At 65.3% G+C, this 55,760-nt stretch carries 56 protein-coding genes (2 of these 56 running past the window's edge); 44 read left to right on the top strand and 12 right to left on the bottom strand.

Going from position 1 to position 55,760, the window contains the following annotated elements; genetic code table 11:
* The 4 genes in view from ACUXVH_RS04180 to ACUXVH_RS04195 are tightly spaced (at most 38 nt apart) and all read right to left on the bottom strand, a layout consistent with a single transcriptional unit that may run on beyond the window.
* A protein-coding gene (locus ACUXVH_RS04180) for a DUF4136 domain-containing protein (protein WP_011059054.1) crosses the window boundary here: on the bottom strand, positions 1-269 show its 5' end (the start). It extends 289 nt beyond the left edge of the window; only the first 269 of its 558 coding nucleotides appear in the window; the start codon lies at positions 267-269; its stop codon lies beyond the left edge, outside the window.
* Positions 270-307: 38 nt separating this feature from the next.
* Positions 308-916, bottom strand: coding sequence for a DUF4136 domain-containing protein (locus tag ACUXVH_RS04185; RefSeq protein ID WP_065364921.1), 609 nt, complete (start codon positions 914-916; stop codon positions 308-310).
* A gap of 11 nt (positions 917-927) precedes the next feature.
* Complete coding sequence (locus ACUXVH_RS04190; RefSeq protein ID WP_011059052.1) at positions 928-1,677, bottom strand: methyltransferase domain-containing protein; 750 nt, start codon at positions 1,675-1,677, stop codon at positions 928-930.
* A complete protein-coding gene (locus ACUXVH_RS04195; RefSeq protein ID WP_011059051.1) occupies positions 1,674-1,979 on the bottom strand; it encodes a MazG-like family protein in 306 nt (101 codons plus the stop codon). The genes ACUXVH_RS04190 and ACUXVH_RS04195 overlap by 4 nt, the downstream gene beginning before the upstream one ends.
* A 190-nt stretch (positions 1,980-2,169) precedes the next feature.
* Here ACUXVH_RS04195 and ACUXVH_RS04200 point away from each other — a divergent pair, with 190 nt between their 5' ends.
* Positions 2,170-2,463 carry a hypothetical protein gene (locus ACUXVH_RS04200; RefSeq protein ID WP_011059050.1) on the top strand — a complete coding sequence of 98 codons (294 nt, stop codon included), beginning with the start codon at positions 2,170-2,172 and terminating at the stop codon, positions 2,461-2,463.
* Positions 2,464-2,530: 67 nt separating this feature from the next.
* Positions 2,531-3,877: an MATE family efflux transporter gene (locus ACUXVH_RS04205; protein WP_011059049.1), complete on the top strand. Its 1,347-nt coding sequence runs from the start codon at positions 2,531-2,533 to the stop codon at positions 3,875-3,877.
* Positions 3,878-3,963: 86 nt separating this feature from the next.
* On the opposite strand, the gene speA is transcribed toward ACUXVH_RS04205, so the two are convergent.
* The 4 genes from speA to ACUXVH_RS04225 all read right to left on the bottom strand — a co-directional run bounded on the left by speA (position 3,964) and on the right by ACUXVH_RS04225 (position 8,263).
* Positions 3,964-5,877, bottom strand: a complete 1,914-nt coding sequence (gene speA, locus ACUXVH_RS04210; RefSeq protein WP_011059048.1) for an arginine decarboxylase — start codon at positions 5,875-5,877, stop codon at positions 3,964-3,966.
* 222 nt (positions 5,878-6,099) lie between these two features.
* Positions 6,100-6,471 carry a translation initiation factor Sui1 gene (locus ACUXVH_RS04215; RefSeq protein ID WP_015634001.1) on the bottom strand — a complete coding sequence of 124 codons (372 nt, stop codon included), beginning with the start codon at positions 6,469-6,471 and terminating at the stop codon, positions 6,100-6,102.
* A 184-nt stretch (positions 6,472-6,655) separates the two neighbouring features.
* A complete protein-coding gene (locus ACUXVH_RS04220) occupies positions 6,656-7,192 on the bottom strand; it encodes an NUDIX hydrolase (protein ID WP_011059046.1) in 537 nt (178 codons plus the stop codon).
* Between the two features lie 3 nt (positions 7,193-7,195).
* Positions 7,196-8,263 carry a DUF2333 family protein gene (locus ACUXVH_RS04225; protein ID WP_011059045.1) on the bottom strand — a complete coding sequence of 356 codons (1,068 nt, stop codon included), beginning with the start codon at positions 8,261-8,263 and terminating at the stop codon, positions 7,196-7,198.
* Between the two features lie 288 nt (positions 8,264-8,551).
* Between ACUXVH_RS04225 and gcbA the strand changes: the two genes are divergently transcribed.
* From gcbA to ACUXVH_RS04315, 18 genes are all read left to right on the top strand, one after another.
* A complete protein-coding gene (gene gcbA, locus ACUXVH_RS04230; RefSeq protein WP_065364919.1) occupies positions 8,552-10,219 on the top strand; it encodes a diguanylate cyclase GcbA in 1,668 nt (555 codons plus the stop codon).
* Positions 10,220-11,190: 971 nt separating this feature from the next.
* On the top strand, positions 11,191-12,234 hold the full coding sequence (locus tag ACUXVH_RS04235; RefSeq protein ID WP_370511281.1) for a methyl-accepting chemotaxis protein: 1,044 nt from the start codon (positions 11,191-11,193) through the stop codon (positions 12,232-12,234).
* 230 nt (positions 12,235-12,464) lie between these two features.
* Positions 12,465-12,917 (top strand): type II 3-dehydroquinate dehydratase, encoded by a 453-nt coding sequence (aroQ, locus tag ACUXVH_RS04240; protein WP_011059042.1) that lies wholly within the window; start codon positions 12,465-12,467, stop codon positions 12,915-12,917.
* Positions 12,918-12,965: 48 nt separating this feature from the next.
* On the top strand, positions 12,966-13,427 hold the full coding sequence (gene accB, locus ACUXVH_RS04245) for an acetyl-CoA carboxylase biotin carboxyl carrier protein (protein ID WP_015633997.1): 462 nt from the start codon (positions 12,966-12,968) through the stop codon (positions 13,425-13,427).
* A 17-nt stretch (positions 13,428-13,444) separates the two neighbouring features.
* Positions 13,445-14,806 (top strand): acetyl-CoA carboxylase biotin carboxylase subunit, encoded by a 1,362-nt coding sequence (accC, locus tag ACUXVH_RS04250; RefSeq protein ID WP_015633996.1) that lies wholly within the window; start codon positions 13,445-13,447, stop codon positions 14,804-14,806.
* A gap of 226 nt (positions 14,807-15,032) precedes the next feature.
* Positions 15,033-15,911 (top strand): 50S ribosomal protein L11 methyltransferase, encoded by an 879-nt coding sequence (prmA, locus tag ACUXVH_RS04255; protein ID WP_065364917.1) that lies wholly within the window; start codon positions 15,033-15,035, stop codon positions 15,909-15,911.
* Between the two features lie 30 nt (positions 15,912-15,941).
* The gene (locus tag ACUXVH_RS04260) at positions 15,942-17,237 is read left to right on the top strand and encodes a DUF3426 domain-containing protein (protein ID WP_065364916.1); all 1,296 of its coding nucleotides are present in this window, start codon (positions 15,942-15,944) and stop codon (positions 17,235-17,237) included.
* Positions 17,238-17,432: 195 nt separating this feature from the next.
* Positions 17,433-18,446, top strand: a complete 1,014-nt coding sequence (dusB, locus tag ACUXVH_RS04265; RefSeq protein ID WP_011059037.1) for a tRNA dihydrouridine synthase DusB — start codon at positions 17,433-17,435, stop codon at positions 18,444-18,446.
* Positions 18,443-18,763, top strand: a complete 321-nt coding sequence (gene fis, locus ACUXVH_RS04270) for a DNA-binding transcriptional regulator Fis (protein ID WP_003186237.1) — start codon at positions 18,443-18,445, stop codon at positions 18,761-18,763. Before dusB ends, fis begins: the two co-directional genes overlap by 4 nt.
* A gap of 82 nt (positions 18,764-18,845) precedes the next feature.
* A complete protein-coding gene (gene purH, locus ACUXVH_RS04275) occupies positions 18,846-20,453 on the top strand; it encodes a bifunctional phosphoribosylaminoimidazolecarboxamide formyltransferase/IMP cyclohydrolase (protein WP_065364915.1) in 1,608 nt (535 codons plus the stop codon).
* Between the two features lie 189 nt (positions 20,454-20,642).
* Positions 20,643-21,932 carry a phosphoribosylamine--glycine ligase gene (purD, locus tag ACUXVH_RS04280; RefSeq protein WP_011059035.1) on the top strand — a complete coding sequence of 430 codons (1,290 nt, stop codon included), beginning with the start codon at positions 20,643-20,645 and terminating at the stop codon, positions 21,930-21,932.
* 98 nt (positions 21,933-22,030) lie between these two features.
* A complete protein-coding gene (locus tag ACUXVH_RS04285) occupies positions 22,031-24,817 on the top strand; it encodes a hybrid sensor histidine kinase/response regulator (protein ID WP_019096153.1) in 2,787 nt (928 codons plus the stop codon).
* Between the two features lie 64 nt (positions 24,818-24,881).
* Positions 24,882-25,478 carry a MarC family protein gene (locus ACUXVH_RS04290; protein WP_011059033.1) on the top strand — a complete coding sequence of 199 codons (597 nt, stop codon included), beginning with the start codon at positions 24,882-24,884 and terminating at the stop codon, positions 25,476-25,478.
* Positions 25,479-25,516: 38 nt separating this feature from the next.
* A complete protein-coding gene (locus ACUXVH_RS04295; protein ID WP_065364914.1) occupies positions 25,517-26,425 on the top strand; it encodes a hypothetical protein in 909 nt (302 codons plus the stop codon).
* A 3-nt stretch (positions 26,426-26,428) separates the two neighbouring features.
* A complete protein-coding gene (locus ACUXVH_RS04300) occupies positions 26,429-27,106 on the top strand; it encodes a hypothetical protein (RefSeq protein WP_065364913.1) in 678 nt (225 codons plus the stop codon).
* A gap of 33 nt (positions 27,107-27,139) precedes the next feature.
* The gene (locus ACUXVH_RS04305) at positions 27,140-27,592 is read left to right on the top strand and encodes a hypothetical protein (protein WP_015633990.1); all 453 of its coding nucleotides are present in this window, start codon (positions 27,140-27,142) and stop codon (positions 27,590-27,592) included.
* 27 nt (positions 27,593-27,619) lie between these two features.
* The gene (locus ACUXVH_RS04310) at positions 27,620-28,165 is read left to right on the top strand and encodes a CPCC family cysteine-rich protein (RefSeq protein ID WP_065364912.1); all 546 of its coding nucleotides are present in this window, start codon (positions 27,620-27,622) and stop codon (positions 28,163-28,165) included.
* On the top strand, positions 28,162-28,605 hold the full coding sequence (locus ACUXVH_RS04315; protein WP_065364911.1) for an SMI1/KNR4 family protein: 444 nt from the start codon (positions 28,162-28,164) through the stop codon (positions 28,603-28,605). The genes ACUXVH_RS04310 and ACUXVH_RS04315 overlap by 4 nt, the downstream gene beginning before the upstream one ends.
* Here ACUXVH_RS04315 and cobJ read toward each other — a convergent pair.
* From cobJ to cobG, 4 genes are read right to left on the bottom strand one after another with little or no spacing between them, the layout of a single operon-like run.
* Positions 28,602-30,323: a precorrin-3B C(17)-methyltransferase gene (gene cobJ, locus ACUXVH_RS04320; RefSeq protein ID WP_065364910.1), complete on the bottom strand. Its 1,722-nt coding sequence runs from the start codon at positions 30,321-30,323 to the stop codon at positions 28,602-28,604. The two genes, ACUXVH_RS04315 and cobJ, sit on opposite strands and share 4 nt — an antisense overlap.
* Positions 30,323-31,054, bottom strand: coding sequence for a precorrin-2 C(20)-methyltransferase (locus ACUXVH_RS04325; RefSeq protein WP_026020077.1), 732 nt, complete (start codon positions 31,052-31,054; stop codon positions 30,323-30,325). Before ACUXVH_RS04325 ends, cobJ begins: the two co-directional genes overlap by 1 nt.
* Positions 31,054-31,680: a precorrin-8X methylmutase gene (locus ACUXVH_RS04330; protein ID WP_065364909.1), complete on the bottom strand. Its 627-nt coding sequence runs from the start codon at positions 31,678-31,680 to the stop codon at positions 31,054-31,056. The genes ACUXVH_RS04325 and ACUXVH_RS04330 overlap by 1 nt, the downstream gene beginning before the upstream one ends.
* Positions 31,673-32,986: a precorrin-3B synthase gene (gene cobG / locus ACUXVH_RS04335; RefSeq protein WP_065364908.1), complete on the bottom strand. Its 1,314-nt coding sequence runs from the start codon at positions 32,984-32,986 to the stop codon at positions 31,673-31,675. The genes ACUXVH_RS04330 and cobG overlap by 8 nt, the downstream gene beginning before the upstream one ends.
* Before the next feature lie 138 nt (positions 32,987-33,124).
* On the opposite strand from cobG, the gene ACUXVH_RS04340 reads away from it, so the two are divergent.
* The 24 genes from ACUXVH_RS04340 to ACUXVH_RS04455 form a co-directional block, all read left to right on the top strand.
* Positions 33,125-34,339, top strand: coding sequence for a bifunctional cobalt-precorrin-7 (C(5))-methyltransferase/cobalt-precorrin-6B (C(15))-methyltransferase (locus ACUXVH_RS04340; RefSeq protein ID WP_065364907.1), 1,215 nt, complete (start codon positions 33,125-33,127; stop codon positions 34,337-34,339).
* A gap of 93 nt (positions 34,340-34,432) precedes the next feature.
* Positions 34,433-35,530 (top strand): cobalt-precorrin-5B (C(1))-methyltransferase, encoded by a 1,098-nt coding sequence (locus ACUXVH_RS04345; RefSeq protein ID WP_053156138.1) that lies wholly within the window; start codon positions 34,433-34,435, stop codon positions 35,528-35,530.
* Complete coding sequence (locus tag ACUXVH_RS04350; protein WP_065364906.1) at positions 35,527-36,255, top strand: cobalt-precorrin-6A reductase; 729 nt, start codon at positions 35,527-35,529, stop codon at positions 36,253-36,255. The genes ACUXVH_RS04345 and ACUXVH_RS04350 overlap by 4 nt, the downstream gene beginning before the upstream one ends.
* Positions 36,256-36,438: 183 nt before the next feature.
* Positions 36,439-36,741: a type II toxin-antitoxin system RelE/ParE family toxin gene (locus ACUXVH_RS04355; RefSeq protein ID WP_011059021.1), complete on the top strand. Its 303-nt coding sequence runs from the start codon at positions 36,439-36,441 to the stop codon at positions 36,739-36,741.
* Positions 36,742-36,744: 3 nt separating this feature from the next.
* Positions 36,745-37,035 carry an addiction module antidote protein gene (locus ACUXVH_RS04360; protein ID WP_011059020.1) on the top strand — a complete coding sequence of 97 codons (291 nt, stop codon included), beginning with the start codon at positions 36,745-36,747 and terminating at the stop codon, positions 37,033-37,035.
* A gap of 100 nt (positions 37,036-37,135) precedes the next feature.
* Complete coding sequence (locus ACUXVH_RS04365; RefSeq protein ID WP_011059019.1) at positions 37,136-37,534, top strand: DUF2946 domain-containing protein; 399 nt, start codon at positions 37,136-37,138, stop codon at positions 37,532-37,534.
* Positions 37,535-37,583: 49 nt separating this feature from the next.
* Complete coding sequence (locus ACUXVH_RS04370; protein WP_065364905.1) at positions 37,584-38,078, top strand: copper chaperone PCu(A)C; 495 nt, start codon at positions 37,584-37,586, stop codon at positions 38,076-38,078.
* 55 nt (positions 38,079-38,133) lie between these two features.
* A complete protein-coding gene (locus tag ACUXVH_RS04375) occupies positions 38,134-38,544 on the top strand; it encodes a DUF2946 domain-containing protein (protein WP_065364904.1) in 411 nt (136 codons plus the stop codon).
* 88 nt (positions 38,545-38,632) lie between these two features.
* Positions 38,633-40,765, top strand: a complete 2,133-nt coding sequence (locus tag ACUXVH_RS04380) for a TonB-dependent copper receptor (RefSeq protein ID WP_401261744.1) — start codon at positions 38,633-38,635, stop codon at positions 40,763-40,765.
* 99 nt (positions 40,766-40,864) lie between these two features.
* Entirely contained in the window at positions 40,865-42,247 is a 1,383-nt protein-coding gene (locus tag ACUXVH_RS04385) for a PepSY-associated TM helix domain-containing protein (RefSeq protein WP_065364902.1), read from the top strand.
* A gap of 155 nt (positions 42,248-42,402) precedes the next feature.
* Entirely contained in the window at positions 42,403-44,532 is a 2,130-nt protein-coding gene (locus ACUXVH_RS04390; RefSeq protein WP_065364901.1) for a TonB-dependent receptor, read from the top strand.
* Positions 44,533-44,573: 41 nt separating this feature from the next.
* On the top strand, positions 44,574-45,362 hold the full coding sequence (locus ACUXVH_RS04395; RefSeq protein WP_011059013.1) for an ABC transporter ATP-binding protein: 789 nt from the start codon (positions 44,574-44,576) through the stop codon (positions 45,360-45,362).
* Complete coding sequence (locus ACUXVH_RS04400; protein ID WP_011059012.1) at positions 45,359-46,318, top strand: ABC transporter substrate-binding protein; 960 nt, start codon at positions 45,359-45,361, stop codon at positions 46,316-46,318. The genes ACUXVH_RS04395 and ACUXVH_RS04400 overlap by 4 nt, the downstream gene beginning before the upstream one ends.
* Positions 46,315-47,325: a FecCD family ABC transporter permease gene (locus ACUXVH_RS04405; protein WP_011059011.1), complete on the top strand. Its 1,011-nt coding sequence runs from the start codon at positions 46,315-46,317 to the stop codon at positions 47,323-47,325. Before ACUXVH_RS04400 ends, ACUXVH_RS04405 begins: the two co-directional genes overlap by 4 nt.
* Positions 47,326-47,474: 149 nt before the next feature.
* Positions 47,475-47,774, top strand: a complete 300-nt coding sequence (locus ACUXVH_RS04410; protein WP_065364900.1) for a hypothetical protein — start codon at positions 47,475-47,477, stop codon at positions 47,772-47,774.
* A gap of 225 nt (positions 47,775-47,999) precedes the next feature.
* Entirely contained in the window at positions 48,000-49,265 is a 1,266-nt protein-coding gene (urtA, locus tag ACUXVH_RS04415; protein WP_019094029.1) for an urea ABC transporter substrate-binding protein, read from the top strand.
* A gap of 147 nt (positions 49,266-49,412) precedes the next feature.
* Positions 49,413-50,915: an urea ABC transporter permease subunit UrtB gene (gene urtB, locus ACUXVH_RS04420; RefSeq protein ID WP_011059008.1), complete on the top strand. Its 1,503-nt coding sequence runs from the start codon at positions 49,413-49,415 to the stop codon at positions 50,913-50,915.
* Positions 50,915-51,994: an urea ABC transporter permease subunit UrtC gene (gene urtC / locus ACUXVH_RS04425; protein WP_015633971.1), complete on the top strand. Its 1,080-nt coding sequence runs from the start codon at positions 50,915-50,917 to the stop codon at positions 51,992-51,994. The genes urtB and urtC overlap by 1 nt, the downstream gene beginning before the upstream one ends.
* Positions 51,991-52,851 (top strand): urea ABC transporter ATP-binding protein UrtD, encoded by an 861-nt coding sequence (gene urtD, locus ACUXVH_RS04430; RefSeq protein WP_015633970.1) that lies wholly within the window; start codon positions 51,991-51,993, stop codon positions 52,849-52,851. The genes urtC and urtD overlap by 4 nt, the downstream gene beginning before the upstream one ends.
* A 103-nt stretch (positions 52,852-52,954) precedes the next feature.
* Positions 52,955-53,653: an urea ABC transporter ATP-binding subunit UrtE gene (gene urtE / locus ACUXVH_RS04435; RefSeq protein WP_065364899.1), complete on the top strand. Its 699-nt coding sequence runs from the start codon at positions 52,955-52,957 to the stop codon at positions 53,651-53,653.
* Between the two features lie 30 nt (positions 53,654-53,683).
* Positions 53,684-54,523 (top strand): urease accessory protein UreD, encoded by an 840-nt coding sequence (locus ACUXVH_RS04440; protein WP_065364898.1) that lies wholly within the window; start codon positions 53,684-53,686, stop codon positions 54,521-54,523.
* Positions 54,524-54,580: 57 nt separating this feature from the next.
* A complete protein-coding gene (gene ureA / locus ACUXVH_RS04445) occupies positions 54,581-54,883 on the top strand; it encodes an urease subunit gamma (protein ID WP_011059003.1) in 303 nt (100 codons plus the stop codon).
* 9 nt (positions 54,884-54,892) lie between these two features.
* Positions 54,893-55,426 (top strand): GNAT family N-acetyltransferase, encoded by a 534-nt coding sequence (locus tag ACUXVH_RS04450; protein ID WP_011059002.1) that lies wholly within the window; start codon positions 54,893-54,895, stop codon positions 55,424-55,426.
* 7 nt (positions 55,427-55,433) lie between these two features.
* A protein-coding gene (locus ACUXVH_RS04455; protein ID WP_011059001.1) for a GNAT family N-acetyltransferase crosses the window boundary here: on the top strand, positions 55,434-55,760 show its 5' portion. Its footprint extends 207 nt past the window's final position; the window shows 327 of its 534 coding nt (coding positions 1-327); the start codon lies at positions 55,434-55,436; the stop codon falls past the right edge of the window.

A 55,760-nucleotide genomic window follows, 5' to 3' on the forward strand; every position in this document is an offset into this window, starting at 1 on the left:
TGCACATTCAGGTCGGCCCGGGCACCGCCCTGGGCCGGACGCAGGCCGCGCTGGTCCAGTTGCTCGGCCACCGCCTGGCGGATGCGCTGTTCGGTCAAGTCGCTCTTGATCCGTGGATCATCCGGGCGGTATTGCAGGGCGGGTTCTTTCCAGTTCCAACTGCGGTAGGCGCCAAAGTCCCGGCTGGCGTCGAAGTCATGATTGACCTGGTTGGCGGCGCAGGCACTGAGCAAGGCGGCACACACCAGTAAAGCGATTCGATGGAACATGCTGTTTCTCCGCTTGAAGACAAAAACCGGGGGCGATCCTAACTGGGAGGATAGGTCGCCATTGCCTTTTGCACCGCCTCACGCAAGGCATCGGCCCGCTCGCCGAGGCTGCCGCGGCTGCTGGTCTCGGCGCTGGCGCTCCAGACCGGTTGGCCGCTGGCGCCGTCATACAGGTTGACCCGCACCACCACCACTTCCACCTCGTAGGTGCGCACCACCGGCACGCTGCCGTACATGCCGTAGCCCGGGCCATAACGGTTATAGCCGCCGTAACCGCCATACCCGTAGTCGTCCTGGACCTGGCGCAGGCGCTTTTCCAGGTGCAGGTCGGCGCTGACCCACAGGTCCGCCGGCCGGTTGTCATGCACAGGGCGCAAACCCTGCTGATCCAGGGCATTGCTGACCGCCTCGGCAATCTGCGCCGAGTCGGCCCAGGCCGAACCGCTGGGCAGGCGGCCATTGAGCCAGGCCCAGTTGCGGTAGCGGCCATAGTCCCGTTGCGGCGCCGGGTAGGCGCTGCGGTCAAAGGTTTTGGCCGCTTGCGGCGGGGCCGGCGGCAGCGGGTTGGAGCTGGCGACATAGGGGTTGCTGCCCTGACAGGCGGCAAGCCCCGAACACAGGAGGATCAGACCCAGGCGGTGTTTCATTGCACACTCCGTTAGACCGGCCGGCACAGCCAATGCAGATAACGCCCAAGCCCGGCGAAACTTGGGTGTCGACGGTGAGCCAGCTCCATTTCCAGCAGATCCGTCAGCTCGGCACGGGCCTGGAACTCCACCGGCATGTAATCGTGGAAAACCCGCACTCCGCTCTGGCTTTCGACTCGCCACAGGCCCTCAAGTTGCGCCGCCAGCTCGCGAGGATCAAGGGGCTGTTGCGGGGTCAGGCTCTGTTTCTCGCCGGCCATGTCGTTCTTGCGCATCTTGCGGAAGTGGCCCTTGAGCAGGTTGCGGTAGACCAGTGCGTCGCGGTTGTAGAAGGCCAGGGACAGCCAGCCATCAGCGGCGGTCAACTGATGCAGCACCGGCAGGATCGCGTGGGGTTCGGCCAGCCATTCCAGCACCGCGTGGCACAGCACCAGGTCGTAGGGTTCGGTCAGTTGCCCCAGCAGTTCCTGCCAGGGCGCCTGGATGAAGGTGGCCTGCTGCCCGGCGTCGGCAAAGCGCTGGCGGGCGCCTTCAAGCATGGGCGCGGCGGGCTCGGCCAGGGTGACCTGGTGCCCGCGCTCGGCCAGCCACAAGGACATGTGCCCCAGCCCGGCGCCGATATCCAGCACCCGCAGTGGCCGCTCGGGCAGCGCTTCCTTGAGATCGGCCTGGAGCACCGCCAGGCGGATCGCGCCTTTGGCGCCGCCATAGATCTTCTCGGCGAAACGGGTCGCCAACTGGTCGAAATGCCGGTCGCTCATGAGCAGAACCGCCGTTCGCTGTCCGCCAGCTTGCTGCGTACCACCTGGTCCATGTCCAACCCCAGCTCGCTGCACAGCAACAGCAGGTAGAGGACGATATCCCCCACTTCCTGGCCGGCATGGGCCAGCTTGTCTGCTGGCAGTTGCCGCGACTGGTCCTCGCTCAGCCACTGGAAGATTTCCACCAGCTCGGCCATTTCGACGCTGGCGGCCATGGCCAGGTTCTTCGGGCTGTGAAATTGCCGCCAATCGTTGCGGTCACGAATGGCGTGCAGGCGTTGGGTCAGTTGCTCTAGGTTCATCGGGGTCTCCTGAAGGCGTATAGCTTCCGGGGGATGGGCGTGGGACGCAAGAGCGCTTTCGCCGGCAAGCCGGCTCCTCCAGAATGCGCAACCCCCGGCAGCTTCTATGCTTAACAGGGAACTCGCCACGGGTGTTCATGGCCCAAGCTTGAGCTCGGGCACTCGGCCCATCTTTCATCAGGACGCGCACATGCAGGTAGAAAGTTTCTTCGAATGGCTCGGCCAGGCCATCGGCTCGGTGATCCGCTTTATCGTCGACCTGCTCAGCGGGTTGTTCAATACCCTGACCCACGCCGGTGGCAACTTTGTCGACGGCCTGTCCCGCGCCCTGGGCATGGACACCTCGATCGTCAGCATCATTGCCCTGATCATCGGCCTGATGTTCCTGTACTCGGCGATCCGCGCCTTCATGCGAGCCTCGATCATCCTCGGCATCATCTGGCTGGTGCTCGGCCTCTGGCTGCTGAGCTGGATCATCCACTGATCCCCCCGCACTAACCCCCGGCGCCCGCGGGCGCCGGGTACAATGCCCGCTCTCGCAAGGAGCCTGCATGCCCCCCCTGATTTCCGATTGGCGTCACCGCCCCACCCATCGCCGCGTCTGGGCCCTGGCCGCGCCGATGATCCTGTCGAACATTTCCGTGCCCCTGGTAGCGCTGGTGGACAGCACGGTGATCGGCCACCTGCCCCATGCCCACCAGCTGGGCGCCGTGGCGGTTGGTGCCAGCCTCTATACCTTCCTGGCCTGGGCCATGGGCTTCCTGCGCATGGGCGCCACCGGCTTCGCCGCCCAGGCCGCCGGGCGCGGCGACGGGGCGGCGCTGCGGCAGATCCTGCTCCAGGGCTTGATACTGGCCATGGGGCTGGCGCTGCTGCTGGGCGCCATAGGCGTGCCCCTGAGCGGCGCGGCGCTACACCTGATGCAGCCCTCGGCGGAGCTGGACCAGATGACCCGGAGCTTTTTCCACACCCGCCTGCTGGGCCTGCCCGCGGCCCTGGCCAGCTTCGCCCTGGTGGGCTGGTTTCTCGGTACCCAGAACGCCCGGGCACCGCTGGCCATCCTGCTCAGCACCAACGTGCTGAACATCGCCCTCAACCTGTGGTTCGTCCTCGGCCTGGACTGGGGTGTGGTGGGCTCGGCCCGGGCTTCGGTGATCGCCGAATGGAGCGGCGCGCTGGTCGGCCTGGCCATGACCCGGCCGGCCCTGCGGGCCTATCCGGGGCAAATCGCCTGGGCGGCATTGCGCCGCTGGCAGAGCTGGCGCCCGCTGCTGGCGGTCAATCGTGACATCTTCATCCGCAGCCTGGCCCTGCAATCGGTGTTCTTCCTGATCACTGTGCAAGGCGCCCGTCTGGGCGATGCCACAGTGGCGGCCAATGCCCTGCTGCTCAACGGCCTGCTGCTTACCGCCCATGCCCTCGATGGCCTGGCCCACGCAGTGGAGGCCCTGTGCGGCCACGCCATCGGCGCCCATGACCGCCCGGCCCTGCGCCGCTCGCTGGTGGTAGCCGGTGGCTGGTCGCTGCTGGCCAGCCTGGGGTTCGCCGTGCTGTTCCTGCTGGGCGGCCACCTGTTCATCGAAATGCAGACCGATATTCCCGACGTGCGCCAGACCGCCTTTACCTACCTGCCCTACCTCGCCGTACTGCCGTTGATTGCGGTCTGGAGCTACCTGCTGGACGGCCTGTTCATCGGCGCCACCCGGGCCCGGGAAATGCGCAACGGCATGTTGCTGACCGTGCTCCTGCTGCTGCCTTTTGCCTGGGCGCTGCAAGGCCTGGGCAACCACGGCCTGTGGCTGACGTTCCTGCTGTTCATGTTCCTGCGCAGCCTGACCCTGGGCGCCTTCGCCTGGCACCTGCAGCGCCGCGACCGCTGGTTCGCCGAGGCTCGCTGAACCTCGTGCCCGCAGGCCGCACAGCCTGAATTGCGGGCAAAAAAAACCCACCGCAAGCGGTGGGTTTCCAGGGTTCGCCGGGGCTGTCAGGAAGACAGGTAGGACGAACGGGTCAGGCCCAGGCGCAATGCGTCAAGGAACTGGGTACGCTCGGCGGCGCTGATCTTGGCGCTGGCCACCTTGTCGCGGTAGTGGGTCATCAACTCCTCCGGCGACAGGTGCACGTAGCGCAGCATGTCTTCGATGGTGTCGTGGGTCTCGATCCCGGCGTGGTACACGCTGCCATTGGCCCGCTGGTAGATGTTCACCGAGTCGGTGTCGCCGAACAGGTTGTGCATGTCACCAAGGATTTCCTGGTAGGCGCCCACCAGGAAGATCCCCAGCAGGTAGTCCTCGCCCTCGTTGAGGCCGTGTACCGGCAGGCTGGTCTCGATGCTCTGCTCGTCGACGTACTGCTTGATCTTGCCGTCGGAATCGCAGGTCAGGTCCTGCAGCACCGCGCGGCGCAGCGGCTCTTCGTCGAGGCGGTGCAGCGGCAGGATCGGCAGGACCTGGCCGATGGCCCAGGTGTCCGGCAGGCTCTGGAATACCGAGAAGTTGCAGATGTACTTGTCGGCCAGCTTGTCGTTGAGCTCGTCCAGCACCTGGCGGTGGGAACGCTGGCGCGCCTTGAGCGAGTTGTGCAGGCGCCGGCATACGGCGAAGTAGCACTGCTCGGCCAGGGCTTTCTCGGCCAGGGTCAGCTTGCCGTCGGCGTACTGGGCGGCCACGTCGCTCATGTAGTGAGTGGCGCGCCAGTAGGTTTCGGTGACCATTTCAATGTCGGTCGGGCCCAGCAGGTCCACCAGCCATTGCACGGTTTCCGGCAGCTCCTGCTTGTTGTCGATCTGCGGCACGTCGTCGTTGTGCTTCTCGACGTCGGTGACCTGCACCACCAGCATGGCGTGGTGGGCGGTCAGGGAGCGGCCGCTCTCGGAGAAGATGTGCGGGTGCGGCAGGCTCTGCGCGTCGCAGAATTCCTTGAGCATGCCCACCACCACGCCGGCGTAGTCGTCCATGTCGTAGTTGATCGAACTGGCGTTGCGCGAGTGGGTGCCGTCGTAGTCCACACCCAGGCCGCCGCCGACGTCGATGTGGTCCACCGGCAGGCCGAGGTTGCGCAGCTCGCCGTAGTAGCGGATCGCTTCCTTGAAGCCGTGCTGGTAGTCCGCCAGGTTGGCGATCTGCGAGCCCATGTGGAAGTGCAGCAGGCGGATGCCCTGGTCCAGGCCGGCGGCGCGGAAGCGCTCCACCACCGACAGCAGTTGCGCCGCCGACAGGCCGAACTTGGACTTTTCACCACCGGTGTCGGCCCACTTGCTCGAAGCCAGGGACGACAGGCGCACCCGCAGGCCCACCTGTGGCTTGACCTTGAGGGACGCCGCTTCCTCGATCACCAGGCCCACTTCGGACTCTTTCTCGATGACGATGAACACGTTGTGGCCCAGCTTCTGGCCCATCAGCGCCAGGCGGATGAATTCGCGGTCCTTGTAGCCGTTGCAGACAATGGTGCCGCCCTTGGGCGCCAGGGCCAGTACCGCCAGCAGCTCCGGCTTGGAGCCGGCTTCCAGGCCGATGGAAACATTCTGGGTGGCGATGATGTTCTCGATCACCGCTTCTTGCTGGTTGACCTTGATCGGGTACAGGGCGGTGTACTTGCTCTGGTATTCCAGGCGCCCGATGTTGGCATCGAAGGCACCGGTCAGCTGGCGCACGCGGTCCTGGAGGATGTCCGGGAAGCGCACCAGCAACGGCAGGGACAAGCCGCTCTTGCGCAGCTCCTCGACCTGCTCGAACAGATCGATGGGCAAGCTGCTCGGGCCGTTCGGACGAACTTCGACGCGACCGGCGTCATTGATCGCGAAATACCCGGCCCCCCAATGGCGAATCCCGTAGACACTGCGGCTGTCCGCAACTGTCCATTGGCTGCCATCGTCTTTACGTGTGCGTCGTACGGACATCGAAGTCCCCTATAAAGAAGTCATAGAGCGCCGCCCCACTCCAGGGCTGGCGCAGTCTAAAGAATGAAAATGACGATTAGCCTGCAAGCGCAATAGACCGCGCCCGCCGTGCCGAGTTTAGAAACCGTTCATGAACAGGCTCTGTGAAAACCATGGAGACGACGCCGGTGTCCTGAGCGAATCAAGACAGGGTCCAGTCACAGGTGGTTTTCACAGAGGCTGCTAGCCGCCGGACTTCTTCGCCTTGAAACCGTGCTTGACCAGTTCCGCCAAGAGTAGCTCGACATGGTCGCCCTGGATTTCGATGACGCCGTCTTTCAGGGCGCCGCCGGTGCCACAGCGTTTCTTCAGCGTCGTGGCCAGCTCCTTGAGGGCATCTTCGGCCAGGGGCACGCCGGTGATGGTGGTCACCGTCTTGCCGCCACGGCCCTTGCTTTCGCGGCGCACGCGGGCAATGCCGTCGCCGGCCGGGATCACGGTTTGTTTGCAGATACAGGCGGCTACCGGCTGGCTACAGTCCGGGCAATGTCGACCTGCGTCGGTGGAAAATACCAGGCCACCAAGGGCGGCGAAGGATGCGGCTTTTTTGGCCACCGGCAATCCTCTTGGGAGGACAAAGACTGGTCGAAGCACATGGCGGTGCCATCGACCGCGAAGCCCCACTCAGGCAGGGGCAGCGCTACTGAACCAGGGCAGCCTGGTTCAGCTTGAAAAGTCGCGCAGTGTAACGGCAAAAAGCCCGGTTGCTAAGAGCCAATCAGCGCCAATTTATGCAACTTTAGCGACGCCGTGCCAGATAGCGCTGCAGGGCAGCCAGGGAGTCCGGGCAATAGGGCTTTTCGTGGATTTCCCGCAGCACCTGATCCAGTGGCATGAAGTGCGCTTCGAGGACTTCTTCCGGCTGCAGGCGCAGCGGGCCGTCCCACACCGCACAGAACGCCGAGCACCAGAGGCGGTTGCCGGTGTCCTCGAAGAAGAAATGATCGTGGGCGACCAGCTCCACCCCGCTCACCCCCAGTTCCTCCTCCAGTTCCCGGGCGGCCGACTCGGCGTAGCTCTCGCTGGCCAGGACCATGCCGCCGGCGGCGACGTCCCAGTAGCCCGGGTAGATGGCCTTGCTCAGGGTTCGCCGGTGCACGCACAGCTCACCGGCGGAGTTGAACAGCATGATGTAGGTGCCACGCCCGATCAGGCCGCGCTCGCGCAACTCGGAACGGACCATGGCGCCCAGCAACTGGTCTTCGCCATCGACCCAGGCAATCTGTTCTGCATCGGAGGCGGCGCGGTGGGCCGCCTCTTTGTCGGTTGCGACCATGGATCAGCCTTGATTGAGCAATTGACGCAAGTCGATGACCGCCGCGTTGGCCCGGGAAATATAGTTGGCCATCACCAGCGAGTGGTTGGCCAGCACGCCGAAGCCGCTGCCATTGAGAATCATCGGGCTCCAGACCGGCTCCTGGGACGCTTCCAGTTCGCGAATGATCTGGCGCACGCTGACGGTGGCGTTCTTCTTCGCCAGCACATCGGCGAAGTCCACCTCGATGGCCCGCAGCAGGTGCGACAGCGCCCAGGCCTGGCCACGGGCTTCGTAGAACACGTTGTCGATCTGCATCCACGGGGTTTCCACCACTTCTTCATCAACCTGCGGGCCCTGGCCCGGGGCCGGCACTTCGGTCTTCAGAGCAGTATTGAGCTTGACCCGGCCGACGCTGGCCGACAGGCGCTGGGACAGCGAGCCCAGGCGCGTGCCAACGTCACCCAGCCAGTTGTTGAGGTTGTCGGCGCGGGCATAGAACTGCGCGGTCTTCTGGTTCGGATCGGACAGACGCGCCTGGTAGCGGCTCAGGGAGTTGATGCCTTCCTGGTACTCCGATTCGCTGGACGGCAGGATCCAGCTCTTGTTGTCGAAGTTGAAGCGCGGCTCGGCCTTGGCCAGGTCGGCGTCTTCGGCGGACTGCGACTGGGAACGGGCGAAGTCCTTGCGCAGGGCACGGGTCAGGTCGCGGACCTGGACCAGCACGCCGTATTCCCAGCTCGGCATGTTGTCCATCCACAGCCCCGGTGGAAAACGGTCGTTGGAAATGTAGCCACCCGGCTTGTCCAGCAGGGTGCCGACCACGGTCTTCAGGGTTTCCACGGTGGTGTAGCCCACCACCATCTGTCGGCCTTCCTTCTCGGCGGCGATCTGGGCGTTCTGCTGGACCGGGAACAGCGCCGGCTCCTGGCTCCAGTACCAGCCCAGGGCACCGGTGACCAGCAGATACAGGCCCAGCAAGGTGGCCAGGGCACGACTGAACAGCAGGCCACCGAAATAGCTGCGTGTCGCCGACTTGGGTTCGGCAGCACGATCTGGCGCGCTGCCTGCGCGATTCTTCCAATCCAGCATGGCTATGTCCTTTCAATCACTTGAGTTCATCGGTTCGACCACAACCCTACTCCATCGTGCCTTGCCTTGACGGGATAAATCTTCCGGCAAATGCGCGCCGCGCAATGATTGCGAATCAGCTGGCCACTATAAATGAAGCACAGTCCGGAGCCTACGCGACCAGTCGGTCAGGAACTGAATAACGTCGCTTTGCACATTATTGACGTACGACACTCATGGGACACAAAAGTGGTGCTAGCATAGAGCCACCAGTCGATCTCAGCATGCACCCTAACTAGTAGTCAGGATATGACCGAGCCAGAAGACCCCAGCCGTGAGCGCCTCAAGCACCACTTTGCCCAGCGGGTAATTCATCAGGCACGTCAGATTCTTGAGATATGGCAGCGTCTGCAACGCAGCGAATGGTCGACCACCGACATGTCGGAGCTGTGCGAGGCCAACCTGCGCCTGCTGCGCTTCGCCGAACGTTTCGAACAACCCGAACATACCCAGCTGGCCCGCAGCATCAGCCAGTCCCTGGAAGCGGTGGACGCCAACCGTGGCCGCCTCAGCAGCAACCTGATCACCGACCTCAACCGCCTGATGCAGCGCCTGTCGCGCACCGGGCTGCGCCACGGCGACCAACTGGAACAGACCTTCCTGCCGCCCCTGCGCAAGCCGATCTACGTGATGCTGCAGGACCACGACCGGGCCGAGCGCCTGGCCAAGCAGTTGGAATTCTTCGGCCTCAGCGCCCAGTCCCTGGACAGCATTCCGGCCTTTCGTTCGTCCATGGTCGAACGCCTGCCGGCGGCCATCGTCATCGATGTGGATTTCTGCGGTGCCGGCATGGGCCTGACCCTGGCCGCCGAGGCCCAGGTCGGCCTGGAGCAGAAACTCCCGCTGCTGTTCTTCAGCCTGCATGAAACCGACACCCCGACGCGCCTGGCCGCAGTGCGCGCCGGCGGCCAGGAATTCCTCACCGGCACCCTGGAAGCCTCCAGCCTGCTGGAAAAAATCGAAGTACTGACCTGCGTCGCCCAGTACGAACCATATAAAGTGCTGATCATCGACGACTCCCGGGCCCAGGCCCTGCACACCGAGCGCCTGCTCAACAGTGCCGGGATCGTCACCCGCACCCTGATCGAACCGATCCAGGCCATGGCCGAGCTGGCGGACTTCCAGCCGGACCTGATCATTCTCGACATGTACATGCCGGCCTGCACCGGCACCGAACTGGCCAAGGTAATCCGCCACAACGACCGCTACGTCAGCGTGCCGATCATCTACCTGTCCGCCGAGGACGACCTGGACAAGCAGCTGGACGCCATGAGCGAAGGCGGCGACGACTTCCTCACCAAGCCGATCAAGCCCCGGCACCTGATCACCACCGTGCGCAACCGCGCGGCCCGGGCGCGCAACCTCAAGGCGCGAATGGTCCGCGACAGCCTCACCGGCCTGTACAACCACACCCATATCCTGCAACTGCTGGAAGACTGCAGTTTCCGCGCCCGTCGCGAGGGCAAGCCGCTGAGCTTCGCCATGCTGGATATCGACCACTTCAAGCGGGTCAACGACAGCCACGGCCACCCCATGGGCGACCGGGTGATCAAGAGCCTGGCGCTGTTTCTCAAACAGCGCCTGCGCAAGACCGACTTCATCGGCCGCTACGGCGGCGAAGAATTTGCCATTGTCATGCCCGACACCGACCAGGACGCCGCATGCAAGGTTCTGGACGAAATCCGCCAGCGCTTTGCCGAGATCCACTACCCGGCCCAGCCCCAGGACCTGTGGTGCACCTTCAGCGCCGGGGTGGTGGAAATGCAGGAGGATTCCGACAGCCTGATGATGGCCAGCCAGGCCGACGAAGCCCTGTACCGGGCCAAGCATGGTGGGCGCAATCGGGTCCAGGCCGCGCGATCAAGTCAAAGTGCCATCTTTTCATCCGACTCCACCGATTCGGTCATAACCTTGTAATACAAACGCAATAAATTCAGGCGCTTACCATTTAAGCCGTTGGTAGAGCCCCGATGCGCCTGAAGCTGCTGACCAATCTCAATACCCTGCTGCTCGTTGCCGTTTGCCTCGCCCTGGGGGCGACGCTGTGGTGGTCGCAACGGGCCCTGGAACGCCCCTATCTATTGATGGAGCGCTACCTGGGGCTGTCCCAGCAGTTTCAGAACCAGGTGGCGCGCAATATCGAAGACTACCTGGCCAGCGGCGATGCCCTGCGCCTGAGCAGTGCGGCCCAGGTCCTGGAAACCCTGCAGGGCGAGCTGGGCGAACTGCCGCCACCGCTGGCGCAAAGCCTGCGCCCGAGCCTGGCCAGCCTCGACGACTTCAGCAAGACCGACCTGCTGGCCGCCGGCAAGCTGGCAGGCGATCCCCAGGCCCTGCTGTTGCAGGCCGAACGCGAGCTGGGCGCGAACCTGGAGCAGCTCAGCCAGTACGCCAGCGGGGCCAAGAGCGCGGAAGCGGCGAACTACCTGCCTTTATTGCTCACCGCCTCCCAGCACCTGGGCAAGCTCTCCCTGGCCCGGGACAAGCTGGTGAGCAGTGGCCGCAGCGAGCTGGCCGCCGATGTGGAACGGGAAGTGAACAGCATCCGCGCCCAGGCCGATCAGCTCGAAGCCCTGCCTTTATTGGGCGTGGCCGCCAGCAGCGAATCGGGCACCGATGATTTCGCCGCCATGATGGGCCTGGAAAACACCGAAAAAGCCGCCGCCGAAGATGCCGGCATAGGCTTCAAGCGTGAACTCAACAGCCTGCTCAGCCGCTATCCGGCAGAACTGCAACGCACCCGCGAGCAGATCCAGAAGCGCGCCGACCTGAGCGCCGCAACCCTGCTGAAGATCAACGCCGTGCGCCAGGCCATCGCCGAACTGGAACCGGCGGTACGGGCCCAGCACGGGCAGATCCAGGGCGAAGTGCGGCTGATGCAGGGGCTGATGATCGGCCTGATCCTGTTGATCGCCCTGGTGATCGACACCTTGCAGCGCAAGCTGGCGCGGGTTCTGACCAACCTCGCCCCGGCGCTGTCGACCTGGGCCGAAGGCGACTTCAGCCGACCGATCCAGCTGGGCAAGACCAACCGCGAGCTGCATGACATCGAGGAATCCCTGAACCGCCTGCGCGCCTACCTGGTGGACCTGGTGGGCACCATCCGCCAGAACGCCGAACAAGTGGCCGGCAGTAGCCGTGCCCTGGCCGACCTGAGCAGCGGCCTGCACAGCGGCGCCGAGCGCCAGGCCGGCGACACCGCACAGATCCGCGATGCCCTGGGCGAACTGGAAGCCACCATCCAGCAGGTCGCCGGGGACGCCAGCCAGGCCGCCGACGCCAGCCGCAGTGCTGGCCTCGCCGTGCAGCAGGGGCAGAAAGTCATAGGCCTGAGCCTCACCGGGCTGCACGCCCTTGTCGGGGAAGTCCAGGGCAACGCGCAGATGATCGAACACCTGGCGCAGGAATCCGCCACCATCGGCGGCGTGCTGACGGTGATCCGCTCCATCGCCGACCAGACCAACCTGCTGGCCCTCAACGCCGCCATAGAAGCCGCCCGCGCCGGGGAAATGGGCCGCGGTTTTGCCGTGGTCGCCGAAGAAGTGCGCTCCCTGGCCCAGCGCACCGCCGGGGCCACCGCGGAGATCCAGACCCTGATCGCCGGCCTGCAGGCCGCCGCCCAGCAATCGGTACAAGGCATGCGCGCCCAGGTCGAACACGCCGAGGCCACCGCCGGCCAGGCCCAGGCCGCCGATGGCGCCCTGGACGAAATCGTCGGGGCGATCCAGACCATCGCCGATACCGCCGTGCGGATCGCCGATGTCACTGCCCAGCAGAGCGGCGCGGTGAGCGAAATCCGCGATCACAGCGAACGCATCCACCAGTTGGGCGGCGACAACCTGCTGCGCATCGGCGAAGGCCGGGCCCAGGGCGAGAACCTGCTGGACCTGGGCGGGCAATTGCATACGGCAGTCCAAGCGTTCCGCGTCTAGGCTCTGAAACGGGCGCGCAAACCACAACCCACCGCCATCAGCGACGAAACGGGCGACAAGAAGCACGCCCCCCTTCTTGAGGGCAAATGACCGGATTTAACCTGTCGGTCACATATTTTGCGCAAACATCGGTCATCGTGCTGGCTATTGCAGAGAACTGGACAGTCATAAAGTCTTTCCGGCATAGTCGCCGGGTTCTGACAACAGCCCCCGATAACAAGGAACAACCGATGGCCACCCTACTGGTTCTTCACGGACCCAACCTGAACCTGCTCGGCACCCGTGAACCGGGGGTCTACGGTGCAACTACCCTGGCCCAGATCAACCAGGACCTGGAGCAACGGGCCCGTGATGCCGGGCACCATCTGCAGTACCTGCAGAGCAATGCCGAGTACGAATTGATCGAGCGCATCCATGCCGCCCGCGATGAAGGCGTGGATTTCATTTTGATCAATCCAGCAGCTTTTACGCATACAAGCGTCGCATTACGTGACGCGCTGCTGGCGGTGAGCATCCCATTCATCGAAGTGCATTTGTCCAACGTGCACAAACGCGAACCTTTCCGTCATCACTCCTACTTCTCCGATGTTGCGGTGGGAGTGATCTGCGGCCTTGGCGCCAGCGGTTACCGACTGGCCCTGGAGGCCGCCCTAGAACAGCTTGAACGTCAGGCAAACGCTTGAACGACAAGCGATAAACGCCCCTGACCGACCCTTGGGAGTTGATGATTCATGGATATCCGTAAAGTTAAGAAACTGATCGAACTGCTGGAAGAGTCCGGCATCGACGAGCTGGAGATCAAGGAAGGCGAAGAGTCCGTACGCATCAGCCGCCACAGCAAGACTCCAGCCCAGCAGTACTACGCACCGGCTCCGGTTGCCGCTCCAGTGGCTGCGCCTGCCGCTGCCGCTCCTGCTGCTGCCGCCGCTCCTGCAGCACCGGCCGCACCCGCGCTGAACGGCACCGTGGCCCGTTCGCCGATGGTCGGTACTTTCTACCGCAAGTCTTCGCCTACCTCGCCAGCCTTCGTTGAAGTCGGCCAGAGCGTGAAGAAGGGCGACACCCTGTGCATCGTCGAAGCGATGAAGATGATGAACCACATCGAAGCTGAAACCAGCGGTGTGATCGAGTCCATTCTTGTCGAAGACGGCCAGCCGGTTGAGTACGACCAACCGCTGTTCACCATCGTTTGAACCGCGGAGAGTCTTTGATGTTGAAGCCTGCGAAGTTGGAAAAAGTCCTGATCGCCAACCGCGGCGAAATCGCCCTGCGGATCCTGCGTGCCTGCAAGGAAATGGGGATCAAGACCGTAGCCGTCTACTCCAAGGCCGACAAGGAGCTGATGCACCTGGGCCTGGCAGACGAATCGGTATGCATCGGCCCTGCGCAAGCCGCGCAGTCCTACCTGCACATCCCGGCCATCATCGCGGCCGCTGAAGTCACTGGCGCCACGGCGATCCACCCTGGCTACGGCTTCCTCGCGGAAAACGCCGACTTCGCCGAACAGGTGGAAAACTCCGGCTTCGCCTTCATCGGCCCGAAAGCCGAGACCATCCGCCTGATGGGCGACAAGGTTTCCGCCAAGCACGCCATGATCGCTGCCGGCGTACCGACGGTTCCAGGTTCCGACGGCCCGCTGCCGGAAGACGAGGAAACCGCCCTGCGCATCGGCCGTGAAGTCGGCTACCCGGTGATCATCAAGGCCGCCGGTGGCGGTGGTGGTCGCGGCATGCGCGTGGTGCACAAGGAAGAAGACCTGATCGCCTCGGCGAAGCTGACCCGCTCCGAAGCCGGCGCGGCGTTCGGCAACCCGATGGTCTACCTCGAGAAGTTCCTGACCAACCCACGTCACGTGGAAGTCCAGGTGCTGTCCGACGGCCAGGGCAATGCCATCCACCTGGGCGACCGCGACTGCTCGCTGCAGCGTCGTCACCAGAAGGTCCTCGAAGAAGCGCCGGCACCGGGCATCGACGAGACCGCCCGCCAGGAAGTCTTCGCCCGCTGCGTCAAGGCGTGCATCGACATCGGCTACCGTGGCGCCGGCACGTTCGAGTTCCTCTACGAGAACGGCCGCTTCTACTTCATCGAGATGAACACTCGCGTGCAGGTAGAGCACCCGGTATCGGAAATGGTGACCGGTATCGACATCGTCAAGGAAATGCTCAGCATTGCCGCCGGCAACAAGCTGTCGTTCACCCAGGACGACGTCGTGATCCGCGGCCACGCGCTGGAATGCCGGATCAACGCCGAAGACCCGAAAACCTTCATGCCAAGCCCAGGCACGGTCAAGCATTTCCATGCCCCGGGCGGCAACGGCGTGCGCGTCGACTCGCACCTGTACAGCGGTTACGCGGTTCCACCGAACTACGATTCGTTGATCGGCAAGCTGATCACCTACGGGGCCACCCGTGACGAAGCCATGGCGCGCATGCGCAATGCGCTGGACGAAATCGTCGTCGACGGGATCAAGACCAACATCCCGCTGCACCGCGACCTGACCCGTGACGAAGGCTTCTGCAAAGGGGGCGTGAACATTCACTACCTCGAGCACAAGCTGGCCGAGCAACACTGATCGGCACCCGCCACACCGACAAGGCCGCTTTCGAGCGGCCTTGTCGTATCCGCCGCCCTGCAGGAGCGAGCCCGCTCGCGAACCGCGCAGCGGCCATTCCCTGATCAACCGTCCTTGCGACCAAGCACAGGGTATCCCCCTCGCTCCCAAGGGGCGTCTCGCGTAAACTTGCGCGCTTCTCGCGGCCCACTAGGCTGCACATCACATATTTTCAAAGGTGCCCGCCATGCCTTGGCTGCAAGTCCGTCTCGCCATCAGCCCAGAACAAGCCGAAACCTACGAAGACGCTTTTCTTGAAGTCGGTGCCGTCTCGGTCACCTTCATGGACGCCGAGGATCAGCCGATCTTCGAACCTGAACTGAACACCACCCCGCTCTGGTCCCACACCCATCTGCTGGCCCTGTTCGAGGGAGGCACCGAAGCCGCCAGCGTACTCGCCCACATGGAACTGCTGACCGGCGGCCCGCTGCCCGAGCATCACAGCGAAGTCATCGAAGACCAGGATTGGGAACGCAGCTGGATGGACAACTTCCAGCCCATGCGTTTCGGCCAGCGCCTGTGGATCGTTCCCAGCTGGCACGCCGCGCCGGAGCCCGAGGCCGTGAACCTGCTACTGGACCCGGGCCTGGCCTTCGGCACCGGCACCCACCCGACCACCGCCCTGTGCCTGGAATGGCTGGACGGCCAGGACCTGAAGGACTGCAACGTGCTGGACTTCGGCTGCGGCTCGGGGATCCTGGCCATTGCCGCCCTGTTGCTGGGCGCCAAACAGGCGGTGGGCACCGACATCGACGTGCAAGCCCTGGAAGCCTCCCGTGACAACGCAGGGCGCAACGGCATTGCCGACGAGCTGTTCCCGCTCTACCTGCCCGAGCAACTGCCCCAGGAGCAAGCCGATGTGCTGGTGGCCAACATCCTGGCCGGGCCACTGGTGGCCCTGGCGCCGCAGCTTTCGGGGCTGGTCAAGTCTGGCGGGCGCCTGGCGCTTTCCGGCATCCTTGCCGAACAGGGCGAGGAAGTCGCCGCGGCTTATGCCCAGGACTTCGATCTGGACCCGATCGCCACCCTTGATGGCTGGGTGCGCATCACCGGCCGTCGGCGCTAGAATGGCCGCCTGCATAATCCGGATGGCCGCATGACCGACAGTTTCGTCACCCAGTGCCCGCATTGCCAAACCCGCTTCCGCGTCAGCCACGCCCAGTTGAGCGTGGCCCGTGGAGTGGTTCGCTGTGGCTCCTGCCTGCAGGTGTTCAACGCCGCACGGCAGTTGCTCGAGCAGCGCGCGGCCAAGGAAGCTGCCACCTCGAAAGCCGCTGCCAAACCCGTAGCGCCACCGGCTGCTCCCGCAGCGACCGTGGCACCGGCACCGGAACCGGATCTGCCACCCCCCGCGGCCCCTGCCGCTCCTCAGCGCGCCATCAGCCAGAAGCAATGGTCGGCCGCCGAGATGGACCTGGATCACCTGGACCTCGATGAGGAACTGGCCAAGCTCGAACAGCGCGAAATCCAGCCAGCCAAGGCCTTTGGCCAGGAACGCGAGCACAAGGAAGGCAGCCTCAGCGCCCGGCGCGACACCCAGGACGCCGACGAGGCACACTGGCCGGACGGACTGTTCGGCAGCGCCGCCGAACGGGACGACAGCGAGCCTTCGCCCCCCAAGGTGCAACCGGACGACGCCGAACCCAGCGCCGAACCACCCAAGCCCAGCCGCACCGAACCGTCGCTGTCGTTCAACCTCGCGGACCTGGACGACGAACCCCAGGCGCCCAGGTTGCGCCTGGACGATGACCTGGAACCTCACTCGCCTGCCAACCCGGACGACCAGGACGACGAGCCCGCCGTCTCCGGCAAGAAGCGCCGCGAGCGCAACGAGCCCGGGGTCAAGGAAGAGGTGCTGCTGGACCTGGTGGACGACCCGCTCCACCTCGACTGGCAGAAGCGCCGCTCGCCCTGGGGCAAGCGCCTGCTCTGGCTGCTGCTGATCCTGCTGGCCGCCGGCGGCCTGGTGGGACAATACGTCGCCTATCACTTTGATGAGCTGGCCCGCCAGGACCAGTACCGCCCCTGGTTCCAGCAACTGTGCCCGGAATTCGGCTGCACGGTACCTTCCCGGGTCGACATCGCCCGGATCAAGAGCAGCAACCTGGTGGTACGCAGCCATCCGGAATTCAGCGGCGCCCTGGTGGTGGACGCCATCATCTATAACCGCGCGCCCTTCTCCCAACCCTTCCCGCTGCTTGAGCTGCGCTTCGCCGACCTCAACGGCCACCTGATCGCCAGCCGCAGCTTCAAGCCCGGGGAATACCTGGGCGGTGACTTGCAGGATGCGGCGGAAATGCCGCCGCAGACCCCGATTCACATCGCCCTGGATATTCTTGACCCCGGCCCGAAAGCGGTGAACTACAGTCTGAGTTTCCACTCGCCTGAGTGAATCGGCTGCACAAGTTCACGGACGACTCTGGATTAACGACAGTTTTATGACTGTTTCGCCTGGATTGCTCCCAGGACGTTACAGAAGAACTGTTCAGATTTTATCCAATTCAGCCTTTATCCGGTCATCGAGAGCGGGTATCATGCCAACCCTTTTTCGAACTCTCATGATCCGGCCCCACAACAGGGAAGTCCTATGTCGGCGGTACGCATCGGCCCATATACAGTGCACAACGGTTTGATTCTCGCCCCGATGGCGGGAGTTACAGACCAGCCCTTTCGTCAGCTTTGCAAGCAATTGGGCGCGGGCCTTGTAGTCTCGGAAATGGTCACCAGCGACATGAGCTTGTGGAACAGCCGCAAATCGCGGTTGCGCATGATCCACGAAGGCGATCCCGAGCCCCGCTCGGTGCAGATTGCCGGGGGTGATGCACAGATGCTGGCAGACGCCGCCCGCGCCAACGTCGAGTTGGGCGCACAGATTATTGATATCAACATGGGTTGCCCGGCCAAGAAGGTCTGCAACAAGGCCGCCGGCTCCGCGTTGCTGAAGGACGAAGCCCTGGTCAACGAGATTCTCCAGGCAGTAGTGGCCGCTGTGGATGTACCGGTCACCCTGAAGATCCGCACCGGCTGGGACCGGGAGAACAAGAACGGCCTGACGGTGGCGAAGATCGCCGAGCAGGCCGGCATCACGGCACTGGCGGTCCATGGTCGGACCCGGGCCGACCTGTACACCGGTGAAGCCGAGTACGACACCATTGCCGCGATCAAGCAGGCGGTGTCGATCCCGGTCTTTGCCAATGGCGATATCGACTCGCCGGAAAAGGCCCGGCGGGTGTTGCACGCCACCGGCGCCGACGGGCTGTTGATCGGCCGGGCCGCCCAGGGGCGGCCATGGATTTTTCGTGAGATCGAACACTTCCTCAGTACCGGTGAAACCCTCCCGGCACCGGAGCTGTTCGAGGTGGAACGTATTCTGCTAGAGCACCTGGCCGCGCTGCATGCCTTCTATGGAGATGTCATGGGCGTACGCATTGCGCGCAAGCATGTGGGCTGGTATCTCGCAACCCTGCCGGGCGCCAGGGAGTTTCGCGCCCACTTCAATCGTTTGGAAGATACGGAAGCACAATGCGCCAACGTTCGTGAGTTCTTTGCCGGACGTTACAAGAGCCTGGAAACAGGGGACGGAGAGGGGGTGGCCGCATGACGATGATGACCGAGACTTTAGTGAGTGGAACAACACCCGTGAGCGACAACGTGAATTTGAAACAGCACCTCAATACACCCAGCGAAGAAGGCCAGACCCTTCGCGGGAGTGTCGAGAAGGCGCTGCACAATTATTTCGCCCACCTTGAGGGCGCTGCCGTCACGGACGTGTACAACCTGGTGCTCTCCGAAGTCGAGGCTCCGTTGCTCGAAAGCGTGATGAACTACGTCAAGGGCAACCAGACCAAGGCCAGCGAACTCCTGGGTCTGAACCGCGGTACCCTGCGCAAGAAACTCAAGCAGTACGATTTGCTGTAAGCATTCAATCAAACCAGAAAGGCGCCCGCGTAAAAAACGGTCGCCTTTTTTGCTGACTCCTTTGCTTTTGATGGAAATTGAGATGACCGACCAGACTACCCGCCTGCCGATCCGCCGCGCCTTGATCAGTGTTTCCGACAAGACCGGGATCCTCGAATTCGCCAAGGAGCTGGAAGCCCTTGGTGTGGAGATCCTCTCCACCGGCGGGACCTTCAAACTGCTGCAGGACAACGGCGTGTCCGCAGTGGAAGTCGCGGATTACACCGGTTTCGCGGAAATGATGGATGGCCGGGTGAAGACCCTGCACCCGAAAATCCACGGCGGTATCCTCGGCCGTCGCGGCATTGACGACGCCATCATGAACGAGCACGGGATCAAGCCGATCGACCTGGTCGCGGTCAACCTCTACCCGTTCGAAGCCACCATCAACAAGCCTGGCTGCGACCTGCCGACCGCCATCGAGAACATCGACATCGGCGGCCCGACCATGGTCCGCTCGGCGGCCAAGAACCATAAGGACGTGGCCATCGTGGTCAATGCCAGCGACTACGCCGGCGTCCTGGAAAGCCTCAAGGCCGGTGGTCTGACTTACGCCCAGCGCTTCGACCTGATGCTCAAGGCCTTCGAACACACCGCTGCGTACGACGGCATGATCGCCAACTACATGGGCACCGTGAACCAGGCCGCCGAAACCCTCAGCACAGAAGATCGCAGCGAATTCCCGCGCACCTTCAACAGCCAGTTCATCAAGGCCCAGGAAATGCGCTACGGCGAGAACCCGCACCAGAGCGCGGCGTTCTACGTTGAGGCCAAGCCTGCTGAAGTCGGCATCGCCACCGCGACCCAACTGCAAGGCAAAGAGCTGTCCTACAACAACGTGGCCGACACCGACGCCGCGCTGGAATGCGTGAAGAGCTTCGTCAAGCCGGCCTGCGTCATCGTCAAGCACGCCAACCCGTGCGGCGTGGCGGTCAGCCCGGACGCTGAAGGCGGTATCCGCCAGGCGTACGAACTGGCCTACGCCACCGACACCGAATCGGCCTTCGGCGGCATCATCGCCTTCAACCGCGAGCTGGATGCAGCCACCGCCAAGGCCATCGTCGAGCGTCAGTTCGTCGAAGTGATCATTGCCCCGAGCGTCAGCGAAGAAGCCCGCGCCATTGTCGCTGCCAAGGCCAACGTGCGCCTGCTGGCCTGCGGCCAGTGGTCGGCTGAGCGCGCTGCGGCCTGGGATTACAAGCGCGTCAACGGCGGCCTGCTGGTGCAGAGCCGCGACATCGGCATGATCAGTGCCGATGACCTGAAAGTCGTGACCAAGCGCGCCCCGACCGAGCAAGAGATCAACGACCTGATCTTCGCCTGGAAAGTCGCCAAGTACGTCAAGTCCAACGCCATCGTCTACGCCAAGAACCGCCAGACCATCGGTGTCGGCGCCGGCCAGATGAGCCGCGTGAACTCCGCGCGAATCGCCGCCATCAAGGCCGAGCACGCCGGCTTGCAAGTCGCCGGTTCGGTCATGGCCTCCGATGCGTTCTTCCCGTTCCGCGACGGCCTGGACAACGCCGCCAAGGTCGGCATCACCGCAGTGATCCAGCCCGGCGGCTCGATGCGTGACAACGAAGTGATTGCCGCTGCCGACGAAGCGGGCATTGCCATGGTATTCACCGGCATGCGCCACTTCCGTCACTGATACGACAACGGTCGCACTGACACCGGCATCTGCTGCGCTGGAGCCCACCTCGATGATGCTCATTGCCAACAGGCAACTGCGCTCATCGAGGTGGGCTCCGCCTTGCATCTACCACTGTCATTGCAACCTCCTGAGGCGTCCAGCTCTTCAGGTTCCAAAACAGAATTAGCGTCATCCGAGGTTTTTGAAATGAATGTACTGATCATTGGTAGCGGCGGTCGTGAACACGCTCTGGCCTGGAAAGTCGCTCAGGACCCACGGGTTCAGAAAGTGTTCGTCGCCCCAGGCAACGCCGGCACCGCCATCGAGGCCAAGTGCGAGAACGTCGCCATCGACGTCCTGGCCCTGGAGCAGCTTGCAGACTTTGCTCAGAAGAATGTGTCCCTGACCATCGTCGGCCCGGAAGTGCCGCTGGTGGCTGGCGTGGTCGATCTGTTCCGCTCCCGTGGCCTGGACTGCTTCGGCCCGACTGCCGGTGCTGCGCAGCTGGAAGGTTCGAAAGCCTTCACCAAGGATTTCCTCGCCCGCCACAAGATCCCTACTGCCGACTATCAGAACTTCACCGAGATCGAGCCGGCCCTGGCTTACCTGCGTGAAAAAGGCGCCCCGATCGTGATCAAGGCCGACGGCCTGGCCGCCGGCAAAGGCGTGATCGTGGCCATGACCCTGGCCGAAGCCGAGGAAGCGGTGCGCGACATGCTGGCCGGCAATGCCTTCGGCGACGCCGGTTCCCGCGTGGTGATCGAGGAGTTCCTCGACGGCGAGGAAGCCAGCTTCATCGTCATGGTCGACGGCAAGAACGTGCTGCCCATGGCCACCAGCCAGGACCACAAGCGCGTCGGCGACGGCGACACTGGCCCCAATACCGGTGGCATGGGCGCCTACTCCCCGGCACCGGTGGTCACTTCAGAAGTGCACCAGCGGGTGATGGATCTGGTGATCTGGCCCACCGTGCGCGGCATGGCCGAGGAAGGCAACGTCTACACCGGCTTCCTCTATGCCGGGCTGATGATCGACAAGGCCGGCAACCCGAAAGTCATCGAGTTCAACTGCCGCTTCGGCGACCCGGAAACCCAACCGGTGATGCTGCGCCTGCAATCGAGCCTGGTGCTGCTGGTGGAAGCCGCCCTGGCCCAGGCCCTGGACAAGGTCGAAGCGCAGTGGGACCCACGCCCGAGCCTGGGTATCGTTCTGGCGGCAGGCGGCTATCCTGGTGACTACGCCAAGGGCGCGGCCATCACTGGCCTGGACGCCGCGGCAGCACTGGAAGGCAAGGTGTTCCACGCCGGTACCGCACTCAAGGATGGCCAGGTCGTGACCTCCGGCGGCCGGGTACTGTGCGCTACCGCCATGGGTGACAGCGTCGACGCGGCTCAGCAACAGGCCTACCGCCTGGCGGCCGAGATCGACTGGCAGGGCTGCTTCTACCGCAAGGACATCGGCTACCGCGCCATTGCCCGCGAGCGCGGCCAGGAGTAAGGCTGTCGTTGACCCCGGCAAGGGCACACGCCCTTGCCGTGCGGTCATTACGCCGCGCATAGTTATAATCAGGCATCAACCAACGAAGGGATTTCGCCGTGCGCTGGCTCAGGATTGCCCTAGGCTTCACCGTCACCTTGCTGACCCTGCTCTGCTTGAACCCGGCCCTGGCCGCTCAAGGCAGTGGCTGGGCGGTTTTGCTCGACGAACAGGCCGACCTGCAGCTCAGTGACATCCGCTCCCCGCGCTACACCAACCAGTTCAGCCCGATCGAGCTGGACAAGCTCACCGCCGCCGAGCCCGATGGCGCCCTGTGGCTACGCTTCAAGCTGCAACCGGGAACCCATGAGCAGATCCTGCGGATCTTCGCCCCCGACCTGTCCCACCTGAACCTCTACGTGCTCGAAGGCGACAAGCTGATCGAGCAAGTGAACACCGGCTCCGGCCCGTCGCAGGCGCAAAAGCCCCTGCCCAGCAGCGACTTCATGCTGCCGCTGCCGCAAAGCGCCAAGCCACTGGACGTCTATGTACGCCTGGTGTCCGAACACGAACTGCGCCCCTTCATCACCCTGCAATCGGCGGTGATGGGCGCGGCCGACCAGAGCCAGACGCTGATCTACGGCCTGCTGTTCGGCTGCCTGGCGATGCTGATCCTGCACAACCTCACCCGCTTCGCCTACACCCGTTCGCGCAGCAGCCTGTGGCTGGCAGCCTGCGAAGGGCTGCTGACCCTCAGCCTGCTGATGCTGCTGAACCTGTTCGGGCCCTGGCTCCCGGCCTGGGAAGCCCTGCAGACGCCGGGGGCCTATATCGCCCTGCTGCTGACCGCGCCCTGCGGGATGATGTTCGCCTACCGCTTTTTCGCCCCCCTGGGCGCCCATCCGCTGAACCGCCTGCTGCTGGGCAACATCCTGCTGATCAGCCTGTTCGGCCTGTTGCTGCTGTTCGTCGATACCCTGCCGCTGAACATCATCACCTACGGCCTGGTGGCCCTGGCCGGCCTGAGCATGCTGTTCGTCGGCGGCTATCACTGGCACAAGGGCTATCGCCCGGCGCGCCTGTTCGTCGCCGCCATGGTGATCTTCAACCTCGGCACCCTGGTGATCCTGCCGGCCCTGCTGGGGCTGACCCTGGTGGCCCCGCAAGGCCTGATCGTCACCCTCTTGAGCGTGGTGTGCATCGCCGGGCTGCTGATGAGCATTGCCCTGGGCGAGCGCCAGCGCAACATCACCGAGAACCGCTTCAGCGTCAGCCGCGACCTGGCCGCCAGCACCGCCGAGGTCAATGCCAAGGCCGAGTTCCTGGCCAAGATCAGCCACGAGATCCGCACCCCGATGAACGGCGTGCTGGGCATGACCGAGCTGCTGCTGGGCACCCCGCTGTCGGTCAAGCAGCGCGATTACGTGCAGACCATCCACAGTGCCGGCAACGAGCTGCTGACCCTGATCAACGAGATCCTCGACATCTCCAAGCTGGAGTCCGGGCAGATCGAACTGGACGATGTGCAGTTCGACCTCAACGCCCTGATCGAAGACTGCCTGAGCATCTTCCGGGCCAAGGCCGAACAGCAGAACGTCGAGCTGATCAGTTTCATCCAGCCCCAGGTGCCACGTGTCATCAGCGGTGACCCGACACGCCTGCGCCAGGCCCTGCTGAGCCTGTTGGAAAATGCCCTGAAGAAGACCGATGAAGGCGAAGTGCTGATCGTCGTCGCCCTCGACGAGCGCAGCAGCAAACCGCGCCTGCGCATCGCCGTGCAGGACAGCGGCCAGCCGATGGAGGCCGAAGAGCGCGAAGCCCTGCTGCACACCGAGCTGCACAGCAAGAACTTCCTCGCCACTACCCGCCTGGGGGGCAACCTGGGGCTGGTGATCGCCCGTCAACTGATCCTGCTGATGCATGGCGAGTTCGGCATCAAGAGCGGCACCAACCAGGGCAGCACCCTGTGGCTGACCCTGCCCCTGGATGCCGAGCGCCTGGAACACCCGACCGCCGACCTCGACGGCCCCCTGCAGGGCGCGCGGGTACTGGTGGTGGACGACAACGACACCTGCCGCAAGGTGCTGGTACAGCAGTGCAGTGCCTGGGGCCTGAACGTCAGCGCCGTACCATCGGGCAAGGAAGCCCTGGCCCTGCTACGCACCAAGGCGCACCTGCGGGACTACTTCGACGTGGTATTGCTGGACCAGAACATGCCCGGCATGACCGGCATGCAACTGGCGGCGAAGATCAAGGAAGACCCGAGCCTGAACCACGACATCCTGCTGATCATGCTCACCGGCATCAGCAATGCGCCGAGCAAGGTGATTGCACGCAATGCCGGGATCAAGCGCATCCTCGCCAAGCCAGTGGCCGGCTACACCCTCAAGACCACCCTGGCGGACGAACTCAATCAGCGCGACAAGGCCCCCGCCGCCCCCTACAACCAGCCGGCGCACGCTGCCCAGGCCCCGGCGCCAGTCACCGTGCCCAGCGACTTCCGCATCCTGGTGGCCGAGGACAACAGTATTTCCACCAAGGTCATCCGCGGCATGCTCGGCAAGCTCAACCTGCAGCCCGATACCGCCAGCAACGGCGAGGAAGCCTTGCAGGCAATGAAAGCCAACCGCTACGACCTGGTACTGATGGACTGCGAAATGCCGGTGCTCGACGGCTTCTCCGCCACCCAGCAACTGCGCGCCTGGGAAGTCGGCAACCAGCGGGTGCGTACCCCGGTGGTGGCGCTCACCGCGCACATCCTCGCCGAGCACAAGGAGCGCGCGCGCCAGGCCGGCATGGATGGGCACATGGCCAAGCCCGTGGAGCTCTCGCAACTGCGGGAACTGGTGGAACACTGGGTGACCCAGCGCGACCTGCGCGAGCGCAGCACCGCGCACACCAGTTGAGCCGACAGGCTCTGCGGCGCCTGTTAAACTCTCGCTCGCCCTCCTTTAGTCGTGAGCTCCCACCATGCTCCACGTGCTGTTCAGCGTTTACCTGAAGATGCTGGTGCTCTACAGCCCCTTCTTCGTGCTCTCGTGCTTCATCAGCCTGACCCGCGGCTATTCGCTCAAGGAGCGCCGGCGCCTGGCCTGGAAAGTGGCCCTGGCGACCCTGGTCTCCAGCATCCTGCTGTACCTGTTCGGCCGGGTGATCTTCGGCGTGTTCGGCATCACCGTGGACGCCTTCCGCATCGGCGCCGGCAGTGTGCTGTTCATCTCTGCCCTGGGCATGGCCCAGGGCAAATCGGCGGTGCAGACCGACAACGTGCAGCAGGATGTGACCATAGTCCCGCTGACCATTCCCCTGACCGTGGGCCCGGGCACCATCGGCGCCCTGCTGGTGATGGGCGTCAGCCAGCCGCACTGGGACGACAAGCTCACCGCCATCCTCAGCATCGCCCTGGCCAGCCTCACCGTGGGGGTGGTGCTGTACCTGTCCAACCGCATCGAACGCATCCTCGGCGACCAGGGCTTGCAGATCGTCAGCCGGTTGATGGGGCTGTTCGTCTGCGCCCTGGCGGCGCAGATCATCTTCACCGGGGTCAGGGGCTACCTGGTCCCTTAGGGTCCCGGCCACCCTCCCATCAAGCGACAGGCAACGGAATGCAGACTCTTCAACGACCCACTGGCACGGGCCCCGTCGCCGCGCGCGCCCTGTGCCTTGCGCAGATCGGGCGCGGCCTGGCCTGCCTGCTGGCCGCGCTCCTGCTCATGCCCCTCCCGGCACTGGCTGGCGAATCGCCCCAGGCCAAGCTCGAGGCCTGGCTGAACAAGACCAGTGAATCCATTGAGCGCTTTGGCGACTTCAAGGTGTACCACCGTCGGGACGGCAGCAGCCCCCGGGAAATCACCTACAAGGGCCAGCTCTATCGGCCGCTGAACGCCTGGCAGATCACCGATGTAAAACCCACCGGGGCGACCCGGGGCGGGCAACCGGTACTGCTGGCCACCACCATCGAATGGATGGGCGTCGGCACGGTGCTGATCGCCGTGCAGAACGACACGCCCCTGGCCCGCATCCTCAGCCCGGTCAAGAGCAAGAGCGAACCCGACTGGGGCCAGCCGCAACCCGGACGCAGCGACCTGCTGCTGTTTCCCGAGGGCGCGCGGGCCCTGGTGCCCTCCACCGGGCAAGTGCTGTGGTTCGACGAGCGGCTGCCCGGCTGGGGGTTCTCCCACTACGCCATGCTGGTGTCGGTGTCGCCGGACAACAGCAGTGCTGCGTTCCTCGGCAAGGAAGGGCTACTGCTCAGTTCGGCGGAACAGGGCGTGTATGCCCAGTTGCCGATCAGCAAGGAGCTGAACCTGAGCCAGCTCTGGCCCCTGTTCAACCAAGCCGGCGACCGCGCGCGAAAGGCCCTGGACGAAGGCCGGCGCATTGACCAGAGCCGCCTGCATCACGCCTTGCAGGTGGACTGGGTCGGCCGCCAGTTCAGCTGGCAGCAGGTGCAGGGAAGCTGGCAGCTCAAGGGGCTGGGCCTGAACTCCAGCCCGCTGAAGAAGGAGCATTGAGTGATGACCGTTCTACGTCCATGGCCCGCCCGACAACTGCTGCAACTGACTACGGCCATGGTGCTGGCCGGTTGCGCCAGCCATGGCAGCGAGCAACCCAGCGATATACGCACCGAGCACGCCAAGGCCTCAGACGCGGTGCTGGAGCTTGAAGTCAGCTTCGCCAAAGCGCCGGACTACAAGCCTGAAACCCGCGGCCCCTATGCATCCAGCCAGTACGTGAAGATCGAGGGCGCACCGGCCCTGGAGATACCCTTCTACCAAAAGGGTATCGGCTTCGAACTGGGCGTGGTGGGTGACCCGCGGGCGCTGCTGGCCCTGCCCTACCCTTCGCCCAAGGCCGACTCATCGAGCAAGAACCTGCGGGTCATCGGCCAACGCCTGGACAGCACCCGCTACCGTTTTGTAGTGCTGCCGCTGTCGGGCTGGAACAGCCTCGACAGCTTCGAGGTGGCCTTCGCCCACAACGGCCGGCGCGAGGCCATGACCTTCACCTACAGCACGCAAGTGGCCTGCAACAGCAGCTTTGCGGTGACCACGCCGACCTACGGTTTCGCTATGTCGGTGGCGGCGCGCTTTCCCAAGGGCGTCCAGGGTTGCCTCAAGGCCTGTGATGCACGCCCCGAGTACGCCGGGCAATGCGCCTACAACTCCGGTTTTCGCCAGGTCTCGAACCTGTAGAAACCCCCTTCCAGCAGGAGCAGGAACCACCCAATGCCCTACAGCGCCGATGCCGCTTTCATTCAGGAACAATGGCTGGGCGGGTGTTTCCCCCGGGAAAACACCCTGGTCCTCGGCAGCGGGTTCTACTGCCTGTTCGACCTGCCCTATGAACATCCCCGGCTGATCAACAACGTCTGGATGCCGGCCCTGGACTATCCCCAACAGGATGAGCCTGACTTCGTCACCACCCTGGGCTTGTGCACCGACGGTCCACAGTCGTTCTATGCCCGGGGTGGGGAGACGGCAGGCTACGGCGGCGATGGCTTCCTGGCCTTGCAGGAAAAAGGCTCGGATGCACTGATCTGGCTGGTTGCCCTGCGGGACACCAACCCCTTCAACCGGGTAGAGATCCAGGACCAGTACCTCCATGGCGAATCGACCTCCGGGGTCAGGGTACGAATACCCATTCAGCGCCCTGACCAATTGACCCTCACCTGGCCCTGAACCGCCCCCTCGAAAAGCCGAGCCCCCATGGAAAAACTCACCGCCAACGCAGCCATCGACCTTCTGAGCCGCCACAGGTTGCCCGGCCTCGACGCCGCCGCGCGCTTCTCCCACCTCCTGAACTGGTGGGGAATAGACAGCGACGACCTTGAATTCGCGGCACTTGCACCCAGCCTGCAACAACAGATCCTGACCCAACCGGAGCCCCCGCAAGAGGTGCAAGACCCACGCTACGACGCGCTGCTGCTGATCGCCCTGCGCGCCGAGTATCGCGGCGTGACCCACCTGTACCTGAGGCGCTGCCTGCGTGAAGCCGGGCTGGGTGACTACACCGTCAGCGCGAACATCGAGTGCCTGGAGGCCTGCCCCTGCTGCGGCTACCTGACCCTGGGCGCACGAGGCGAATACGAGATCTGCGACCTGTGCCACTGGGAAGACGACGGCAGCGAAGCGCTGGATGTGCCGAGCGGGCCGAACCATAAAACCCTGGGCCAGGCCCGGGAACAATTCACCCGCGACATGAACCATCTGCCGCTGGACAAATGGCCACGCGCCACCGAGTACCCTGCATGATTCCAGCGCCACTGATTGCCCTGATCGAAGCCCAGCCCCGCTACCGCCCGCTTCCTGAAAGCGCCGAGGTCACCCTGGCGCTGGAAGCCCTGGGCATTGCCCCGGACAGCGAGTTCGCACAGATCTACCTGGCCTGCCACCCCGCCGATTTCAGCAGCCGCGCCAGCGACGAAGTGCTCCTCGACATTGCCGGGCCCGGCGAGGAAGTTCGCATGGGCACCGAGTTCATCCATGAGGTCTGGGAGCTGCCAGAGAACTTTGTGGCCTTCACCTCATTGCAAGGCGAAGGCGGCTACTTGCTGGACAAGGACAGCGGCGGCGTCTGGGATTTCGACCTGGGCGACTGGGAAGCTTTCGTCGCCGGCCGCATCCCCGCCAGATGGGCCGGCTTCTTCGAATTCATCACCTGGCTGCTGACCGCCGAACCCAGCGACTCCTAGAGGGGTTTATTGCCGTACCAGCGCGGGGTGTACACCCAGTCGCCGCCCCCGGCCCGGGGGAAGACGCAGGTGGTGGAGGAACCCACCAGCACCATGGTGCGCATGTCCACCTGCTCCGGGGTCAGCTCGCCCAGGGTGATGACCCGCAGGGTCTGGCCCGGGCGGCCAATGTCGCGCCCCAATACCACAGGGGTTTGCGGCGTACGGTGCTGGCGCACGATCTCCAGGGCCCGGCCCAGTTGCCAGGGCCGCGAGCGGGAAATCGGGTTGTAGAAGGCCAGGGCCAGATCCGCCTGGGAGGCGAGGTCCAGGCGCTTCTCGATGATGTCCCAGGGTTTGAGATTGTCCGACAGCGACAGCACGCAGAAGTCATGGCCCAGAGGCGCACCGGCCTGTGCCGCGGTAGCCAGGGAGGCGGAGACGCCCGGGAGGATCTCCAGATCGACGCTGTGCCAGGCCGGGTCGCTGGATTCGTGCAGGGCTTCGAGCACCGCCGCGGCCATGGCGAACACTCCCGGGTCGCCGGACGACACCACCACCACCGAACGGCCCTGGGCCGCCAGCTCGAAGGCGTGACGGGCGCGCTGCATCTCTTCGCGGTTATCGGTGCAGTGCATCACCTGGTCGGCGCGAAACGGACCGGCCATGCGCACGTAGGTTTCATAACCGAGAATGTCGTTGGCCCGGGCCAGTTCGGCTTTCACTGCCGGCACCATCAGCTCGGCGGCGCCAGGGCCGAGGCCGATCACGGCAAGGCGCCCACGGGGGCGGCCAATCTGCTCCGGGTCCAGGGGCTGGCTGGCCACAGCAATGGCGATGTCCTCGCCCACCTTCAGCGGCGGCAGCAATTGCGGCACGGCCTGTTGCGCCAGTTCGGCGACACTGTCGGCGGCCGGCAGGAAACGCAACGGTACGCCCAGTTGCGCTGCTGCCTGGTGCAGGGCACGGTCGGCCATGTCGCGGTCAGCGGCCAGCAGGCACGCCACCGACTGCACGGCGATGCGCGCCTGATGCAGAGCCTGGCGGATGTGGGTGGCCAGGTCGCTATCAGCTTCGCCGGCAAGCCGCTGCCCACGGCAGGCAACCAGCACGCTGCGGGGGTAGATCAACAGCTCATTGGCCACGGGCTCGCGCTCGGCGGAACCGACCCGGATGGTCAGGCGGGCCTGGTCGTTCTCGGGCAGCTTCGCCGCAGCCAGCCAGGGTGCTGCGCCTTCGATGCGCACGCTTTCACCACCCAGCAGGTCGGAGACGAACCGCTTGCCCAGCTCCAGGTCACCCAGGGCATAGCCACTGGGCGGGTTGAGCAGGCAGGTGCCGAAGCGCAGTTCACCGCTAGTGGTAATAGCCGCGGCCACTCCAAGGCCCGCAGCGATTTCCCGGGCCATGACGTTGACGCCGCCCAGGCCGCCCAGCAGCGGCACCACGGCGCTGCCGTCTTCGGCCACCGCCAGCACCGGCGGCTCGGCGCCCTTTTCCAGCAGCAGCGGCGCCAGGGTGCGGATCACGATGCCGGCCGCACACAGGGCGATGATGGGCGTGTCCTGCTGATAGAGCTGGCGCAGGGTCGCGCCGAATTCGTGGTAGACCCGGTCGGCGCCTTCGACCCGTTCCGCCAGACCGTGGATCAACGAGTCGGGATACAGCCGCTGGATCTGCCGTGCGGTGTCGAGGCTGCCTTGGCCAAGGATGACGATGGCCGGAGTTGAACGGGCCATCAGCCTTGCCACCTTTCGCCGGGAACGATGATCAGCGAGAAGTACGGCGAGGACATCGGCTCCACGTCATCCAGCGGCACGATCTTCTGGTTGGCCATGGTGGCGCGCTCGACGTACAGCGCACGCCGCGCCAGCCCCAGTTCTTCCAGGACCTGGCGCACCTTGGGGAAGTTGCGTCCCAGCTTCATCACCACCGCCGCATCGGCGTCCGCCAGGCGACGCTTGAGTTCCTCATGGGGCAGCACCCCGGAAAGCACCGACAGGCTCTGGTTGCGATACACCAACGGCGCGCCCAGCACCGAAGCGCCGCCCAGCATCGAGCACACCCCCGGCACCACTTCGGCCTGGTAACGCTCGGCCAGCCGGTCGTGCAGGTACATGTAGGAGCCGTAGAAGAACGGGTCGCCTTCGCAGATCACCGCCACGTCGCGGCCGGCGTCCAGGTGCTGCGCCAGCTCCTCGCTGGCGCTGTCGTAGAAGTCGCTGATCACTTGTTCGTAGGACAGCGGCGCCGGCAGCACCTCGGTGGTGACCGGGTACACCAGGGGCAGCAGGGTCTGGGCCTGTTGCAGATGCCCTTCGATGATGCCGAAGGCATTGCCCTTCTTGCCCTTGGCCACGAAGTAGGCCACCACCGGTGATTCGCGCAGCAGGCGCAGGGCCTTCAAGGTAATCAGTTCCGGGTCACCGGGGCCCACGCCAAGGCCGATCAAACGTCCGGGCTGCTGCATCATTCGACCTCCGTGGCCAGGGCATTGACCGCTGCCGCCGCCATGGCGCTGCCGCCCAGGCGGCCCTGCATGATCACGAAGGGCACCCCGCGGCTGTCGGCGGCGAGCATCGCCTTGGATTCGGCGGCGCCGACGAAGCCCACCGGGAAGCCGAGGATCAGCGCCGGTTTCGGCGTGCCCGCATCGAGCATTTCCAGCAGGTAGAACAAGGCCGTGGGCGCGTTGCCGATCACCACCACGCTGCCTTCCAGGTGCGGGCGCCACAGTTCCAGGGCCGCAGCGGAACGGGTGTTGCCCAGCTCCCGGGCCAGCGCTGGCACGCTGTCGTCGCGCAGGGTGCAGATCACCTGGTTGTTGGCCGGCAAGCGGGCCCGGGTAATACCCTCGGAAACCATGCGCGCATCGCAGAGAATCGGAGCACCGGCCGCCAGGGCATCGCGCCCGGCCTTGCCGGCGCCCTCGGAAAACTGCAGGCCATCGACGGCCTCGACCATGCCGCAGGCATGGATCACCCGCACGGCGAGTTTCTCCAGGTCGGCGGGAATGCGCTCCAGCCGGGCTTCTTCGCGAATGATCGCGAAGGAGTTGCGATAGATCTCCTGACCGTCGCGGATGTAATCAAGCATCAAGGTTGCTCCGTGGGCGGGCATCGAGCAATGCCTCTGCCGCTTCAATAGAAAGGTTGCGTGCGTGCAGCGTGCCGAAACCCGGCTGCGTTGCATCGCGCAAATACAAGTCATAGCGCCCTGGGGCCACCGCCAGCAGGGTGGCCGGCGCCACATGAGCGGCGGCGCAGGAACGCGGGCAGGCGGACAGGTGCACATCCAGTTGGCGGCCATGGCGCTGGAGCAGTCCTGCCAGTTGCAGGGCGTCGCTTTTGGTGTCGGCCAGGGCCTTGCCGCAACCACTGGAACCGGTGCAGGCAATCAAGTGAGCCAAGGCCTGTTGCGGGCTGCACAGCAGGCCCAGTTGCTCCAGGGCGGCAGTGGCCGCCGGCGCATCCGCCGCGGCGATCGAGGGCAGCAGCAGGCTCTGCCAGGGGGTCAGGCGCAGGCTGGCGTCGCCGTACTCTCGGGCCAATTGCGCCGCGCCCTTGAGCATGGCCGGATCGAGCCGCCCCAGGGGCGTGCCCGCGCCAACATAGACCTGCCCGGGCGCAGCCTGTGGATAAGTACCGATGTGCAGCCTGGCGTCACTGGCCTGGCGCCGCCAGCCACCGATATTCAACAGCGGCCGGCTCAGGCGGGGCTCTAGTTGAGCGAGGAAATCCTCCCGCGACATGTCCATCAGCAGGTGACGCATGCGCGTCTGTTCCGGCCGCGCCAGGTCGAGAAACAACTCCAGCACGGCCACCAGCAGCTCGTGGCCCTGGTCCTGCGCCACCGCCGCCAGGGGTTCATCCACCGGGCAGCCAGCCAGGCCGAACGCCAGCAGCCCCTGGCCGTCGCGCTCAAGGGCCGACAGCCACAGGTCATGGTGATGTTCGAGCATGGCCAGGGCTTCGCCACCGTCGAGCTGTACGGCGAACTTGGCCGACAGTTGGTGAAAGCGCGGATGGCCCTGCAAGGTGTCGAGAATCTGCGCGGCCAGGGGTCGGGTATCCATCAAGCACTGCCGATCGATCCCGGCGCAGGGGCTGAGCATCAGGTTGCGCACATCGTCACCGGCGGCAGTAGTCGGCCCAAGCCCGGCAGCCAGCAGTGCGGCGATCAGTGCCTGATGCTCCGGGCCGATGCCGCGAATCTGCAGGTTGGCGCGGTTGGTGGCCTCGATCACGCCACCGGCGTAAGTCTGCGCCGCCTCGGCCACTGCCACGGCCTGCTCCGCGCTGATGACGCCGCCAGCCAGCTTGATCCGGCAGATGCCACCGTCCAGCGCCGGGACGATGCGCAGCAACCCCGGGCAGGCCGAGGGGCGGATGGCAGTGGACATCGAGCGTTCGTTCAAGGGGGTGACCGGCCGTGTGGGAAAAGCGCTTCGTCAGCGAAGGCGCGGTATTATGCCTGCTTTGTCCGAAGGCATGAAAAGCCTGCCTGTCGGAACAACAGGTTTTGCGTTCGAGGAATAGAGATGTCGCCCTGGCTGACAGTAGTGGGAATCGGTGAAGACGGCTTCAAGGGCCTTGGCAGAAATGCCCGGCACGCCCTGCTGGGCGCATCAAAGATCGTCGGCGCCCAACGCCAGCTGGACCTGCTGCCACCCTGCATCCGTGGCCAGCGCCAGCTGTGGCCCAGCCCGTTTTCCCTGGAGCCGGTGCTGAGCCAGCGTGGTGCTGCAGTCTGCGTCCTGGCCAGCGGTGACCCCATGCTGTTCGGCGTCGGCGCCAGCCTGGCGCGGCAGCTGCCCGCAGAGGAAATCCAGGTACTGTCCTTTCCTTCGTCCTATTCCCTGGCGGCTGCGCGCCTGGGCTGGCCTTTGCAGGATGTGATCACGCTCTCTGTGGTCGCGCGGCCGATCAGCGCACTCAGCGCCCAACTGTCCGGCGGGGTACGCCTGCTGGTGCTGAGCAATGACGGCCACAGCCCGGCCGCCATCGCCGGCCTGCTGCGCGAGCGCGGTTTCGGCCCGAGCCGGATCAGCGTGCTGGAACACCTGGGCGGCCCCCTGGAGCGGCGCATCGACGGCACCGCCAATGACTGGGCCGACCCGGCAATCGCCGACCTCAACCTGCTGGCCATCGAATGCCTGGCCGAAGCCAGCACCCCGCGCCTGTCGCGGCTCGCCGGCCTGCCGGACTCGGCCTTTCGTCACGACGGCCAGTTGACCAAGCGCGACGTGCGGGCCATGACCCTGGCGCGCCTGGCACCGGTGCCCGGCGAGCTGCTCTGGGACGTGGGTGCCGGCAGCGGCTCCATCGGCATCGAGTGGATGCGTACCCACCCCAGCTGCCGCGCCCTGGCCATCGAGGCCGACGACGGCCGCCAGCAATTGATCGAACACAACCGCGAGGTACTCGGCGTGCCCGGGCTGCAACTGATACGCGGTCGCGCGCCCCAGGCACTGGCCGGGCTGGAACGCCCGGATGCGATCTTCATCGGTGGCGGCGTGACCCGCGAAGGCGTGCTGCAGGCCTGCTGGGAACAACTCAAGCCCGGCGGGCGCCTGGTGGCCAATGCCGTGACCCTGCAAAGCGAAATGACCCTGATGGACTGGCGAGAACGCCACGGCGGCGAGCTGACCCGCATCCACATCGCCCAGGCCCAGCCACTGGGAGAGTTCGACACCTGGCGCCAGGCCCTGCCGATCACCCTGCTGGACCTGCACAAGCCCCGGGACCTGCCATGAACCTTGCAGGTGCGGGCTTGCTCGCGAATACGTCCGCCCAAGAGACCGAAGTGCGCCCTTGGCGAGCAAGCTCGCCCCTGCGAGGGCTGGGGCATGCGTGAAGAAACAGCGGAACAGCCCGCGCCCCTGCGCAGCGGCCTGACCACCGGCAGTTGCGCCACCGCCACCAGCCTGGCCGCCGCGCGCCTGCTGCTCGAGGGCAGCAATGCCGACGCGGTGCAGATCATCCTGCCCAAGGGCAAGCAGGTGCAGATGCGCCTGGAATTCTGCCGCCACACCGCCGACGGCGCCGAAGCCGGCACTATCAAGGACGCCGGCGACGATCCGGACGTGACCCACGGCGCCCTGCTGTACTCCCGGGTGCGCCTGACCCCTGAACCGGGCATTCGCTTCGTCGCCGGCCAGGGCGTCGGCACCGTGACCCGCCCCGGCCTGGTGCTGGCGGTGGGCGAGCCGGCGATCAATCCCGTACCGCGCCGGATGATCGGCGAGCACCTGCAACGGCTCGCCGAAGAACGGGCCTACCCCGGCGGTTTCGAGGTCACGGTGAACGTCGAGGGCGGAGCGGAACTGGCCCTGAAAACCATGAACCCGCGCCTGGGGATTCTTGGCGGGCTGTCGATCCTGGGCACTAGCGGCATCGTCCGGCCCTTCTCCTGCGCGGCCTACATCGCTTCGATCCATCAAGGCATCGACGTGGCCAAAACCAATGGCTACCTGCACATCGCCGCCTGCACCGGCAACGCCAGCGAAGACACCATGCGCCGGGTCTACGAGCTGCCGGAAATCGCCCTGATCGAAATGGGCGACTTCGTGGGTGCGGTGCTCAAGCACTTGCGCAAAGTACCGGTGGATAAACTCAGCCTGTGCGGCGGCTTCGGCAAGATCAGCAAGCTGGCCGCCGGGCACATGGACTTGCACAGCCGCCACTCCAGTATCGACCTGCCGCAACTGGCGCAATGGGCCGCCGATGCGGGGGCCGACCCGGCCCTGCAACAGGCGATCCGCCAAGCCAATACCAGCCAGCAGGCATTGGCCATGGCCAGCGCCGCCGGAGTCGCGCTGGGCGATGCGGTATGCCGGCACGCCCTGGATTTCGCCCGCAGCGTGGTGCCGCCCCAGGTCCAGGTAGAGGTCTTTGCCATCGACCGCCAGGGCGGCATCGTCGGCCACGCCGGAGGTTTCCAATGACCCGTATCCTGCTGCTGGGCGGGGTCACCGAGGCCCTGGCCATCGCCCGCACCCTGGGCCCGGAACATATCTACAGCCTGGCCGGGGTCGGCCGGGTGCCCGGTGACCTGCGGTGCCAGGTACGGATCGGCGGCTACGGCGGCGCCGAGGGCCTGGCGCGCTTTATCCGCGAGCAGCGGATCGGCCTGCTGCTGGATGCCACCCACCCCTACGCAGCACAGATCAGCGCCAATGCCGTGGCCGCCGCGAAGAGCGCTGGCGTGCCCTGCTGGGCCTTGCGGCGCCCGGCCTGGCAGCCGCAACCGGGTGACGACTGGCGCGAGATCGACGGCTGGGCGCAACTGGTGGAGGCCCTGCGCCCCTTCAAGCGGCCACTGTTCACCCTGGGCCGCGAGCCCTTGCAGCACCTGGATGAAATTCCCCCCGGGCAATTCTGGACCCTGCGCGCCCTGGAGGCCTGCCCGGGCAACGAGCACTGCGAAGTCATAGGTGCCCGCGGGCCGTTCCTGATCGAAGACGAGCGGCAGTTGTTCGCCCGCCGGCAGATCGACGTGCTGATCAGCAAGAACAGTGGCAGCAGCGCCACCGAACCCAAGCTGGAAGTGGCCCGCGAGCGCGGGCTGCCGGTGCTGGTACTCAAGCGTCCGGACCTGCCCGAAACGGATCGCAATTTCAGCAGCACGGCCCAGTTGCTGCTGGCCCTGGGCTTGCCGGATAAAGCCTGACAGACAAAACCATCGCGCCCCACAGCAACATGGGAAACCCCTGGCAGCGCGCGCCAACTCCTTGCTTTAGCCTTCCTTGAACAGCCTCAGTGACGCCGGCGCCGGGCAGGACCGCCTGTCGCTTCACTGGGTTTTTCGCGGGCAAATGGGTTGCCGCGACGTATCCCAAGGAATACATTCGCCATGTTCGTTTTCGAGCAGACTCCTGAGTTCAGCCGCTGGCTGCTGAACCTGAAGGACCCGCAAGGGAAAACCCGTGTACTGGCCAGGATCCGCGCCGCACAGCTGGGCCGTTTTGGCGACTGCGAACCTGTGGGCGAAGGCGTCCACGAGATACGCATCCACCGCGGCCCGGGTTACCGGGTGTACTTCTCGCGCCACGGCAAAATGATCTACCTGCTGTTGATCGGCGGCGACAAGGCCACCCAGAAACGCGATATCCAACGGGCCAGGCAACTGGCCTGCGACCTCAAGAGCGAGGGCTGAAACATGCGCACCCCAGTGACCCGCTTCGACGCGGCGGAGTACCTCAAGACCCCTGAAGACATGGTCGCCTACCTCGACGCCTGCTTCGAGGAAGACACCGGCGACGGCGTGCTGATCCGCGCCGCACTCAACGACATCGCCCGTGCCCGCGGCATGACCCAGGTCGCCCGTGACACCGGCCTGGGCCGCGAAAGCCTGTACAAGGCCCTCGGCAGCCAGGGCAACCCGGAGTTCGCGACTATCATCAAGGTGATGAAGGCCCTGGGGTTGAAGATCAACGTCAGCAACGCCTGAACTGCTCCTGCGACACCACACCGCACACGGTGTTTTTTTACTTATCCACAGCGATCAGGCTAAATACCCGCCTGATCGCTCAACCGACGGATCGCCCACCATGTCCCGACAACGGCTCGCATTTGCCTGGATCGCCTGCTTCGCAGTGCTGTTCAACATGCTTGCCATGCCGCTTTCCGGGGCCATGCAGCGCAGCGATTCGGGGCTGGACGAGCAACTGCTGTGGGGCAGCTTCTGCTCCTCCACCGGCACCAAGCTGGTGGCCATTTCCCTGGGCAAGCTCGACCAGCAAGCGCCGCAGAACGACGACCATTCCACCATGCAGCACTGCTGGTGCTGCTCCGGCTCGCCGCCGCTGGTGGCCTTGCCCGGGCACGTTCCCCAGCTGTCTTTCACCCGCTTCGCAGTCCAGCCGGGCGCACCGCAACCGCAGGTAGAACGGCTCACCCTGCGCCAGCAATGGCCCAGCCTGAACCCCGGTGCCCCGCCTCTGGCATGATTCCCTTTCGCAAGTGATCTGCGTCTTTGAATCGTTCTGGAGAACTCACATGTCCAAACCATCCCTGGTCAAGCAATCCCTGCTGCTGGCCGCACTGCTGCTGCCTGCCTGTTTCGCCACCGCCCACGACTACAAGGCCGGTGACCTGCAGATCGCCCATCCCTGGTCTCAGGAACTGCCGCCGAACGCGCCCACCGTGGCCGCGTACTTCGTGGTGCACAACCCGGGCAAGAGCGCCGACACCCTGCTCAGCGTCGACTCGCCGATCGCCGGCAAGGCCGAGCTGCACGAGCACGTCAAGCAAGGCGACATGATGAAGATGCAACAAGTGGCCAAGGTGGCGGTGCCCGCCGGTGGCGAGGCGACCTTCGCCCCCATGGGCTACCACGTGATGTTGCTGGAGCTCAAGGACCGCAGCCTGCTCACCGACGGCAAGCGTTTCCCGCTGACCCTGCACTTTGAAAAAGCCGGTGACGTCACGGTCGAAGTGGCGGTGCAGAAGCAGGCGCCGGACGCCATGCAAGGGCATATGCACGCCCAGTAAGCACTGACCGGCCCTCACCGTGAACGCCCCGCACGCGCCTGGCCGCAGGCGGTCCGTGCCGCGCCGCGACTCGTCTGGAGTCCGCCGCGGCAGCTGGATCAGCCTGTTCGCCATGCTGATGATCTTTATCGGCCCGCTGATTTCCCAGTCGATGCCGATGGATCACGCGATGCCGATGAACATGTCCGTTTCCATGGACATGGGCGACGCTGCGCCCGGCTGCCACGGTGAAAGCCCGCACCACGCACAGAAGGGCAGATCCCAGGGCGAAGAGCATGTGCTCTGGGAAAAATGCGGCTATTGCAGCCTGCTGTTCAATTGCCCGGCACTGCCTTCGGCGCTGTCGTTCGCCGCTCTGTTCACGCCACCCACACCGTATTTCCTGATCCCCGCCACGCGCCTGGGCCACGCCCGGCAGACCGTGTTCCCCGGCGCCCTGACCCGCGCCCCACCGTTCCTCGCCTGAGTCTTCAGCTCATCTCACACGGCCGGCTGTCAGCGCGACAGACGCGTACCCGCGGCCGTGTCATTCAAGACCGAACGATGGAACATCTATGTTTTCTGCCGACTCTCGCCTGGGCGTTGCCCAGCCACTCAAGACCTTCGCCCTGAACCCTGCGCGCCAGCACTTCAACCGCGCCCTCGCGGTCCTCTGCGGCGCTCTGCTCACGCCCCTGGCGCTGGCCGACGATGCCGCAACGGACCACTCCCGGCACAGCACCGAACTGAGCCCGACGGTGATCACCGCCATCGCCCCCAGCTCGCCCCTGACCGTGGTCACCAACCCCAAGGACCCGCGCCAGCCGGTGCCGGCCAGTGACGGCGGCGACTACCTCAAGACCATTCCCGGCTTTGCCCTGGTGCGCAACGGCGGCACCAACGGCGACCCGGTGCTGCGGGGCATGTTCGGCTCGCGGCTGAACATCCTCACCAACGGCGGCATGATGCTCGGCGCCTGCCCGGGCCGCATGGACGCGCCGACCTCTTATATCTCTCCGGAAACCTACGACCGGCTGACCGTGATCAAGGGCCCGCAGACCGTGCTCTGGGGCCCGGGCGCCTCGGCCGGCACGGTGCTTTTCGAGCGCGAACCGGAACATTTCGGCGAACTCGGCACCCGGGTCAATGCCAGCCTGCTGGCCGGCTCCAACGGGCGCTTCGACAAGACCCTGGATGCCGCTGCCGGTGGCCCCCTGGGTTATGTGCGGGTGATCGGCAACACCGCCCACGCCGACGACTACCGCGACGGCAACAATGACACCGTGGCCTCGCGCTACGACAAGTGGAACGGTGACGTGGCCCTGGGCTGGACCCCGGACGCCGACACCCTGCTGGAACTCACCGCCGGCAAGGGCGATGGCGAAGCCCGCTACGCCGGGCGCGGCATGGACGGCTCGCAGTTCAAGCGCGAAAGCCTGGGCCTGCGTTTCGAGAAGTCCAACCTTGGCGAGGTGCTGGACAAGGTCGAGGCCCAGGTCTACTACAACTACGCCGACCACGTGATGGACAACTACAGCCTGCGCACCCCATCCGGCACCGGAATGATGGCCGGCCCCATGGCCTCCAACGTCGACCGTCGCACCCTCGGGGCGCGGATCAAGGCCACCTGGCGCTGGGCCGACCTGCAACTGATCGGCGGCCTGGACGCCCAGACCAACGAACACCGCAACCGCGCCAGCAGCGGCGTCGACACCTACAAGGAGCTGCCTCGCACCAAGGACGCCGACTTCCACAACTACGGAGCCTTCGGCGAGCTGACCTGGTACGCCGCCGAGCGTGACCGCATGATCACCGGCGCGCGCCTGGACCGCGCCTCGGCCAAGGACTACCGGCAAAGCATCGGCTCGGGAATGATGACCCGCCCCAACCCCACCGCCGGCGACACCCGGGCCGATACCCTGCCCAGCGGCTTCGTGCGCTACGAGCATGACCTGGCCGACAGCCCGACCACGCTCTATGTCGGCCTTGGCCACACCCAGCGCTTCCCCGACTACTGGGAGCTGTTCTCGCCGAAAATGGGCCCGGCCGGCTCGGTGAACGCCTTCGATTCGATCAAGCCGGAAAAGACCACCCAGCTCGACTTCGGCCTGCAATACCAGGGTGAAGACCTGGAAGCCTGGGCCTCGGGCTACATCGGCCAGGTGCGCGACTACATCCTCTTCGACTACAACTCGAAAATGATGGGCATGAGCACCTCTCGAGCCGAGAACATCGACGCCCGGATCATGGGCGGCGAACTGGGCGCGGCCTACAAGCTGACCTCCAACTGGAAAGCCGACGCGACCCTGGCCTACGCCTGGGGCAAGAACAGCAGCGACGGCAAGGCCCTGCCACAGATGCCGCCGCTGGACGCGCGCCTGGGCCTGACCTACAGCGAGGACGACTGGAGCGCCGGGGCCTTGTGGCGCGTGGTCGCAGCGCAAAACCGGGTGGACCTGAACAAGGGCAACGTGGTCGGCAAGGACTTCGGCAAGAGCGGCGGCTTCGGCGTGTTCTCCCTCAACGGCGCCTACCGGGTGACCAAGAACCTCAAGCTCAGCACCGGGGTCGACAACCTGTTCGGCAAGGCCTACGCCGAGCACCTGAACCTGGCGGGCAATGCCGGCTTCGGCTACCCGGCGACTGACCCGCAAGCCATCAAGGAACCGGGGCGCACGCTCTGGACCAAGGTTGACCTGAGTTTCTGATGCCCCTTCGCCGGCACGCCGTCTCCTCGTCGCAGGAGCCGGCTTGCCGGCGAACAGCCCCCATAAGAAAAGATCCACAGCCCTGCGGAGCCTTCCCCGATGAACCGACCCAAAGTGTCTTTCTACAACCTGGCCTGGCGCTGGCATTTCTACGCCGGGCTGTTCGTCGCCCCCTTCATGGTGATGCTGGCCCTGACCGGCATCGTCTACCTGTTCAAACCGCAGCTGGACCCGCTGATGTACCCCAGCCTGCTCAAGGTGCCTGCCGCCCACCACAGCCTCAGCGCCGATGAGCTGTTGCAACGGGTTCAGGCCGCCTACCCCCAGGGCCATATCAAGCAGTACCTGCCCCCTGTGGATGCCGAGCGCAGCGCGCAGTTCGTGGTGCAGCACAAAGGCCAGGAACTCAATGTATTCATCGACCCCTACCACGGCGACGTGCTCGGCGAGCAGGATGCCAAGGGCAACCTGCAGGCCATGGCCCGGGCCATTCATGGCGAGCTGATGATCGGCACCCCGGGTGATCGGCTGGTGGAACTGGCCGCGAGCTGGGGCATTGTCCTGGTGGTCTCGGGCCTGTACCTGTGGTGGCCGCGGGGCAAGTCTTCGGCCGGGGTACTCTGGCCACGCTGGAGTGCCCGCGGCCGCCTGTTCTGGCGTGACCTGCACGGTGTGCTGGGTTTCTGGGGCTCGGCCTTCCTGCTGCTGATGCTGCTCAGCGGCATGACCTGGACCGGCTTCTGGGGCAAGCAGTACGCCGACCTGTGGAACCGCTTTCCGGCGGCCATGTGGAACGACGTGCCGACCTCCGACCAGCAGGCCGGAGAGCTCAACAGCGCCAGCCGCCAGACCGTGCCCTGGGCCCTGGAAAACACCCCCATGCCGATGTCCGGCGACCACGCCGAGCACATGGCCCACAACGCCGGCAATACCGCTGCGGCCGTCCCCGCCATCAGCCTGCAGGCGGTGCAGGACATCGCCCGTCAGCGCCAGGTCGAAGCGGGCTACAGCATCACCCTGCCGAGCACGGCGACAGGGGTATTCACCATCGCCGTATTCGCCGACGACCCGCGCCACGACGCCACCCTGCACGTCGACCAGTACAGCGGCCAGGTGCTCGCCGATGTGCGCTGGAAGGACTACAGCAACGTGGCCCGGGCCACCGAGCTGGGAGTGATGCTGCACGAAGGCAAGATGTTCGGGCGCTTCAACCAGATCCTGGTGCTGGTGGTGTGCCTGATGATCCTGCTCGGCGCCGTGAGTGGTCTCATCATGTGGTGGCAACGACGGCCCCAGGGCCGGCTCGGCGTACCACCACTGCGCCACGACCTGCCACGCTGGAAGACCGCAATGCTGGTCATCGGCCTGCTGGCCCTGGCCTTCCCGCTGGTGGGGGCTTCGCTGGTCGTGGTCTGGCTGCTGGACCGCCTGCTGCTATCGCGCTGGAACCGTGATCCTGAATCAGCCTCATCTTCAACATGAATCAGCCGAGATGCGCGTTCCAGAGGGCTCTGTACACTCCGCGCGCTTCAGTCGCGCACAGTTATAATGTTACTTTATAACGCTTGGTGTAAGATCCCCGCCCGCAGCCTCATCCGCTGCGGGCAACCCTCTGGAAGAAGTGATTCACCGTCCCGATGAACAAGTACCTGCTGCCCAGCCTCTGCCTGATGGCCCTGACTTCCCCGGCCCAGGCCGACGGCTCCGCCCTGACCCTGCCCACCGGCACCATCTCCGCCGCCGCCAGCGAAGCCGACGACAGCATCAGCCTGGCCACCCCCACCAGCGCCGGTTCGCGCCTGGGCCTGAGCGCCCTGGAATCCCCGGCCAGCACCGACAGCCTGAGCGGCGATCGAATCCGCGCCCGGGGCGATCGGAGCATCCAGGACGCGGTATCGCGCAGCGCCGGCATCAGCCGCACCGGCACCCCGGGCGACGGCGGCACCTCGCTGTCGGCACGGGGCTTTACCGGGCAGAGCTCGGTGATGCAGTTGTATGACGGCAACCGCATGTACACCGGCATGGGCACCGTGACCTTCCCGGTGGACACCTGGGCGGTGGAGCGGGTCGACGTGCTGCGCGGCCCGGCCTCGGTGCTGTACGGCGAAGGCGCCACCGGAGCGGTGATCAACACCGTCCCGAAAAAGCCGTTCAGCGGCGAAATCGAAAACCACCTGCGACTGGGCTACGGCTCCTTCGATCGCCAGCAGCAGGCCCTGGACAGCGGCGGCTCCCTGAGCGACACCCTGAGCTACCGGCTCAACCTCAACCGCGAGCGCAGCAGCGGCTGGATCGACCGGGGCAATTCCTCCGGCGACTTCGTCAGCGCTGCCCTGCGCTGGCAGGCCCGTGACGACCTGGCCTTCACCCTGGCCCACGACTACGGCGACCAGAACCCGATGAACTACTTCGGCACGCCGCTGATCGACGGGCGTTTGCACAAGAGCCTGCGGGACAAGAACTACAACGTGCGCAATGACAAGCAGCACTACAACGACCAGTGGACCCGCCTGACCAGCCAATGGCAGATTTCCGACAACCTCAGCGCCAGCAACGAGCTGTACTACCTCAAGGCCCAGCGCCGCTGGCAGAACGCCGAGAACTACAACTTCAACAGCCTGGGCCGGCAACTGACCCGCAGCGGCAACTTCGGCATCGGTCACCAGCAGGAACAGGTCGGCGACCGCCAGACCTTCACCTTCAAGCACTCGCTGCTGGGCCTCGACAGCCAGACCCTGACCGGGGTCGACTACAACCGCATCCGCTTCCACCTCAAGAGCAACTCGCCCTTCAAGGACACCTTTGCCGACGGGCAGCCGATCGACCTCTATCACCCGGCCCAGGGCGACTTCGCCAGCGACAGCCCTTACCGCGATCAATTCAAGACCACCACCAAGCAGATGTCGGTGTTCGCCGAAAACCGCCTGCAGCTCAGCGAGCGCTGGTCCCTGGTGAGCGGTGTGCGCCGCGACTACGTGCATATTGATCGCGATGACTTGAAGGACGACAGCCGAAGCGACAAGACCCTGACCGGTAACAACTGGAAGGCCGGGCTGGTGTTTGCGGTGACCCCGGACACCTCCCTCTATGGCCAGTACTCCACCAGCACCGACGGTGTCGGCGGGCTGATTTCCCTGAGCAAGAGCCAGCAGCAATTCGACCTCTCCAGCGCCAGGCAGACCGAGATCGGCCTCAAGCAGATGTTCTGGGACCAGCGCGGCGAATGGACCCTGGCGGCCTATCACATCGTCAAGAAGAAGCTGCTGACCGATGTCCCGGGCGACCCGGACCTGAAACAGCAGGTGGGCCAGCAATCCTCCAACGGCCTGGAAGCCAGCCTGGACCTGCAACTGCCCCGCGCCTGGCAACTGCAGGCCAACGCCGCCATCGTTCGCGCCCGGTACGACGACTTCCAGCAGGACGTCGACGGCGTGCAGGTCTCCCGCGACGGCAAGCGTCCGGTGGACGTGCCCCGGCGCACCGCCAACCTGTGGCTGAGCAAGGCCCTCGACGATGACCTGCGGGCCGGCGCCGGAGTGCGCTACGTAGACGCACGCTACGCCGACATGGCCAACCGGAATCAGTTGCCCAGCTACACCGTGGTGGATGCCGCGCTGTCGTGGAAAGCCCTGCCCAGCACCACCCTGGGCCTGCAATTGAACAACCTGTTTGACCGCCAGTACGCGCAAAGCCAATACAATGACGGCCAGCAATGGATACTCGGCGAGCCGCGCTCGTTCTTCGTCACCGCTGACTACACCTTTTAACCTCACCTGCGGCCACCGCGCGGGGACCACACGGATACGGCATGACCTCGCTTAACCTCACCAACCTGGCCTGGACACCCTTGGGCCAGGGCCACTGCCACCACCAGTTCCAACTGCGTGAGGCCAGCCTGCAGGTGGCGGCCGGCGAGTTCGTCGGCCTGATCGGGCCCAACGGCAGCGGCAAGACCAGCCTGCTGCGCTGCGCCTATCGCTTCAGCAAGCCGCAGCAGGGCGAGGTGCAGCTTGAGCATCAGAATGTGTGGAAGCAGTCGCCGCGCTGGTGCGCGCAACGCATCGCCGTGGTCCTCCAGGAGTTTCCCGACGCCTTCGGCCTGACCGTGCAGGAGGTAGTCGCCATGGGCCGCACCCCGCACAAGGGCCTGTTCGACGGCGACACCCAGGACGACCGGCGCATCGCCCGCGAGGCCCTGGAATCGGTGGGCCTGCTGGGCTTCGAGGACCACGCCTTCGCCACCCTGTCCGGCGGTGAGAAACAGCGGGTGATCCTGGCCCGCGCCCTGGCCCAGCAACCCCAGTTGCTGATCCTCGACGAGCCCACCAACCACCTCGACCCGCGCTACCAGCTGGAGTTGCTGCAGCGGGTCAAGCGCCTGGGCATCGGTACCCTGGCGAGCATCCACGACCTGAACCTGGCCGCGGCCTTCTGCGACCGCCTGTATGTCCTCGACCACGGGCGCATCGTCGCCAGCGGCACGCCCGGCGAGGTGCTCACCGTCGAGTTGCTGCGCAACGTCTTCGGCGTCGAGGCGCTGATCGACGCCCATCCCCTGTCCGGCTACCCACGAATCACCTGGATCACCCAACCATGACCTTGCGCTCCCTGCTTCGCTCCAGCCTGCTCCTGGCCCTGTCTCTGGGGGCCGCCCAGGCCTTCGCCGAGGCCACCCATTACCCGCTGACCATCACCAGCTGCAACCGCGAAGTGACCTTCAAGCAAGCGCCGAAACACGCCCTCAGCCATGACATCAACATGACCCAGATGATGCTCGCCCTGGGGCTCAAGCCACGCATGGTGGGCTACAGCGGGATCAGCGGCTGGAAGGCCGTGACCCCGCAGATGAGCGCCCTGCTCGACGGCCTGCCGGAACTGGCGGCCAAGTACCCGTCGGTGGAAACCCTGCTCAATGCCAACGTCGACTTCTTTTTCGCCGGCTGGGACTACGGCATGCGCGTGGGCGGCGACCTCACGCCCCAGACCCTGGCGCCGCTGGGGATCAACGTCTACGAGCTGACCGAGTCCTGCGCCTTCGTGATGAAGCGCCCGGCCGCCAGCCTCGAGGACACCTACACCGACCTGCGTAACCTCGGGCGGATCTTCGACGTGCAGGATCGCGCCAACGCCCTGATCGCGCAGATGCAGGAGCAGGTGGCCCAGGTACAGAAGGACCTGCCCAGGGACAAGCCGCGGGTATTCCTCTATGACAGCGGCGAAGACCGGGCCATGACCTCGGGCCGCCTGGGCATGCCCCAGGCCCTGATCGACGCGGCCGGCGGGCGCAATATCCTCGATGACGTCGACGCCAGCTGGACCCGGGTCAACTGGGAAACCGTGGTCGAGCGCAACCCGCAGGTGATCGTGATCGTCGACTACAGCGAAGTCAGCGCCGAGCAGAAGCAGCAGTTCCTGCTGAACAACAAGGCCCTGCAAGGAGTCGATGCGATCAAGAACCAGCGCTTCATCGTCATCCCCTATGTGCAGGCCACGCCGGGCATCGACAACGTGCTGGCGGTGGAAACCCTGGCCAAGGGTTTCCACGGCGAATGACCAGTCCCCGCTATGCCGCACTGTTGATGGCCCTGGGCGCCCTGCTGCTGGCGTCCTGCGTGGTGTCCCTGGGCTTTGGCCCGGCGCGGGTGCCGGTGGAGGTGGTGGGACGCATTCTGTTGCACAAGGCCCTGGGCCTGGGCGTTGTGGACTGGAGCCCGGGCCAGGAGCACATCGTCTGGCTGATCCGCGTGCCGCGCATGCTCCTGGGGGCCCTGGTGGGTGCCGGGCTGGCACTGATCGGCGCGGTGCTGCAGGCGGTGACCCGCAACCCGCTGGCCGACCCGCACCTGCTGGGGGTGACCTCCGGCGCCACCCTCGGTGCGGTGATCGTGGTGCTGCACCTGGGCCAGGTCATCGGGCTTTTGACCCTGCCCCTGGCGGCCTTTGTCGGCGCCCTGCTGAGCATGGCGCTGGTGCTGGGGATCGCCGCCCGCAACGGCCGCCTCGACAGCGACCGGCTGTTGCTGTGCGGGGTGGCGGTGTCGTTCGTGATGATGGCCGCGGCCAACCTGCTGCTGTTCATGGGCGACCACCGCGCCAGCTCCGCAGTGATGTTCTGGATGCTCGGCGGCCTGGGCCTGGCGCGCTGGGAACTGCTGGCGATCCCCGCCGCCAGCGTGCTGCTGGGGCTGGTGTTGCTGCTGGGCATGGCGCGCCCGCTGAACGCCCTGATGGCCGGCGAGCAGACCGCCGTGACCCTGGGGCTGAACGCGCGCAATGTGCGCCTGAAGGTGTTCCTGATTGCCTCGCTGATGACCGGAGTGCTGGTGTCCATCAGCGGCTCCATCGGTTTTGTCGGGCTGATGGTGCCGCACATTGCCCGGCGCCTGGTGGGCGCCGAACACCGCCGGCTGCTGCCGGTGTGCGTACTGCTGGGCAGCGTGTTCCTGGTCTGGGTGGATGTGGCTGCGCGCACCCTGATCGCCCCCGAGGACCTGCCCATCGGCGTGGCCACCGCGGCCATCGGCGGGGTGTTCTTCATCGGCCTGATGCGCCGCCGCTGACTGTGCCCGCCTCTGTAGGAGCCGGCTTGCCTGCGAAGGCGCCCGTAGGCCTTGTGCCTGGTTCGAAGGCCTCTTCGCTGGCCAGCCAGCTCCTACAATCGTCGCCCTTGCTTTAAGATCGCGCGCTTGGATCTCTCAGGATGAGTCTCATGTTCAGAACCGCATTCTTGGCCTTGCTGCTCGGCACAGCCCTTGGCGCCCAGGCCGGCCCCTCGGTCGACGTCTCGAAAATCTACGGCAACATCCAGATCGTCAACAGCTTCCCCGATTACAAGGTCAAGGTGGTGAACTCCTTTCCCGACCTGAAGGTGAAGCAGGTCAACTCCTTTGCCGACGCGCCGGGCAAGTGGAAAATCGTCAACAGTTTTCCCGACTACAAGATCCAGATCGTCGACTCCTTTCCCGACTTCACCATCAAATATGTCGATTCCTTCCCGGGCGTGAACTGAAGCCACCCCCAGGCCACGGCTGCCGCTCAGCGGCAGCACCACAATGACGCACCCCGGCGCACCAGCCCCTTGCCCAAGCCTCGTCTTGGGGCATCACCTCCCCCGCCCGCGCCGTTAAAGCGACGTTTTCATGCCTTGCGCCGACTCGGCACACCCCTTGCAAAACAGCCCTTCAGCAGTCCGCATCTACCACCTGAAAAATCAAGAGTTCATGGAGATCGCACAATGAAGCGTCGTAGTTTGCTCAAGGCTTTCACTCTCACGGCAAGCATTGCCGCGATGGGCATGACCTGGACCGTCCAGGCCGCCGAAACCATCAAGGTGGGGATCCTGCACTCGCTGTCGGGCACCATGGCGATCTCCGAAACGTCCCTCAAGGACATGGCGCTGATGACCATCGACGAAATCAACGCCAAGGGCGGGGTCAACGGCAAGCTGCTGGAGCCGGTGGTGGTGGACCCGGCCTCGAACTGGCCGCTGTTCGCCGAGAAGGGCCGCCAGTTGCTGACCCAGGACAAGGTGGCGGTGGTATTCGGCTGCTGGACCTCGGTGTCGCGCAAGTCGGTGCTGCCGGTGTTCGAGGAGCTCAACGGCCTGCTGTTCTACCCGGTGCAGTACGAAGGCGAAGAGATGTCGCCCAACGTCTTCTACACCGGCGCCGCGCCGAACCAACAGGCGATCCCGGCGGTGGAATACCTGATGAGCGAGGACGGCGGCAGCGCCAAGCGCTTCTTCCTCCTGGGCACCGACTACGTCTACCCGCGCACCACCAACAAGATCCTGCGTTCGTTCCTGCACTCCAAGGGCGTGGCCGACAAGGACATCGAAGAGGTCTACACCCCGTTCGGCCACAGCGACTATCAAACCATCGTCGCCAACATCAAGAAGTTCTCCGCCGGTGGCAAGACTGCGGTGATCTCCACGGTCAACGGTGACTCCAACGTGCCCTTCTACAAGGAACTGGCCAACCAGGGCCTGAAAGCCACCGACGTGCCGGTGGTGGCCTTCTCGGTGGGCGAGGAAGAACTGCGCGGCATCGACACCAAGCCACTGGTGGGCAACCTCGCGGCCTGGAACTACTTCGAGTCGGTGGATAACCCGGTGAACCAGAAGTTCGTCGCCGCCTGGAAGGCCTACGCCAAGGCCAAGAACCTGCCGGGCGCGGACAAGGCGGTGACCAACGACCCGATGGAAGCCACCTACGTCGGCATCCACATGTGGGCCCAGGCGGTGGAGAAAGCCAAGTCCACCGATGTCGACAAGGTTCGCGAGGCCCTGGCCGGGCAGACCTTCGCCGCCCCTTCGGGCTACACCCTGACCATGGACAAGACCAATCACCATCTGCACAAGCCGGTGATGATCGGCGAGATCCAGCCCGACGGTCAGTTCAACGTGGTCTGGCAGACCGAAGGCCCGATCCGTGCCCAGCCCTGGAGCCCGTTCATCCCGGGCAACGACAAGAAGCCGGACTACGCGGTCAAGAGCAACTGATCCGAACCTGACGCCTTCCCCGTAGGAGCGAGCTTGCTCGCGACGAGGTCCGCAGGACCTCCAACGAAAACCGCCCGGCTGGCCGCTGCGCGGATCGCGAGCGAGCTCGCTCCTACAGGTTATCCGGGCGCTTTCAAGGACACCGATATGCCCACTGCCCTCTACCGTTTGATCCTCGCCGGCCTGCTGTTACTGCCATGGACGGCCCAGGCCGGGGATGCCGAAGACTTCGTCGCCGGCAACTCCGGCGAGCAGGCCCGGCTCCTGGAAACCTGGGCCGCGCAGCCCGACCCGGCGCGCCTGGAACTGCTCAACGCCCTGCAGCAGGGCCAGTTGAACATCGCCGGCGAAAGCAGAACCCTGCGCCTGAACAACCGTCTGCGGGGCCTGATCGACAGCGCCCTGGCCAGCCACCAGTTGCTCGCCAGCGACGCCAACAGCCGTCTGGCCGCCGCCCGCCAACTGCAGAAAAGCGCCAAGCCGGCGCAACTGAAATTCCTCGATGCACGACTGGCCGCCGAGCAAGCCCCGGACGTGCACGATGCCCTGAGCCTGGCCCTGGCCAACCTGCAACTGGTGGACAGCGACCCGGCGGTGCGCCTGGCCGCCGTGCGCCTGCTGGGGGAAACCGGCGACCCGCTGGCCCGCACCCGCCTCGAAGGCCTGCTCGAACCCGGGGTCGAAGCCGATGCCGCGGTACGCACCGCGGCCGAAACCAGCCTGGCCCAGGTCAAGCGCAAGCTGCTGGTGGGCGAAGTGCTGGGCCAGGCCTTCAGCGGCCTGTCCCTGGGTTCGATCCTGCTGCTGGCGGCCCTGGGGCTGGCCATCACCTTCGGCCTGCTGGGGGTGATCAACATGGCCCACGGCGAGATGCTGATGCTCGGCGCCTACGCCACCTATGTGGTGCAGTTGCTGTTCCAGCGCTACGCCCCGCAGGCCATCGAGTACTACCCGCTGCTGGCGCTGCCAGTGGCGTTTTTCGTCACCGCCGGGATCGGCATGGCCCTGGAGCGCACGGTGATCCGTCACCTCTATGGCCGGCCCTTGGAAACCCTGCTGGCCACCTGGGGCATCAGCCTGATGCTGATCCAGCTGGTGCGCCTGCTGTTCGGCGCGCAGAACGTCGAGGTGGCGAACCCGGCCTGGCTCTCCGGCGGCATCCAGGTATTGCCCAATCTGGTACTGCCCTACAACCGCATCGTGATCATCGCCTTCGCGCTGTTTGTCGTGGTGCTCACCTGGCTGCTGCTGAACAAGACCCGCCTGGGCCTGAACGTGCGTGCGGTGACCCAGAACCGCAACATGGCCGCCTGCTGCGGCGTGCCCACCGGGCGCGTGGACATGCTCGCCTTCGGCCTCGGCTCGGGCATTGCGGGCCTGGGCGGCGTGGCCCTGAGCCAGATCGGCAACGTCGGCCCGGACCTGGGCCAAAGCTACATCATCGACTCGTTCCTGGTGGTGGTCCTCGGCGGGGTCGGGCAACTGGCCGGCAGCGTGCTGGCGGCCTTCGGCCTGGGGGTGGCGAACAAGATCCTCGAACCGCAGATCGGCGCCGTGCTCGGCAAGATCCTGATCCTTGCGCTGATCATTCTGTTTATCCAGAAACGCCCGCAGGGACTCTTCGCACTGAAAGGACGGGTGATCGACTGATGAATCAACCTCTGCTCATTACCGCCACCCAGAAAGCCGGGCCCAGGGTCACGATCACCGTCGGGGCGTTGCTGCTCCTGGTGCTGCTGGCCCTGCCGCTGCTGTCGCTGCTACCGGCGGACCACCCGCTGCAGGTCTCGGCCTACACCCTGACCCTGGTGGGCAAGATCCTCTGCTACGCCATCGTCGCCCTGGCCCTGGACCTGGTCTGGGGCTACGCCGGGCTGCTGTCCCTGGGCCACGGCCTGTTCTTCGCCCTGGGCGGCTACGCCATGGGCATGTACCTGATGCGCCAGGCCGCCGGGGATGGCCTGCCGGCCTTCATGACCTTCCTTTCCTGGAGCGAACTGCCCTGGTACTGGGCCGGCACCGAGCATTTCCTCTGGGCCCTGTGCCTGGTGGTGCTGGCCCCGGGGCTGCTGGCCCTGGTGTTCGGCTTCTTCGCCTTCCGCTCGCGGATCAAGGGCGTGTACTTCTCGATCATGACCCAGGCCCTGACCTTCGCCGGGATGCTGCTGTTCTTTCGCAACGAGACCGGCTTTGGCGGCAACAACGGCTTTACCAACTTCCGCAGCATCCTGGGCTTCGGCATCACCGAACCGGGCACTCGGGCGGTGCTGTTCCTGGCCACGGTGGCGCTGCTGGTGGGCAGCCTGTACCTGGGCTGGCGCCTGGCCCGGAGCAAGTTCGGCCGGGTGCTGACGGCCCTGCGCGATGCCGAGAACCGCCTGATGTTCTGCGGCTACGACCCGCGCGGCTTCAAGCTCTTCGTCTGGGTCCTGAGCGCCGTGCTGTGCGGCCTGGCCGGGGCCCTGTACGTGCCCCAGGTGGGCATCATCAACCCCAGCGAAATGTCCCCCACCAACTCCATCGAGGCCGCCGTGTGGGTCGCCCTGGGCGGGCGCGGCACGCTGATCGGCCCGCTGCTGGGGGCCGGTGTGGTCAACGGCATGAAGAGCTGGTTCACCGTGGCCTTTCCCGAATACTGGCTGTTCTTCCTCGGTGCGCTGTTCATCGTCGTGACCCTGTACCTGCCCAAGGGCGTGATCGGCCTGCTGAACAAACGAGGTGAACAATGAGAGTCACAGCAACGGCGGACTTCATGCTCGAACCCATTCTCGACACCAACAAGGACGCCGGCACCAGCCGCGACGCCATCGGCCTTGGCCACGCCGCCGGCAAGGGTCTCAACACCCGCCACGGCACCATCCTGACCCTGGAGGACATCAGCGTCAGCTTCGATGGTTTCAAGGCCCTCAACGACCTCAACCTGTACATCGGTGTCGGCGAGTTGCGCTGCATCATCGGCCCCAACGGCGCCGGCAAGACCACCCTGATGGACGTGATCACCGGCAAGACCCGCCCCTCCCGGGGCAAGGCCTGGTTCGGCGAAACCCTGGACCTGACCCAGATGAGCGAAGTGCAGATCGCCCAGGCCGGGATCGGCCGCAAGTTCCAGAAACCCACGGTGTTCGAGGCCCTGAGCGTGTTCGAGAACCTGGAGCTGGCGCAGAAGACCGACAAGTCGGTGTGGGCCAGCCTCGGGGCACGCTTGAGCACAGAACAGCAGGACCGCATCGCCCAGGTGCTGGAGACCATTCGCCTGAGCCCTTCGGCTCAACGCCAGGCGGGCCTGCTGTCCCACGGCCAGAAGCAGTTTCTGGAGATCGGCATGCTGCTGATGCAGGACCCGCAACTGCTGTTGCTGGACGAACCGGTGGCGGGCATGACCGACGCCGAGACCGAATTTACCGCCGAGCTGTTCAAGACCCTGGCGGGCAAGCACTCGCTGATGGTGGTGGAACACGACATGGGCTTTGTCGGCTCGATTGCCGACCACGTCACCGTGCTGCACCAGGGCAGCGTGCTGGCCGAAGGCTCCCTGGAACAGGTGCAGGAAAACGAACGGGTGATCGAGGTTTACCTCGGCCGTTAGCGCAACCGCCGTTCGCCGGCAAGCCGGCTCCTACCCCTCCCGCAGGAGCTGGCTGGCCAGCGAAGACCGCCCCGCAATCCCCACAAAACTCGAGTACCCGACCATGCTCCAAGTCGACCAGTTGCACCAATACTACGGCGGTAGCCACATCCTGCGCGGCCTGAGCTTCGAAGCCCGGATCGGTGAAGTCACCTGCCTGCTGGGGCGCAACGGCGTGGGCAAGACCACCCTGCTCAAATGCCTGATGGGCCTGCTGCCGGCCAAGGAGGGCGCGGTCAACTGGGAGGGCCGGGCCATCACCGCCTACAAGCCGCACCAGCGGGTACACGCCGGGATCGCCTACGTGCCCCAGGGCCGGGAAATCTTCGGCCGCCTGACCGTGGAGGAAAACCTGCTGATGGGCCTGTCCCGCTTCCCCGGCTCCCAGGCCAAGGAAGTGCCGGCCTTCATCTACGAACTGTTCCCGGTGCTGTTGCAGATGAAGCAGCGCCGTGGCGGCGACCTCTCCGGCGGCCAGCAGCAACAACTGGCCATCGGCCGGGCCCTGGCCAGCCGCCCGCGCCTGCTGATCCTCGATGAGCCCACCGAAGGCATCCAGCCCTCGGTGATCAAGGAGATCGGCGCGGTGATCAGCAAGCTCGCGGCCCGGGGCGACATGGCGATCCTGCTGGTGGAGCAGTTCTACGACTTTGCCGCCGAACTGGCCGACCAGTACCTGGTGATGTCCCGGGGGGAAATCATCCAGCAGGGCCGCGGCGAAAATATGCAGGCCGAGGGTGTACGCGGCCTGGTTACGATCTAATCTGTAGCCTCCTAACGATAACGACCCAGCATGAACCTACCTGCCGCCACCGCCCTGTTCACTCCCAGCTGGCACGCCGAACTGGAGCTGGCCTATGCCCGTTGCGGTGCCACCACGCGCCCGGTGCTGCGCCGCCACCTGGGCCCGCTGCGGGTGCAGAAGCACCTGTATGCCGAAGGCCCCGAGGTTTGCCAGCACATCATCGTCCACCCGCCCGGCGGCATTGCCGGCGGTGATCGGCTGGCCATCAGCGCCCGGGTCGACAGCGGTGCCTGGGCCCAGTTGACCAGCCCCGGGGCGGCCAAGTGGTATCGCGCCACCGGCCCGGCCAGCCAGGCCCTGAACCTGCAGATAGCGCCGGGCGCGACCCTGGAGTGGCTGCCCCAGGAAACCATCGTCTTCAGCGCTGCCCAGGCCGAGCTCACGACCCGCATCGAATTGCAGGGCGATGCCCGGCTGTTCTACTGGGACATCATTGCCCTGGGTCGCCCGGCCAGTGGCGAGCGGTTCGAGCAGGGCCATTTCCAGGCCCACCTGGACCTGTACCGCGACGGCCGGCCGCTGTGGCATGAACGCCAGCGCATCGGCGGTGGCGACGGCCTGCTGGATTCCCCCATCGGCCTGGATGGCCAGCCGGTGTTCGCCACCTTGCTGGTGACCGGTGAAATCGACGGCGAACTGCTGGAACGCTGTCGCGCCCTGGCACACCCGGTACGCGGCGATCTGAGCCAACTGCCGGGCCTGCTGGTGGCCCGCTGCCTGGCCAGCGAAGCTCTGCAGGCCCGGGCCTGGCTGATCGAGCTGTGGCGCCTGCTGCGCCCGGCGCTGCTGGGCCGCGAAGCCAGGCCACCCAGAATCTGGAACACCTGACCCCCATGCCCTTTTCCACTGCACCTTTTTCTACTGCCTGACAACGGATTGACCACGATGGATCTGACCCCACGCGAAAAAGACAAGCTGCTGATCTTCACCGCCGGCCTGGTGGCCGAGCGGCGACTGGCCCGCGGCCTCAAGCTCAACTACCCGGAAACCATGGCCTATATCTCCGCGGCGCTGCTCGAAGGCGCCCGGGACGGGCAGACCGTGGCCGAACTGATGCACTACGGCACCACCCTGCTCAGCCGCGAGCAGGTGATGGAAGGCATCCCGGAGATGATCCCGGACATCCAGGTGGAAGCCACCTTTCCCGACGGCACCAAGCTGGTCACCGTTCACCAACCCATCGCCTGAGGCCGTGCCATGACCTATCGCATCCGCGATGCCCTGCATGCCGACCTGCCGGCGATCCGCGACATCTACAACGACGCCGTGCTCAACACCACGGCGATCTGGAACGAGCAACCGGTAGACCTGGGCAACCGCCAGGCCTGGTTCAGCGCACGCCAGGCCCAGGGCTATCCGATCCTGGTGATCATCAACGCCGAGGAGCAGGTGCTCGGCTACGCTTCCTTCGGCGACTGGCGGCCTTTCGACGGCTTCCGTCACACCGTGGAACATTCGGTCTATGTGCGCAGCGACCAGCGCGGCAACGGCCTGGGCCCGCAGTTGATGGCGGTGCTGCTGGAGCGCGCCCGGGGCTGTGGCAAGCACGTGATGGTGGCCGCCATCGAGAGCGGCAACAGCGCCTCGGTCCGTCTGCATGAGCGCCTGGGGTTCATCAGCACCGGGCAGATGCCTCAGGTGGGCACCAAGTTCGGGCGCTGGCTGGACCTGACCTTCATGCAGCTGATTCTCAACCCCGGGGCGCAACCGCCCGCCCCGCACAAGGAGTGAAATCTCGATGAACGCCGCCCAACTGCGCCTTGTCCATGGAGAAAGCTTTGCCCATTACCGTCAGGGACTGATCGAGTTGCTGCTGGACTCGGTGCAGCATGGTGCGTCCATCGGCTTCATGGCCGATCTCGACGACAGCCAGGCCCGCAGCTACCTCAGCAGCGTGCAGGCCGGGGTCGAGGACGGCAGCCTGCTGTTGTGGGTGGTGGTACGCGACGAGAAAGTCCTGGCCAGCGTGCAACTGGCCCTGTGCATGAAGGCCAACGGGCGCAACCGCGCCGAGGTGCAGAAGCTCCAGGTCCTGCACAGCGCCCGCCGCCGCGGCCTGGGCCAG

The sequence above is a fragment of the Pseudomonas sp. 8(2025) genome, from assembly GCF_052665325.1.

What these genes read in the sequence shown, in the direction of transcription:
- ACUXVH_RS04190 (WP_011059052.1), bottom strand. Translation starts at nt 1,677, where the DNA reads ATGAGCGACCGGCATTTCGACCAGTTGGCGACCCGTTTCGCCGAGAAG.
- ACUXVH_RS04300 (WP_065364913.1), top strand. Translation starts at nt 26,429, where the DNA reads ATGACCGTTCTACGTCCATGGCCCGCCCGACAACTGCTGCAACTGACT.
- urtB (WP_011059008.1), top strand. Translation starts at nt 49,413, where the DNA reads ATGCCCACTGCCCTCTACCGTTTGATCCTCGCCGGCCTGCTGTTACTG.
- ACUXVH_RS04400 (WP_011059012.1), top strand. Translation starts at nt 45,359, where the DNA reads ATGACCTTGCGCTCCCTGCTTCGCTCCAGCCTGCTCCTGGCCCTGTCT.
- ACUXVH_RS04325 (WP_026020077.1), bottom strand. Translation starts at nt 31,054, where the DNA reads ATGCAGCAGCCCGGACGTTTGATCGGCCTTGGCGTGGGCCCCGGTGAC.
- purH (WP_065364915.1), top strand. Translation starts at nt 18,846, where the DNA reads ATGACCGACCAGACTACCCGCCTGCCGATCCGCCGCGCCTTGATCAGT.
- gcbA (WP_065364919.1), top strand. Translation starts at nt 8,552, where the DNA reads ATGACCGAGCCAGAAGACCCCAGCCGTGAGCGCCTCAAGCACCACTTT.
- cobJ (WP_065364910.1), bottom strand. Translation starts at nt 30,323, where the DNA reads ATGGCCCGTTCAACTCCGGCCATCGTCATCCTTGGCCAAGGCAGCCTC.
- speA (WP_011059048.1), bottom strand. Translation starts at nt 5,877, where the DNA reads ATGTCCGTACGACGCACACGTAAAGACGATGGCAGCCAATGGACAGTT.
- urtD (WP_015633970.1), top strand. Translation starts at nt 51,991, where the DNA reads ATGAGAGTCACAGCAACGGCGGACTTCATGCTCGAACCCATTCTCGAC.
- ACUXVH_RS04345 (WP_053156138.1), top strand. Translation starts at nt 34,433, where the DNA reads ATGCGTGAAGAAACAGCGGAACAGCCCGCGCCCCTGCGCAGCGGCCTG.
- ACUXVH_RS04205 (WP_011059049.1), top strand. Translation starts at nt 2,531, where the DNA reads ATGCCCCCCCTGATTTCCGATTGGCGTCACCGCCCCACCCATCGCCGC.
- ACUXVH_RS04405 (WP_011059011.1), top strand. Translation starts at nt 46,315, where the DNA reads ATGACCAGTCCCCGCTATGCCGCACTGTTGATGGCCCTGGGCGCCCTG.
- ACUXVH_RS04305 (WP_015633990.1), top strand. Translation starts at nt 27,140, where the DNA reads ATGCCCTACAGCGCCGATGCCGCTTTCATTCAGGAACAATGGCTGGGC.
- ACUXVH_RS04225 (WP_011059045.1), bottom strand. Translation starts at nt 8,263, where the DNA reads ATGCTGGATTGGAAGAATCGCGCAGGCAGCGCGCCAGATCGTGCTGCC.
- ACUXVH_RS04260 (WP_065364916.1), top strand. Translation starts at nt 15,942, where the DNA reads ATGACCGACAGTTTCGTCACCCAGTGCCCGCATTGCCAAACCCGCTTC.
- ACUXVH_RS04380 (WP_401261744.1), top strand. Translation starts at nt 38,633, where the DNA reads ATGTTTTCTGCCGACTCTCGCCTGGGCGTTGCCCAGCCACTCAAGACC.
- aroQ (WP_011059042.1), top strand. Translation starts at nt 12,465, where the DNA reads ATGGCCACCCTACTGGTTCTTCACGGACCCAACCTGAACCTGCTCGGC.
- ACUXVH_RS04350 (WP_065364906.1), top strand. Translation starts at nt 35,527, where the DNA reads ATGACCCGTATCCTGCTGCTGGGCGGGGTCACCGAGGCCCTGGCCATC.
- ACUXVH_RS04395 (WP_011059013.1), top strand. Translation starts at nt 44,574, where the DNA reads ATGACCTCGCTTAACCTCACCAACCTGGCCTGGACACCCTTGGGCCAG.
- ACUXVH_RS04330 (WP_065364909.1), bottom strand. Translation starts at nt 31,680, where the DNA reads ATGCTTGATTACATCCGCGACGGTCAGGAGATCTATCGCAACTCCTTC.
- ACUXVH_RS04440 (WP_065364898.1), top strand. Translation starts at nt 53,684, where the DNA reads ATGAACCTACCTGCCGCCACCGCCCTGTTCACTCCCAGCTGGCACGCC.
- cobG (WP_065364908.1), bottom strand. Translation starts at nt 32,986, where the DNA reads ATGTCCACTGCCATCCGCCCCTCGGCCTGCCCGGGGTTGCTGCGCATC.
- ACUXVH_RS04295 (WP_065364914.1), top strand. Translation starts at nt 25,517, where the DNA reads ATGCAGACTCTTCAACGACCCACTGGCACGGGCCCCGTCGCCGCGCGC.
- prmA (WP_065364917.1), top strand. Translation starts at nt 15,033, where the DNA reads ATGCCTTGGCTGCAAGTCCGTCTCGCCATCAGCCCAGAACAAGCCGAA.
- purD (WP_011059035.1), top strand. Translation starts at nt 20,643, where the DNA reads ATGAATGTACTGATCATTGGTAGCGGCGGTCGTGAACACGCTCTGGCC.
- urtC (WP_015633971.1), top strand. Translation starts at nt 50,915, where the DNA reads ATGAATCAACCTCTGCTCATTACCGCCACCCAGAAAGCCGGGCCCAGG.
- ACUXVH_RS04355 (WP_011059021.1), top strand. Translation starts at nt 36,439, where the DNA reads ATGTTCGTTTTCGAGCAGACTCCTGAGTTCAGCCGCTGGCTGCTGAAC.
- ACUXVH_RS04410 (WP_065364900.1), top strand. Translation starts at nt 47,475, where the DNA reads ATGTTCAGAACCGCATTCTTGGCCTTGCTGCTCGGCACAGCCCTTGGC.
- dusB (WP_011059037.1), top strand. Translation starts at nt 17,433, where the DNA reads ATGTCGGCGGTACGCATCGGCCCATATACAGTGCACAACGGTTTGATT.
- urtA (WP_019094029.1), top strand. Translation starts at nt 48,000, where the DNA reads ATGAAGCGTCGTAGTTTGCTCAAGGCTTTCACTCTCACGGCAAGCATT.
- ACUXVH_RS04310 (WP_065364912.1), top strand. Translation starts at nt 27,620, where the DNA reads ATGGAAAAACTCACCGCCAACGCAGCCATCGACCTTCTGAGCCGCCAC.
- ACUXVH_RS04385 (WP_065364902.1), top strand. Translation starts at nt 40,865, where the DNA reads ATGAACCGACCCAAAGTGTCTTTCTACAACCTGGCCTGGCGCTGGCAT.
- ACUXVH_RS04290 (WP_011059033.1), top strand. Translation starts at nt 24,882, where the DNA reads ATGCTCCACGTGCTGTTCAGCGTTTACCTGAAGATGCTGGTGCTCTAC.
- ACUXVH_RS04450 (WP_011059002.1), top strand. Translation starts at nt 54,893, where the DNA reads ATGACCTATCGCATCCGCGATGCCCTGCATGCCGACCTGCCGGCGATC.
- ACUXVH_RS04235 (WP_370511281.1), top strand. Translation starts at nt 11,191, where the DNA reads ATGATCGGCCTGATCCTGTTGATCGCCCTGGTGATCGACACCTTGCAG.
- accC (WP_015633996.1), top strand. Translation starts at nt 13,445, where the DNA reads ATGTTGAAGCCTGCGAAGTTGGAAAAAGTCCTGATCGCCAACCGCGGC.
- ACUXVH_RS04315 (WP_065364911.1), top strand. Translation starts at nt 28,162, where the DNA reads ATGATTCCAGCGCCACTGATTGCCCTGATCGAAGCCCAGCCCCGCTAC.
- accB (WP_015633997.1), top strand. Translation starts at nt 12,966, where the DNA reads ATGGATATCCGTAAAGTTAAGAAACTGATCGAACTGCTGGAAGAGTCC.
- fis (WP_003186237.1), top strand. Translation starts at nt 18,443, where the DNA reads ATGACGATGATGACCGAGACTTTAGTGAGTGGAACAACACCCGTGAGC.
- ACUXVH_RS04340 (WP_065364907.1), top strand. Translation starts at nt 33,125, where the DNA reads ATGTCGCCCTGGCTGACAGTAGTGGGAATCGGTGAAGACGGCTTCAAG.
- ACUXVH_RS04185 (WP_065364921.1), bottom strand. Translation starts at nt 916, where the DNA reads ATGAAACACCGCCTGGGTCTGATCCTCCTGTGTTCGGGGCTTGCCGCC.
- ACUXVH_RS04195 (WP_011059051.1), bottom strand. Translation starts at nt 1,979, where the DNA reads ATGAACCTAGAGCAACTGACCCAACGCCTGCACGCCATTCGTGACCGC.
- ACUXVH_RS04220 (WP_011059046.1), bottom strand. Translation starts at nt 7,192, where the DNA reads ATGGTCGCAACCGACAAAGAGGCGGCCCACCGCGCCGCCTCCGATGCA.
- ACUXVH_RS04365 (WP_011059019.1), top strand. Translation starts at nt 37,136, where the DNA reads ATGTCCCGACAACGGCTCGCATTTGCCTGGATCGCCTGCTTCGCAGTG.
- urtE (WP_065364899.1), top strand. Translation starts at nt 52,955, where the DNA reads ATGCTCCAAGTCGACCAGTTGCACCAATACTACGGCGGTAGCCACATC.
- ACUXVH_RS04370 (WP_065364905.1), top strand. Translation starts at nt 37,584, where the DNA reads ATGTCCAAACCATCCCTGGTCAAGCAATCCCTGCTGCTGGCCGCACTG.
- ureA (WP_011059003.1), top strand. Translation starts at nt 54,581, where the DNA reads ATGGATCTGACCCCACGCGAAAAAGACAAGCTGCTGATCTTCACCGCC.
- ACUXVH_RS04360 (WP_011059020.1), top strand. Translation starts at nt 36,745, where the DNA reads ATGCGCACCCCAGTGACCCGCTTCGACGCGGCGGAGTACCTCAAGACC.
- ACUXVH_RS04390 (WP_065364901.1), top strand. Translation starts at nt 42,403, where the DNA reads ATGAACAAGTACCTGCTGCCCAGCCTCTGCCTGATGGCCCTGACTTCC.
- ACUXVH_RS04200 (WP_011059050.1), top strand. Translation starts at nt 2,170, where the DNA reads ATGCAGGTAGAAAGTTTCTTCGAATGGCTCGGCCAGGCCATCGGCTCG.